60 protein-coding genes and 2 tRNA genes (1 of these 62 only partly in view) are annotated in these 54,858 nt (G+C 70.4%); 44 read left to right on the top strand and 18 right to left on the bottom strand.

Annotated elements, in window-relative coordinates; translation table 11 throughout:
* Positions 1-349, top strand: the final stretch of a protein-coding gene (locus EFL95_RS13290; protein ID WP_123234408.1) for a glycoside hydrolase family 16 protein. The gene continues 515 nt to the left of window position 1, outside the view; 349 of the gene's 864 nt are visible here — the last part of the coding sequence; the start codon falls outside the window, past its left edge; the stop codon is at positions 347-349.
* A 15-nt stretch (positions 350-364) separates the two neighbouring features.
* On the opposite strand, the gene yczR is transcribed toward EFL95_RS13290, so the two are convergent.
* The gene (gene yczR, locus EFL95_RS13285; RefSeq protein ID WP_123234407.1) at positions 365-1,804 is read right to left on the bottom strand and encodes a MocR-like transcription factor YczR; all 1,440 of its coding nucleotides are present in this window, start codon (positions 1,802-1,804) and stop codon (positions 365-367) included.
* Positions 1,805-1,980: 176 nt separating this feature from the next.
* Between yczR and yczE the strand changes: the two genes are divergently transcribed.
* On the top strand, positions 1,981-2,691 hold the full coding sequence (yczE, locus tag EFL95_RS13280; RefSeq protein ID WP_123234406.1) for a membrane protein YczE: 711 nt from the start codon (positions 1,981-1,983) through the stop codon (positions 2,689-2,691).
* A gap of 1 nt (position 2,692) precedes the next feature.
* On the opposite strand, the gene EFL95_RS13275 is transcribed toward yczE, so the two are convergent.
* Complete coding sequence (locus EFL95_RS13275; protein ID WP_123234405.1) at positions 2,693-3,259, bottom strand: O-methyltransferase; 567 nt, start codon at positions 3,257-3,259, stop codon at positions 2,693-2,695.
* Positions 3,260-3,504: 245 nt separating this feature from the next.
* On the opposite strand from EFL95_RS13275, the gene EFL95_RS20060 reads away from it, so the two are divergent.
* The 3 genes from EFL95_RS20060 to EFL95_RS13265 all read left to right on the top strand — a co-directional run bounded on the left by EFL95_RS20060 (position 3,505) and on the right by EFL95_RS13265 (position 5,883).
* On the top strand, positions 3,505-3,630 hold the full coding sequence (locus tag EFL95_RS20060; RefSeq protein ID WP_281272214.1) for a hypothetical protein: 126 nt from the start codon (positions 3,505-3,507) through the stop codon (positions 3,628-3,630).
* Positions 3,631-3,640: 10 nt separating this feature from the next.
* Positions 3,641-4,705 carry a 3-isopropylmalate dehydrogenase gene (locus EFL95_RS13270; RefSeq protein WP_123234404.1) on the top strand — a complete coding sequence of 355 codons (1,065 nt, stop codon included), beginning with the start codon at positions 3,641-3,643 and terminating at the stop codon, positions 4,703-4,705.
* An 89-nt stretch (positions 4,706-4,794) separates the two neighbouring features.
* Entirely contained in the window at positions 4,795-5,883 is a 1,089-nt protein-coding gene (locus tag EFL95_RS13265) for a branched-chain amino acid aminotransferase (protein WP_123234403.1), read from the top strand.
* 98 nt (positions 5,884-5,981) lie between these two features.
* Here the strand turns inward: EFL95_RS13265 and EFL95_RS13260 are convergent, their stop codons facing one another.
* The gene (locus EFL95_RS13260; protein WP_123234402.1) at positions 5,982-6,806 is read right to left on the bottom strand and encodes a patatin-like phospholipase family protein; all 825 of its coding nucleotides are present in this window, start codon (positions 6,804-6,806) and stop codon (positions 5,982-5,984) included.
* Between the two features lie 166 nt (positions 6,807-6,972).
* On the opposite strand from EFL95_RS13260, the gene cimA reads away from it, so the two are divergent.
* Positions 6,973-8,547 carry a citramalate synthase gene (gene cimA, locus EFL95_RS13255; RefSeq protein ID WP_123234401.1) on the top strand — a complete coding sequence of 525 codons (1,575 nt, stop codon included), beginning with the start codon at positions 6,973-6,975 and terminating at the stop codon, positions 8,545-8,547.
* A 6-nt stretch (positions 8,548-8,553) separates the two neighbouring features.
* Here cimA and EFL95_RS13250 read toward each other — a convergent pair whose 3' ends face one another.
* Positions 8,554-9,150, bottom strand: a complete 597-nt coding sequence (locus tag EFL95_RS13250) for a TetR/AcrR family transcriptional regulator (protein WP_123234400.1) — start codon at positions 9,148-9,150, stop codon at positions 8,554-8,556.
* A 118-nt stretch (positions 9,151-9,268) separates the two neighbouring features.
* On the opposite strand from EFL95_RS13250, the gene EFL95_RS13245 reads away from it, so the two are divergent.
* On the top strand, positions 9,269-9,811 hold the full coding sequence (locus EFL95_RS13245; RefSeq protein WP_123234399.1) for an NADPH-dependent FMN reductase: 543 nt from the start codon (positions 9,269-9,271) through the stop codon (positions 9,809-9,811).
* A gap of 54 nt (positions 9,812-9,865) precedes the next feature.
* Positions 9,866-11,263, top strand: coding sequence for an amidase (locus tag EFL95_RS13240; protein ID WP_123234398.1), 1,398 nt, complete (start codon positions 9,866-9,868; stop codon positions 11,261-11,263).
* A gap of 18 nt (positions 11,264-11,281) precedes the next feature.
* On the opposite strand, the gene EFL95_RS13235 is transcribed toward EFL95_RS13240, so the two are convergent.
* Positions 11,282-11,638 carry a hypothetical protein gene (locus EFL95_RS13235; RefSeq protein WP_123234397.1) on the bottom strand — a complete coding sequence of 119 codons (357 nt, stop codon included), beginning with the start codon at positions 11,636-11,638 and terminating at the stop codon, positions 11,282-11,284.
* A gap of 113 nt (positions 11,639-11,751) precedes the next feature.
* On the opposite strand from EFL95_RS13235, the gene EFL95_RS13230 reads away from it, so the two are divergent.
* Both EFL95_RS13230 and EFL95_RS19255 read left to right on the top strand, forming a co-directional pair.
* Positions 11,752-12,117: a DUF6264 family protein gene (locus tag EFL95_RS13230; RefSeq protein ID WP_246004987.1), complete on the top strand. Its 366-nt coding sequence runs from the start codon at positions 11,752-11,754 to the stop codon at positions 12,115-12,117.
* Positions 12,118-12,208: 91 nt separating this feature from the next.
* Complete coding sequence (locus EFL95_RS19255; protein ID WP_148045048.1) at positions 12,209-12,424, top strand: hypothetical protein; 216 nt, start codon at positions 12,209-12,211, stop codon at positions 12,422-12,424.
* Here the strand turns inward: EFL95_RS19255 and EFL95_RS13225 are convergent.
* The gene (locus EFL95_RS13225; RefSeq protein WP_246004939.1) at positions 12,365-13,378 is read right to left on the bottom strand and encodes a 3-methyladenine DNA glycosylase; all 1,014 of its coding nucleotides are present in this window, start codon (positions 13,376-13,378) and stop codon (positions 12,365-12,367) included. The two genes, EFL95_RS19255 and EFL95_RS13225, sit on opposite strands and share 60 nt — an antisense overlap.
* Positions 13,379-13,392: 14 nt before the next feature.
* Positions 13,393-14,709 (bottom strand): hypothetical protein, encoded by a 1,317-nt coding sequence (locus EFL95_RS13220; protein ID WP_123234395.1) that lies wholly within the window; start codon positions 14,707-14,709, stop codon positions 13,393-13,395.
* Positions 14,710-14,801: 92 nt separating this feature from the next.
* Here EFL95_RS13220 and EFL95_RS13215 point away from each other — a divergent pair, with 92 nt between their 5' ends.
* From EFL95_RS13215 to EFL95_RS13180, 8 genes are all read left to right on the top strand, one after another.
* Positions 14,802-15,377, top strand: coding sequence for a QsdR family transcriptional regulator (locus tag EFL95_RS13215; RefSeq protein WP_123234394.1), 576 nt, complete (start codon positions 14,802-14,804; stop codon positions 15,375-15,377).
* Between the two features lie 32 nt (positions 15,378-15,409).
* Positions 15,410-16,210, top strand: a complete 801-nt coding sequence (locus EFL95_RS13210; RefSeq protein WP_123234969.1) for a fumarylacetoacetate hydrolase family protein — start codon at positions 15,410-15,412, stop codon at positions 16,208-16,210.
* Entirely contained in the window at positions 16,203-17,663 is a 1,461-nt protein-coding gene (gltX, locus tag EFL95_RS13205) for a glutamate--tRNA ligase (protein WP_281272213.1), read from the top strand. Before EFL95_RS13210 ends, gltX begins: the two co-directional genes overlap by 8 nt.
* A 20-nt stretch (positions 17,664-17,683) precedes the next feature.
* On the top strand, positions 17,684-18,637 hold the full coding sequence (locus tag EFL95_RS13200; protein WP_123234392.1) for a CPBP family intramembrane glutamic endopeptidase: 954 nt from the start codon (positions 17,684-17,686) through the stop codon (positions 18,635-18,637).
* Between the two features lie 44 nt (positions 18,638-18,681).
* A tRNA-Gln gene (locus tag EFL95_RS13195) sits at positions 18,682-18,753 on the top strand.
* A 68-nt stretch (positions 18,754-18,821) separates the two neighbouring features.
* Positions 18,822-18,894: transfer RNA gene (locus tag EFL95_RS13190), tRNA-Glu, on the top strand.
* A 110-nt stretch (positions 18,895-19,004) separates the two neighbouring features.
* The gene (locus tag EFL95_RS13185) at positions 19,005-20,489 is read left to right on the top strand and encodes an AlkA N-terminal domain-containing protein (protein ID WP_281272212.1); all 1,485 of its coding nucleotides are present in this window, start codon (positions 19,005-19,007) and stop codon (positions 20,487-20,489) included.
* A gap of 1 nt (position 20,490) precedes the next feature.
* Positions 20,491-21,015: a methylated-DNA--[protein]-cysteine S-methyltransferase gene (locus EFL95_RS13180; RefSeq protein WP_342773203.1), complete on the top strand. Its 525-nt coding sequence runs from the start codon at positions 20,491-20,493 to the stop codon at positions 21,013-21,015.
* 55 nt (positions 21,016-21,070) lie between these two features.
* Here EFL95_RS13180 and EFL95_RS13175 read toward each other — a convergent pair whose 3' ends face one another.
* Entirely contained in the window at positions 21,071-21,748 is a 678-nt protein-coding gene (locus EFL95_RS13175; RefSeq protein WP_183407149.1) for a MerR family transcriptional regulator, read from the bottom strand.
* A 72-nt stretch (positions 21,749-21,820) separates the two neighbouring features.
* Between EFL95_RS13175 and EFL95_RS13170 the strand changes: the two genes are divergently transcribed.
* Entirely contained in the window at positions 21,821-22,222 is a 402-nt protein-coding gene (locus EFL95_RS13170; protein ID WP_246004938.1) for a hypothetical protein, read from the top strand.
* Here EFL95_RS13170 and EFL95_RS13165 read toward each other — a convergent pair.
* On the bottom strand, positions 22,219-22,665 hold the full coding sequence (locus EFL95_RS13165) for a hypothetical protein (RefSeq protein WP_148045047.1): 447 nt from the start codon (positions 22,663-22,665) through the stop codon (positions 22,219-22,221). The genes EFL95_RS13170 and EFL95_RS13165 overlap by 4 nt on opposite strands.
* Positions 22,666-22,727: 62 nt before the next feature.
* Positions 22,728-23,450, bottom strand: coding sequence for an IclR family transcriptional regulator (locus tag EFL95_RS13160; protein WP_123234387.1), 723 nt, complete (start codon positions 23,448-23,450; stop codon positions 22,728-22,730).
* An 88-nt stretch (positions 23,451-23,538) separates the two neighbouring features.
* Here EFL95_RS13160 and leuC point away from each other — a divergent pair, with 88 nt between their 5' ends.
* From leuC to EFL95_RS13145, 3 genes are all read left to right on the top strand, one after another.
* Positions 23,539-24,942 (top strand): 3-isopropylmalate dehydratase large subunit, encoded by a 1,404-nt coding sequence (gene leuC / locus EFL95_RS13155; protein ID WP_123234386.1) that lies wholly within the window; start codon positions 23,539-23,541, stop codon positions 24,940-24,942.
* A gap of 4 nt (positions 24,943-24,946) precedes the next feature.
* The gene (gene leuD / locus EFL95_RS13150) at positions 24,947-25,549 is read left to right on the top strand and encodes a 3-isopropylmalate dehydratase small subunit (protein WP_123234385.1); all 603 of its coding nucleotides are present in this window, start codon (positions 24,947-24,949) and stop codon (positions 25,547-25,549) included.
* An 87-nt stretch (positions 25,550-25,636) separates the two neighbouring features.
* A complete protein-coding gene (locus EFL95_RS13145; RefSeq protein ID WP_342773214.1) occupies positions 25,637-26,593 on the top strand; it encodes an HU family DNA-binding protein in 957 nt (318 codons plus the stop codon).
* Positions 26,594-26,652: 59 nt separating this feature from the next.
* Here EFL95_RS13145 and cofC read toward each other — a convergent pair whose 3' ends face one another.
* The gene (cofC, locus tag EFL95_RS13140; protein WP_221176381.1) at positions 26,653-27,267 is read right to left on the bottom strand and encodes a 2-phospho-L-lactate guanylyltransferase; all 615 of its coding nucleotides are present in this window, start codon (positions 27,265-27,267) and stop codon (positions 26,653-26,655) included.
* 112 nt (positions 27,268-27,379) lie between these two features.
* Between cofC and EFL95_RS13135 the strand changes: the two genes are divergently transcribed.
* A complete protein-coding gene (locus EFL95_RS13135; RefSeq protein ID WP_183407204.1) occupies positions 27,380-28,159 on the top strand; it encodes a lysophospholipid acyltransferase family protein in 780 nt (259 codons plus the stop codon).
* Positions 28,159-29,160, top strand: a complete 1,002-nt coding sequence (locus tag EFL95_RS13130) for an NAD(P)H-dependent glycerol-3-phosphate dehydrogenase (protein ID WP_123234383.1) — start codon at positions 28,159-28,161, stop codon at positions 29,158-29,160. The genes EFL95_RS13135 and EFL95_RS13130 overlap by 1 nt, the downstream gene beginning before the upstream one ends.
* A 3-nt stretch (positions 29,161-29,163) precedes the next feature.
* On the opposite strand, the gene EFL95_RS13125 is transcribed toward EFL95_RS13130, so the two are convergent.
* Together EFL95_RS13125 and EFL95_RS13120 are read right to left on the bottom strand one after the other, a co-directional pair.
* Positions 29,164-30,069 (bottom strand): GNAT family N-acetyltransferase, encoded by a 906-nt coding sequence (locus EFL95_RS13125; RefSeq protein WP_246004937.1) that lies wholly within the window; start codon positions 30,067-30,069, stop codon positions 29,164-29,166.
* Positions 30,066-31,130, bottom strand: a complete 1,065-nt coding sequence (locus tag EFL95_RS13120) for a trans-sulfuration enzyme family protein (protein WP_123234382.1) — start codon at positions 31,128-31,130, stop codon at positions 30,066-30,068. The genes EFL95_RS13125 and EFL95_RS13120 overlap by 4 nt, the downstream gene beginning before the upstream one ends.
* A 42-nt stretch (positions 31,131-31,172) precedes the next feature.
* On the opposite strand from EFL95_RS13120, the gene EFL95_RS13115 reads away from it, so the two are divergent.
* Entirely contained in the window at positions 31,173-32,276 is a 1,104-nt protein-coding gene (locus tag EFL95_RS13115) for a D-alanine--D-alanine ligase family protein (RefSeq protein ID WP_123234381.1), read from the top strand.
* 4 nt (positions 32,277-32,280) lie between these two features.
* Here the strand turns inward: EFL95_RS13115 and EFL95_RS13110 are convergent, their stop codons facing one another.
* Together EFL95_RS13110 and EFL95_RS13105 are read right to left on the bottom strand one after the other, a co-directional pair.
* A complete protein-coding gene (locus tag EFL95_RS13110) occupies positions 32,281-32,772 on the bottom strand; it encodes a DUF3515 domain-containing protein (protein ID WP_123234380.1) in 492 nt (163 codons plus the stop codon).
* Positions 32,751-32,987, bottom strand: coding sequence for an Lrp/AsnC family transcriptional regulator (locus EFL95_RS13105; protein ID WP_123234379.1), 237 nt, complete (start codon positions 32,985-32,987; stop codon positions 32,751-32,753). The genes EFL95_RS13110 and EFL95_RS13105 overlap by 22 nt, the downstream gene beginning before the upstream one ends.
* Before the next feature lie 117 nt (positions 32,988-33,104).
* On the opposite strand from EFL95_RS13105, the gene EFL95_RS13100 reads away from it, so the two are divergent.
* Positions 33,105-34,067 (top strand): thiamine-phosphate kinase, encoded by a 963-nt coding sequence (locus EFL95_RS13100; RefSeq protein WP_123234378.1) that lies wholly within the window; start codon positions 33,105-33,107, stop codon positions 34,065-34,067.
* Positions 34,068-34,121: 54 nt separating this feature from the next.
* Here EFL95_RS13100 and rpmB read toward each other — a convergent pair whose 3' ends face one another.
* Positions 34,122-34,307 carry a 50S ribosomal protein L28 gene (gene rpmB / locus EFL95_RS13095; RefSeq protein WP_107700189.1) on the bottom strand — a complete coding sequence of 62 codons (186 nt, stop codon included), beginning with the start codon at positions 34,305-34,307 and terminating at the stop codon, positions 34,122-34,124.
* A gap of 129 nt (positions 34,308-34,436) precedes the next feature.
* Between rpmB and EFL95_RS13090 the strand changes: the two genes are divergently transcribed.
* The 10 genes from EFL95_RS13090 (at position 34,437) to EFL95_RS13045 (ending at position 42,656) form a co-directional block, all read left to right on the top strand.
* Positions 34,437-36,107 (top strand): DAK2 domain-containing protein, encoded by a 1,671-nt coding sequence (locus EFL95_RS13090; RefSeq protein WP_123234377.1) that lies wholly within the window; start codon positions 34,437-34,439, stop codon positions 36,105-36,107.
* A gap of 7 nt (positions 36,108-36,114) precedes the next feature.
* Positions 36,115-38,277, top strand: a complete 2,163-nt coding sequence (locus tag EFL95_RS13085) for an ATP-dependent DNA helicase RecG (protein WP_221176380.1) — start codon at positions 36,115-36,117, stop codon at positions 38,275-38,277.
* Positions 38,274-38,867, top strand: a complete 594-nt coding sequence (gene rsmD / locus EFL95_RS13080; protein ID WP_123234376.1) for a 16S rRNA (guanine(966)-N(2))-methyltransferase RsmD — start codon at positions 38,274-38,276, stop codon at positions 38,865-38,867. Before EFL95_RS13085 ends, rsmD begins: the two co-directional genes overlap by 4 nt.
* The gene (coaD, locus tag EFL95_RS13075; RefSeq protein ID WP_425463960.1) at positions 38,864-39,391 is read left to right on the top strand and encodes a pantetheine-phosphate adenylyltransferase; all 528 of its coding nucleotides are present in this window, start codon (positions 38,864-38,866) and stop codon (positions 39,389-39,391) included. Before rsmD ends, coaD begins: the two co-directional genes overlap by 4 nt.
* Complete coding sequence (locus tag EFL95_RS13070) at positions 39,388-39,903, top strand: hypothetical protein (RefSeq protein WP_123234375.1); 516 nt, start codon at positions 39,388-39,390, stop codon at positions 39,901-39,903. The genes coaD and EFL95_RS13070 overlap by 4 nt, the downstream gene beginning before the upstream one ends.
* Before the next feature lie 120 nt (positions 39,904-40,023).
* Positions 40,024-40,557 (top strand): YceD family protein, encoded by a 534-nt coding sequence (locus EFL95_RS13065; RefSeq protein WP_246004936.1) that lies wholly within the window; start codon positions 40,024-40,026, stop codon positions 40,555-40,557.
* Between the two features lie 19 nt (positions 40,558-40,576).
* The gene (gene rpmF / locus EFL95_RS13060; RefSeq protein WP_123234373.1) at positions 40,577-40,762 is read left to right on the top strand and encodes a 50S ribosomal protein L32; all 186 of its coding nucleotides are present in this window, start codon (positions 40,577-40,579) and stop codon (positions 40,760-40,762) included.
* A 14-nt stretch (positions 40,763-40,776) separates the two neighbouring features.
* Positions 40,777-41,502, top strand: a complete 726-nt coding sequence (gene rnc, locus EFL95_RS13055) for a ribonuclease III (RefSeq protein WP_342773201.1) — start codon at positions 40,777-40,779, stop codon at positions 41,500-41,502.
* On the top strand, positions 41,495-42,340 hold the full coding sequence (gene mutM / locus EFL95_RS13050) for a bifunctional DNA-formamidopyrimidine glycosylase/DNA-(apurinic or apyrimidinic site) lyase (RefSeq protein WP_123234371.1): 846 nt from the start codon (positions 41,495-41,497) through the stop codon (positions 42,338-42,340). Before rnc ends, mutM begins: the two co-directional genes overlap by 8 nt.
* 124 nt (positions 42,341-42,464) lie before the next feature.
* Positions 42,465-42,656, top strand: coding sequence for a hypothetical protein (locus EFL95_RS13045; RefSeq protein ID WP_123234370.1), 192 nt, complete (start codon positions 42,465-42,467; stop codon positions 42,654-42,656).
* A gap of 119 nt (positions 42,657-42,775) precedes the next feature.
* Here the strand turns inward: EFL95_RS13045 and EFL95_RS13040 are convergent, their stop codons facing one another.
* The gene (locus EFL95_RS13040) at positions 42,776-44,221 is read right to left on the bottom strand and encodes an MFS transporter (RefSeq protein ID WP_246004935.1); all 1,446 of its coding nucleotides are present in this window, start codon (positions 44,219-44,221) and stop codon (positions 42,776-42,778) included.
* Positions 44,222-44,325: 104 nt separating this feature from the next.
* Here EFL95_RS13040 and EFL95_RS13035 point away from each other — a divergent pair, with 104 nt between their 5' ends.
* The 5 genes from EFL95_RS13035 (at position 44,326) to ftsY (ending at position 50,694) form a co-directional block, all read left to right on the top strand.
* Complete coding sequence (locus EFL95_RS13035) at positions 44,326-45,063, top strand: TetR/AcrR family transcriptional regulator (protein WP_123234368.1); 738 nt, start codon at positions 44,326-44,328, stop codon at positions 45,061-45,063.
* A gap of 214 nt (positions 45,064-45,277) precedes the next feature.
* A complete protein-coding gene (smc, locus tag EFL95_RS13030; protein WP_123234367.1) occupies positions 45,278-48,823 on the top strand; it encodes a chromosome segregation protein SMC in 3,546 nt (1,181 codons plus the stop codon).
* Positions 48,820-49,257, top strand: a complete 438-nt coding sequence (locus EFL95_RS13025) for an acyl-CoA thioesterase (RefSeq protein WP_123234366.1) — start codon at positions 48,820-48,822, stop codon at positions 49,255-49,257. The genes smc and EFL95_RS13025 overlap by 4 nt, the downstream gene beginning before the upstream one ends.
* Before the next feature lie 115 nt (positions 49,258-49,372).
* Positions 49,373-49,549 carry a hypothetical protein gene (locus tag EFL95_RS19555; protein WP_183407148.1) on the top strand — a complete coding sequence of 59 codons (177 nt, stop codon included), beginning with the start codon at positions 49,373-49,375 and terminating at the stop codon, positions 49,547-49,549.
* 32 nt (positions 49,550-49,581) lie between these two features.
* Entirely contained in the window at positions 49,582-50,694 is a 1,113-nt protein-coding gene (gene ftsY, locus EFL95_RS13020; protein WP_123234365.1) for a signal recognition particle-docking protein FtsY, read from the top strand.
* 6 nt (positions 50,695-50,700) lie between these two features.
* Here the strand turns inward: ftsY and EFL95_RS13015 are convergent, their stop codons facing one another.
* Complete coding sequence (locus tag EFL95_RS13015) at positions 50,701-51,318, bottom strand: TetR/AcrR family transcriptional regulator (RefSeq protein WP_183407147.1); 618 nt, start codon at positions 51,316-51,318, stop codon at positions 50,701-50,703.
* 283 nt (positions 51,319-51,601) lie between these two features.
* Between EFL95_RS13015 and EFL95_RS13010 the strand changes: the two genes are divergently transcribed.
* From EFL95_RS13010 to EFL95_RS13000, 3 genes are all read left to right on the top strand, one after another.
* A complete protein-coding gene (locus EFL95_RS13010; RefSeq protein ID WP_246004934.1) occupies positions 51,602-53,011 on the top strand; it encodes an ammonium transporter in 1,410 nt (469 codons plus the stop codon).
* The gene (locus tag EFL95_RS13005; protein WP_123234362.1) at positions 53,008-53,346 is read left to right on the top strand and encodes a P-II family nitrogen regulator; all 339 of its coding nucleotides are present in this window, start codon (positions 53,008-53,010) and stop codon (positions 53,344-53,346) included. The genes EFL95_RS13010 and EFL95_RS13005 overlap by 4 nt, the downstream gene beginning before the upstream one ends.
* 92 nt (positions 53,347-53,438) lie before the next feature.
* Complete coding sequence (locus tag EFL95_RS13000; protein ID WP_123234361.1) at positions 53,439-54,797, top strand: ammonium transporter; 1,359 nt, start codon at positions 53,439-53,441, stop codon at positions 54,795-54,797.
* Positions 54,798-54,858 lie beyond the last annotated feature (61 nt).

The following is a 54,858-nucleotide window of genomic DNA, read 5'->3' as shown; positions in this document are numbered from 1 at the left end:
GGTGAGCGGCGAGCTCGACATCGCGGAGTGGTTCAGCAAGTACCCGGACCGCGCGATCCCGTACCTGCACACCGCGTCGTCGATCCTGAACCCGTCCGGCGCCACCAACAACTACTGCATCCTGAAGAACCCGGCCGACTGGCACACCTACACTCTGACGTGGACCAAGAGCCGGATCCTGATCCAGTACGACGGCAAGACCTGCCTGGACGCCGGCGGCGGCTCGCCGTACGACAAGCCTTTCAACGTCTCGTTGACCCAGGCCTGGGGCGTCAAGAAGAACGCGCCGACGACGTCGACGCCGTTCCCCTCGACGATGCAGGTCAGCTACGTCCGGGTCTGGAAGTAGCGCGCGAGCAGCTTCTCAGGCGACCATCGTCGGCTTGTCGTGCCCCCGGGCGCTCGGGTCCTCGGCCAGCGTGCTGCGCCAGGCCTCGCCCAGCCGCGTGATCGCGTCCTCCAGGACGTTCGCCGGCTGGGTGTAGGGGAGCCGGAGGAACCGGTCGAGTCCGCCCTCGGGGGCGAAGGTCGGTCCGGTCGCGAGCAGGACCCCGTGGTCGGCGGCGCGGGGCGCCAGGTCCGAGGACGCGGCCGTCGGCAGCTCGCACCACAGGCTCAGGCCGCCGCTAGGGACCCGCACCTTCCAGGTCGGCAGGTGCTCGGCGAGTGCGCCGAGCGCGGCGTCCCGGTTCTCGCGCAGGAAGGCCCGTCGCTGGTCGAGCAGGGCCTGGCCGTTGCGGAGCAGGTCCGCGGTCACCAGCTGCTCGAGGACCGGCACGCCCAGGTCCAGGCTCAGGCGGGAGCGCACCATCGCGTCCATCCGCTCGGCCGGCGCGCGCAGCCAGCCGACCCGGAGACCGCCCCAGTAGGCCTTGGAGACCGAGCCGACGGTGATCGAGTCGGCCAGGAACGAGCCGAGCGGGCGCGGCATCACCTGGCCGTCGAGGGCGACGTCGATCATCGACTCGTCGACGATCGCGGTCGTGCCGTGCTTGCGCAGCCGGGCGGCGACCTGCTCGCGGGCGCTGTCGCCCATCAGGTGCCCGGTCGGGTTGTGGAAGTCGGGAATCAGGTAGGCCAGGGCGGGGCGGACCTGGTCGGTGGTGGCCAGCAGGTCGACGACGTCGGCCTGCTCGCGGGCGATCGGGCTGCACAGCAACCGGGCACCGGTCTCCCGGAACGTGGCGATCGCGTTCGGGTAGGTCGGGCTCTCGATCAGGGTGCGGGTGCCGCGCCCGGAGAGCGCCCGCGCTGCGACGGCGACACCGGCCAGTGCGCCGGGCACGATCATCACCTGGTCGGGGGAGGTGGCCAGGCCGCGCGCGGTCAGCTGGTCGGCGACCGCCTCGCGCAGGACCGGCAGGCCCGAGGGGTAGTAGCCGATGCCGGAGAGGTAGGCCGGCAGCTCTCCGACGGCCCGCTCGTAGGCGGCCAGGATCCCCGGGCTGGACGCCGGTGCCGCGCAGGTAAGGTCGATCTCGTCGTCGCGTGCGTCGCCCGGGAAGATCAGGTGGTCTCCTCGGTGGGCCCGCGACGCCGGCAGGCTCGCCACGCTGCCCGATCCCTGGCGGGAGACCAGGAAGCCGATGTCGCGCAGCTCGGCGTAGGCGCGGGTGACCGTGGTGCGGCTGACCCCGAGCGCGTCGGTGAGCTCACGCTCGGAGGGGAGCCGGACGCCGACCTGGATCCGGCCGTCGGTGATCAGCACCCGGAGGCCTTCGGCCAGTCCCTTGTACGCCGGCTCGCGGTCGAAGTCCCCGATCAGCGCGGCGACGCGGGCGGCAGCAATGGCGCGCGGACTCATGCGGTGGCCGAAAAAGTGGTCTGGCTCATACAGACCAGTTAAACACGATTGGCTATTTAAGACCAGGCCAATCAGATGCCAATCTTGTGCCATGGCTGCTTTCGACAACACCTCCCGCATGGGCACTCCGCCTCTCGGTCGCCGGCCCCGCCGGCGCCTGCAGAAGCTGATCAACCGTGTCCTCCCGCGCTGACCGGCGCTCATCTCGGGGCACTCGTGAGCTCGCCCGGCTCGGTCCGGTCGAGCAGCTGCGTGCCGGCCGGCTGACCCGACGGCTGACCCAGCTCGTCGGGGGACTGGTCCTGTACGGGCTGACCCTGGCGATGCTGATCCGCGGCACCCTGGGCAACGCTCCGTGGGACGTCCTGCACCAGGGCCTCGCCGAGCACCTGCCGATCGACATCGGTACGGCGCTGATCGTGGTCAGCTTCGTCGTCCTGCTGCTCTGGATCCCGCTGCGCGAGCTGCCGGGGCTCGGCACCATCGCCAACGCGATCCTGATCGGCCTCTCCGCCGACGTGTTCCTGGCGCTCATCGACAAGCCGCACGACCTGCTCGCCCGGGTCGCCCTGACCGTCCTCGGGATCGGCTTCAACGGGCTGGCGACGGCGCTCTACATCGGCTCCCAGTTCGGTCCCGGACCGCGCGACGGGCTGATGACCGGCCTGCACCGGCGTACCGGCCTGTCCATCCGGCTGGTCCGGACCTGCCTGGAGGTCTCAGTCGTCGCCATCGGGTTCGTGCTCGGCGGCACCGTCGGTGTCGGGACCCTGCTCTACGCGCTCGCCATCGGGCCGATGGTGCAGCTGTTCCTGCCCTACGCGATCGTCGAGCTGCCCGGTGCGGCTCCGGTCGACGTCGAGGAAGCCGCCGAAGCGGCGGCGTGAACTAGTTCTTCGTCGCGATCAGCGCAGAGGCGTCCGGCGCGACCATCACCTCGACCGCGGTGAAGCGGTCGTCGGTCAGCCAGGACTCGCGCAGCGTGTCGACGCGCCCGAGCGTGATCGGCGGCCACATCTCGCACGGCGTGAAGTCGTCCATCACGACGATCCCGCCGGGCTCGACCAGGTCGGCGACCGAGTCGACCGAAGCGTCCTCGGGGGAGGACGGGTCGAGGAACAGCAGCGAGTAGGGGCCCTTGTTGCGCAGCGTCGACCAGTCGGCGGCGAGCACCTCGACCTGGTCGTCGTCGGTGAAGATCTCCTGGGCGGCCACGGCCAGCTTCTCGTCGAGCTCGGCGGAGAGGATCATCGCGCCCGGGCGTGCGCCTGAGCGCAGCCACGCGGTGCCGACGCCGCAGCCCGTGCCGAACTCGGCCATCGTCCCGGTGCGGGTCGCGGCGAGGGCGGCGAGCAGCCGGCCGGTCTCGTTGCGGCAGAACGACACGTACCCGGCCCGTCGGGACACGTCGAACGCACGGGAGACGATCGCCGGGACCTCGGGAGGGGCACTCATGCGTCTACCTTGCCAAACGGTTCGCGCCGGTCCGGAATCTGGCGCGAAGTCTCGGATCGTGGGACGTCTCGGTTAATACCTGCTCACCGGCGCCGGTTCCGATCTACCCTCGTTCCATCATGCGGAGCGTGTTCGTATCCATCGACCGCCGCGGCGAGGCCACTTCGGAGTAGGCCACCTCGTCGCGGAGTTCGGCGTTTCTCGCCCAGCGGTCTACGAACCCCTCCGTGACGAAGGAAAGTCCTATGTACGAGATGTACCCCGAGTGGGGCCCGGCCAGGAACAACCCCGAGAGCCCGCTCTCGCACGAGGCCGTCCAGGCCGCGCTTGACCTGCGAGACAACGGCGGTCAGCGCCCCGACGACAACTAGGCTCGCCCGCATGTCTGCCACCACCCAGTCGCTCAAGCTCGCCGTCATCCCCGGAGACGGGATCGGTACTGAGGTCACCGCCGAGGCCCTGAAGGTCCTCGAGGTGGTCATGCCTGCCGACGTGAAGTTCGAGCCGACCCGGTACGACCTGGGTGCCGAGCGCTACCTCGCCACGGGCGAGGTGCTCCCGGACTCGGTGCTCGAGGAGATCCGTCAGCACGACGTGATCCTGCTCGGTGCCGTCGGTGGCAAGCCCAACGACCCGAACCTGCCCCCGGGCATCCTGGAGCGCGGACTGCTGCTGCGGCTGCGCTTCGAGCTCGACCACTACGTGAACCTGCGTCCGTCCCGGATCTTCCCGGGCTCGGTCTCGCCGCTCGCCAACCCCGGCGAGGTCGACTTCGTGGTGGTCCGCGAGGGCACCGAGGGTCCCTACACCGGCAACGGCGGCGCCCTGCGCGTCGGTACGCCGCAGGAGGTCGCCACCGAGGTCTCGGTGAACACCGCCTTCGGCGTCGAGCGGGTCGTCCGCGACGCGTTCGCCCGGGCCCAGCGCCGCCCGCGCAAGAAGCTCACCCTGGTCCACAAGACCAACGTGCTGGTCAACGCCGGCTCGGTCTGGTGGCGCCTGTTCCAGGAGGTTGCCGCCGAGTACCCCGAGGTGAGCACCGACTACATGCACATCGACGCCGCGATGATCTTCATGACCACCGACCCGGCGCGCTTCGACGTGATCGTCACCGACAACCTGTTCGGCGACATCATCACCGACCTGGCCGCCGCCGTGACCGGTGGCATCGGCCTGGCGGCGAGCGGCAACGTGAACCCGGACCGGACCGCGCCCTCGATGTTCGAGCCGGTGCACGGCTCCGCGCCCGACATCGCCGGGCAGCAGAAGGCCGACCCGACCGCCGCGATCCTCTCGGTCTCGCTGATGCTCGACCACCTCGGGCTGACCGAGGCGGCGCAGAAGGTCGAGGCGGCGGTCATCGCCGACCTCGCCTCCCGCGAGCCGGGTGCTGCGCTGAGCACGCCCGAGATCGGCGACCGCATCGCCGCTCGAGTAGCCGGCTAGCCCGCCAGGAGGTCCTCGGGACACGGGGAGACCCGAAGGCGGGCGTTAACGACTACTAACCACCCGCCACAGAGAGATAACCTCGTCCCATGACCCTCGACATCTCGATCGTCCCGTCGGCGAACCCGCGCTCGGCCGCGGAGGTCACCCAGATCCTGTCCGACCCGGGCTTCGGCACGTACTTCACCGACCACATGTTCACCGTCGAGTGGACTCCCGAGAAGGGCTGGCACGACGCCCGCGTCACGGCGTACGGGCCGTTGACGCTGGACCCGGCCACCGCCGTCCTGCACTACGCGCAGGAGACCTTCGAGGGCATGAAGGCCTACCGGCACGCGGACGGATCGATCTGGTCCTTCCGCCCGTACGCGAACGCCGAGCGGATGAAGCGGTCCTCGCACCGGCTCGCCCTGCCGGTGCTAGAGCCCGAGGACTTCGTCCAGGCGGTCGACGCCCTGGTCGAGGTCGACCAGCGCTGGGTCCCGGAGGCCGGCTCGGAGAAGAGCCTGTACATCCGTCCGTTCATGATCGCGACCGAGGCGTTCCTCGGGGTGCGTCCGAGCCAGCACGTCACCTTCATGGTGATCGCCTCGCCGGCCGGCGCCTACTTCAAGGGTGGCATCAAGCCGCTCACGCTGTGGCTCACCGAGGAGTACACCCGGGCGGGGCGCGGTGGCATGGGTGCCGCCAAGACCGGCGGCAACTACGCCAGCTCGCTCGTCGCCCAGCAGGAGGCCATCGGCCAGGGCTGCGACCAGGTCGTCTTCCTCGACGCCCAGGAGGGCAAGTACGTCGAGGAGCTCGGCGGGATGAACATGTACTTCGTCTTCGCCGACGGCCACATCGTCACCCCCGCCACCGGCACGATCCTCGAGGGCATCACCCGCTCGGCGATCATCGAGATCGCCCACCAGGCCGGCCACAAGGTCGAGGAGCGCAAGTTCTCCATCGACGAGTGGCGCGACGGCATCACCTCGGGCGAGATCACCGAGGTCTTCGCCTGCGGGACCGCTGCCGTGATCACGCCCGTCGGCACCCTGAAGTGGGACGGCGGCGAGGTGCAGGGCTCGACCGAGACCGGTCAGCTCACCACCGAGATCCGTCAGCGCCTGATCGACATCCAGTACGGCCGTGCGACGGATGACTTCCACTGGATGCACCAGGTCACGAAGGCCTGAGGGCTGTCGGATTCCCATCAGCACACGGGAAGCCGTCACTTACCCGTCGAAATTTCGGCGGGGATGTGATGGTTTCGACGGGCCAGTTCGCCCGACCACTAGCCCCAGATCTCGGCGACCTCGGACGCCAGCGTCAGCCCTTGGCGCAGGCCGGTGAGCGCCGCCGCCTTCCGGTACGCCGGATCGAGGACGTTCGAGCCCATCTCCTTCAGCGCCTCGGGGTCCGGGGCGACGAGCAGCGTGCGGGTCGCCCCGGTGCGCGCGAGCTGGCGGCTGATGCTGTGCTCGCGGGACAGCGCCTGCGTCCCGGGAGCCAGCACGATCACCACGTCGCAGCCCTCGGCGAGGTCGGCGTTGGCGGGGGACCGGATGCCCCCGTCGACGTACGTGGTGCCGTTGATCGGGACCGGCGGCCACACCAGCGGCACCGCACAGCTGGCCGCGACGGCGTCGAGCAGGCTCACGCCCGAGGCGCGGTCGAAGACCACGAACGCGCCACGGTCGGTGTCGACGGCCGTCACCCGCAGGTCGCGGTCCGGCCACGCCGGGTCGCCGATGCGGGAGCGGATCACCTCGCGCCGTGCGTCCGGGGACTCGGGGTGAGCCTTCGCGGAGGCCGCGCCGAGGCGGCGCCACTTGGCGGCCTCCTCGCCGGGACGGGCGAGCATCACGCCGAGCTTGATCAACGTCGTCGGCCCGAGCTTCGCAGCGAGCTCGCCGTCCGGCGGGCGCAGCTGGTCCTCGTAGGCGTGGGCCAGGGTGCCGGTGGTGATCCGGGTGCCGACGACGGATCCGGCCGAGGTGCCGATCACGGTGTCGGCGCCGGTCAGGTCGACGCCCTGCTCGGCCAGGCCGGCCAGGATGCCGAGCTCCCAGGCGACGCCGGTGACGCCACCGCCGCCGAGCACGAGCGCTCGTCTCATTCCTCAACCTCCCCGGTACCGCTCCGCCTGATGTGGCACACTCGAACCGTGCACGCAGCAAGCATCATCATTCACTAGCGCGACGGGACCTCCCCGCCGCGCCAACCTCTCGTCCCAACGGGAGGTTTTTTCTTGTTCTAGAGCACCCTGATCCGAAGGACACCCGATGAGCACCGCAGACGCGTTCCACGTCTACGACACCACCCTGCGCGACGGCGCGCAGCAGGAGGGCCTCAACCTCTCCGTGGCGGACAAGCTCGCCATCGCGCGGCACATCGACGGTCTCGGCGTGGGCTTCATCGAGGGCGGCTGGCCGGGGGCGAACCCGAAGGACACCGAGTTCTTCGCCAAGGCGCGTGACGAGCTCAAGCTCCAGAACGCCCAGCTCGCGGCGTTCGGCGCCACCCGTCGTGCCGGCATGAAAGCCGCCGACGACCCGCTGGTGGCGGCGCTGCGCGAGTCCGGTGCCCCGGTGGTCACCCTGGTCGCCAAGTCGCACGACCGGCACGTCGAGCTCGCGCTGCGGACGACCCTGGAGGAGAACCTGGCGATGGTGCGCGACACCGTCAGCCACCTGACCGCCGAGGGGCAGCGGGTCTTCCTGGACGCCGAGCACTTCTTCAACGGCTACCGCGACAACCGCGACTACGCGCTCGAGGTCCTGCGGGTCGCGTTCGAGGCCGGGGCCGAGGTGGCCGCGCTCTGCGACACCAACGGCGGGATGCTCCCGAACTGGGTCAGCGACGTCGTCGACGACGTCGTCTCCACGACCGGCGGACGGATCGGGATCCACGCCCACAACGACACCGGGTGCGCCGTGGCCAACAGCCTGGCCGCCGTCGACGCAGGCGCGACGCACGTGCAGGGCTGCATCAACGGGTACGGCGAGCGCACCGGCAACGCCGACCTCATCAACGTGGTCGCGAACCTCGAGCTCAAGCTGGACCGCCAGGTGCTGCCGGCCGGTCTGCTGCGCGACGCCACCCGGATCGCGCACGCGGTCGCCGAGGTCACCAACGTGCCGCCCTCCTCGCGCCAGCCGTACGTCGGCGTCTCGGCGTTCGCCCACAAGGCCGGCCTGCACGCCAGCGCGATCAAGGTCGACCCGAACCTGTACCAGCACATGGAGCCGGAGGGCGTCGGCAACGACATGCGCTTGCTCGTCTCCGACATGGCCGGTCGTGCCTCCATCGAGCTCAAGGGCAAGGAGCTCGGCTTCGACCTCGGTCCCGAGGTGATCGCGAGCGTCACGGCCCGGGTCAAGGAGCTGGAGCAGCGCGGTTACACCTTCGACGCCGCGGACGCCTCGTTCGAGCTGCTGCTGGCCGAGCAGGTGGAAGGCGTGCGCCCGTCGTACTTCGAGATCGAGTCCTGGCGGGTGATCACCGACTCCGCCTCGGACGCGGAGGCCGGATCTGAGGCGACCGTGAAGCTGATGGCCGGCGGCGAGCGCCTGGTCATGGTGGGGGAGGGCAACGGGCCGGTCAACGCGCTGGACCACGCCCTGCGCCAGGCCATCGAGCGGCTCTACCCCGAGGTCGTGAAGTTCGAGCTGATCGACTACAAGGTGCGGATCGTCGACCAGGGCCACGGCACCGACGCGATCACCCGGGTTCTCATCGAGACCTCGGACGGGGAGTCGTCCTGGGTGACCGTGGGCGTCGGGCACAACGTCATCGAGGCCTCGTGGGAGGCGCTGATCGACGGTCTGACCTTCGGCCTGCGCCGCCACGATGCCTAGGAACCGCTAGGCCAGGACACGCTCGACCAGGTCCTCCCATCCGGCGATGATCCGGTCGATGCTCATGTTCTCCACGCCCGTCTGCTGACGCAGGATCGGGACCTCGAGCGGCGCCAGGATCGCGGTCGCCAGCAGTGCGATGTCGCCGTGCACCCCGAGCTCGCTGAGCAGGTAGCGCACGTGCGTGGCGGTGAACGAGTACGCCGCGTAGCTGCGGCCGGTGTCGGCGCCGACCGCCGCGAGCAGCAGGTCGGCGTGCCGCAGGTTGGCCTCCAGCCGGGAGCGGCCGAACGCGAGCAGGCGCTCCTTGGGCGGTGCGCCCGGGCCGAGCGGCGGCGGTCCGCTGATCACGGACGCCTGCCAGGCGGCCTCGGACTCGTCGAGGAGCCCGGCCATCAGGCCGGCGCGGTTGCCGAACCGGCGGAAGATCGTGCCCTTGCCGACGCCGGCCTTCTCCGCGACCGCGTCCATGGTGACGGCCTCGACGCCGCAGTGGTCGATGAGCTGCTGCGCCGCGCACATCACCGCGTCGCGGTTGCGGGCGGCGTCCCGGCGCTCGCGCGGGGGCTGCCCCAGGATCGGCAGCAGCTCCGGCTCGGACATGCCCACACCCTAGGGGTGCGGTGGGGACAGAAAAAAAGTTTTGGGAACCGGGAATGAAAGCGGACCGTAGTCCGGTTTAGCACTCAGAAGCGTTCCCACACCCTCACAGGAGCACCCCATGACACACGTAGCCGTTCTGGTCGGCAGCCTCCGCGCCGACAGCGTCAACCGCCAGGTCGCCGAGTCCCTCAAGGCCCAGGCTCCCGCCGGCGTCGAGGTCGAGATCGTCGACGGTCTCGCCGACGTCCCCTTCTACAACGAGGACATCGACGGTGCCGAGGTCCCCGCCTCCGCCGCCGCGCTCCGCGCGCAGGTCGGCAAGGCCGACCGGGTCCTCGTCGTCACCCCCGAGTACAACGCCACCATGCCGGCCGTGCTGAACAACGCCATCGACTGGCTCTCCCGCCCTTACGGCCAGGGCGCCATCGCGGGCAAGCCGCTGGGCGTCGTCGGCGTCACCCCGACCCCGTACGGCGGCAAGTGGGCCCACGAGGACACCCAGAAGTCGGCCAAGATCGCCGGTGCCATCGTGGTTGAGGACGTCACCGTCTCGCAGACCTCGATCGACGTCGACGTGCTCAACGACCCCGAGGTGCAGGGCAAGCTCCGCGGCGCCCTGGACACGCTGGTGGCCTTCGCCCCGGAGACCTCCGCGGCCTGACCCACCTGGTCGGTTGAGCTTGTCGAAACCCGGTGACGTACTAGCGTCACTGCCGTGAGCGAGCTGCACGACCTGACCGCCCTCGAGCAGGGTGCGGCCATCGCGGCCGGGGAGACGTCCCCGGCCGAGCTGGTCGACCACTACACCGAACGCGCCGAGCGACTCAACCCGTCGCTCGGCGCGTTCGTGCTCCTGACCGGGGACGAGGCACGAGCAAGAGCCGGCTCGGTGCAGGGCAGCGGCCCGCTGGCCGGCGTACCGACGGCGATCAAGGACCTGAACGCGACCGCCGGGGTCAGGACGATGTTCGGCTCCCGGCTGCTGGCCGACTACGTCCCCGAGGTCAGCGACGAGCTGGTCCTGCGGATCGAGGCGGCTGGTCTGATCAGCCTCGGCAAGACCAACACCCCCGAGTTCGGCTCACCCTGCTACACCGAGTCCGCGGTCGCGCCGCCGGCCGTGACCCCGTGGGACACCACCCGGATGGCCGGCGGTTCCAGCGGTGGCGCCGCCTCGGCGGTCGGCGCCGGTCTGGTCCCGCTCGCCCAGGGATCGGACGGAGGCGGCTCCATCCGGATCCCGGCGAGCTGCTGCGGCATCGTCGGGCTCAAGCCGACGCGCGGCCGCATCTCGGGTGCTCCGATGTACGGCGAGATCACCGGGCTCGCGACCGCGGGTCCACTAGCCCGCACCGTGCGCGATGCCGCCGCCTTCCTCGACGTGATGGCCGGTCGTGCGATCGGCGATCCGTTCTGGGCACCGGAGTCCGCTCGGTCGTTCCTCTCTTCCTGCGACGTGGCGCCGGGCCGTCTGCGCGTGGCGCGGTTCGTGAAGCCCGTCATCGCGGAGACGGACGTCGACCCCGAGTGCGTGCGCGCCTGGGAGGACGCCTCAGCCCTGCTCGAGTCGCTCGGCCACGAGGTCGTCGACATCGAGCCCCCGATGCCGCGCGACGCGGTGCCGACCTTCGAGACCTGCTGGGCCGTGCTCACCGGCCTCTCGACCGTGAACATCCCGGAGGAGGCGCGGGGTCTGCTGCAGCCGTTGACCCGGTGGCTGGGGGAGAAGGGCGAGGCGATCGGTGGGCCCGAGTTCGGGCTGGCGCTCGGCGAGCTCCGGAGGATCGCTGCTCGGACCTTGGCCGAGCTCGCGCCCTTCGACGTCGTCCTGACCCCGACGCTCGCGGTCCCGCCGCTTCCCGTGGGCGCACTGCGCAACGACGCGGACCCGGCCGCCGACTTCGAGGCGCAGAAGCGGTTCACCCCGTGGACCTCGATGTGGAACGTGACCGGTAGCCCGGCGATCTCCCTGCCGTTGCACGTCACCCCGGACCGGCTGCCAGTCGGCGTCATGCTCGCCGCGGCACCCGGGCGCGAGGACCTTCTGCTCGGCCTGGCTGCCCAGGTCGAGGACGCCGCGCCGTGGCTGGATCGGCACCCGCCCTGCTGGTGAGCCCCAGGCCCTGCGCGTTCAGAACATGCACCAGCCGCCGTTCGAGCCCAGGTCGAACGCCGCGCTGAGCAGCAGGACTGCCGGGAACAGGGCGGCGACGGCGAGCGAGGCAACCGTCAAGCGGCGCCGGCTCCGGACGACGCCGACGATCCACGGCAGCGCGGCGAGCGCGAGGACCAGGACGATGGCGGCCTGACCCCGGTGCGTCGCGAGCATGTCCGCGGGCTCCTCGCAGGTGTTGGAGTTGCCGAGGTAGATCGCGACGTCCGCGACGACGGTCAGCAGCCAGGTCAGTCCGACACCGATCGCGAGACCGATGTTGTCGGCAGTGCTCGGCGGCTGGTAGCACGGGGCGATTCCCGAAGAGTTCGTCATGCGTCCAGCCTCGACCGCCAGCGCCGGGGTGACATCCGTACGGGTACTCAGATCCGCCCTCGAAGTCGATAGGAATCCGCTCCGTCGATGACTACGGTGCGCACGTGACCCAGATGCGCCCGGACAACCGCACCGAGACCCGCACCGGCGACCGCGCCGCCACGATCGTCCTCCTCGTGCTCCAGGCACTCGGGATCCTCGTGTTCGGCGCCTTCGGCCTGTTCATCGTGTTCGTGTCGGACTCCTGCGGCAGCAGCTCGACGACGTGCGACGACGGCCGGATCGCCTGGGGCGTGATGACGCCGCCGCTGGTCGCCGCCGGGCTGTTCGTGATCTCCCTGATCTGGTCGATCAAGCGGATGGCGCAGAGCCGACCGGCGTGGTGGGTGCCGATCCTGATGACGGTGCTCTCGGTGGGCGGGGTGGTGCTCGGGTTCGCTATCGCGGCCAGCGGGGTCCACAACGGCAACCTCGTCTGAGAATTCCTGCCGACGACGCAACCTCCGGACCAGCAGGAGCGTCTATCTGGCAGTGGGACCGATCCAGGTGCCCCGGACGAGGAGGCGCGTCGTGCGACGAACCGGAATCCCCTTGCTGCTGATGACGGCGTCGGCCGTTCTCGTTCTCGCCGCTTATCTGCTCGGGGCCGTGCTCCACGTGAGCCGGGTCGAGCCGACCTCGTCCCCAGACGTCATGCTCACCTCGATGGCGGTGAGCGGCATCCTGCTAGGTCTCGGCGTGAGCCTGTTCGCCGTCGGCCTCTGGCGCTGGTGGTTGCGCGAGTAGGCGGTCGCACTCAGCGACGAGGCGCTCGCGGATCGGTGCTCCTCGCTCGGCGAAGCCGCGCTGCGCGGCGGCGTACGTCGCCTTGCCCTCCGCGGTCTCGATCGACACCGGTGACCAGGGTTCCCCGGTCGGGTCCAGGGTCACCCCGGTGAAGTCGTACGGCGCCGCGCGCATGTCGAGGATGCGGATGTCCCAGGCCAGCGCGAAGGCATCGGCGACCAGCTCGCTGGGGATCAACGGGGTGAGCCGGAACGCGTGCTTGTAGAGGTCCATGCCGGCGTGCAGGCAGCCCGGCTGCTCGAAGTCCGGCCGGTCCTCGCGTCCAGGGTGCAGGGTGTTCAGCGGCCGCGCCGGTTCGGTGAAGAACCGGAAGGCGTCGAAGTGCGAGCAGCCGATGCGGTGGTTCTCCACGACCTCGTCGGTCGCGGGACCGCCGAGGCGCAGGGGCCAGTCGTGGCGCATCGCGTTCTCGGCGCCCGAGGCCGCCGGGTTGCCCCGGTAGACCATCGCCCACTCGTGCAGGCCGAAGCAGCCGAGGTTGGCCGGCCGGCCCAGGGTCGCCGCGAGCAGCGTGCGGATCCGCTCGAGCACCGGCCGTTGCGAGTCCAGGTAGCGCTGGCTGATCGTGACGGGGGTTTCGACAAGCTCATCCAGTGAGGAAATCGTGACGGGGGTTTCGACAAGCTCATCCAGTGAGGAAGCAGGCGCAACCGGCGAAGCGCGGGAGTAGCCCTTGAGGGCGGCGTACTCGGGTGCATCGGCCAGCTGCACGCCGTACCCGGGGTGCCAGCGACGGAGCGCCGTCGGGCGCTGCGAGTAGTAGGTGAACAGGAAGTCGTGCACCGGGTGCTTCTCGCCGCGTAGCCGTCGCGCGAGGTGGGGCTGGATCCAGACGTCGACCCGATCGGCGTGGGCGCGGGCGCGCTCGCTCCACTCGGCTCGGCTCAGGGTCACCGAGAGAGCGTAGGTCAGGAGTGGGGGTGGCAGCCGATCGCCTGCTCGAACGCCTGCGGGCTCGCGTAGTAGGTGCCCTTCGGGTAGTAGTCGCCCAGCACCTGCTTCTCGGTCCCGTACGTGGCGTTCTGCACCGCGTGCGTGAAGTCGGCGCGCGGCAGCATGTTGCGCATGTAGGCGATGCCCTTCGGGTCCAGGCCCCACGGCAGCCAGGAGACACCGCAGGCGTCGGTGGCGTTGGCCGGCCGGTCAGCGGCGGTCGAGATGGCGATCGTGAAGTAGCCGTTCTGGTCGACCTGCACCGTCTGGTCGTGCACGCAGCCGTAGGTCTGCGTGGTGCGGTTGGCGGTGCACATCGACCAGTAGCGCATCTCGGTGGGAGCCGGCACCGTCGCGTCGCCGTAGTAGGTCTTCGGCGTGGTCGGCATCTTGCCCTTGAGCAGCAGCACCCGGCCGTACTCCTGGGACAGGTAGGCGTAGACGTACTTGTTGTCGACGTTCTCGCCGAGCCCTGAGGGCAGCTGTGCGGTGAGCGACGCGATCAGCGGGGTCAGCGTGTCGGAGGTGTACTTGTTCTCGGTCACGTCAGTGGCGTAGACCTGCGCCGCGTTGATGTAGCGGCGGAAGGTCGGGGTCGGGGGAGCGAGCAGCCCGAGGCCGAGGTCGTCGAGGCCGAGGTCCGGCAGGCCCAGGCCGGCCAGGAAGTCGGTGACCGGCATCATGTCGGGCAGCGGGTCAGGGCAGGTCGGCAGCGGGATGCGCTGACCGGTGGCCAGCACCAGCGTGATCGCCGGGGCCGGGACCCCGCCGAAGGCGCCGGTGCCGTTGTCGGGCAGGTAGATCCGGTAGGCGAAGCCGTTGCCGGACCGGGTGCCGTCGGCGCTGTTGTTGTAGAGCGTGTTCGCCGGCGGGTTGGCCGGCGGCTTCCCGGCGACGATGCGCACCGTGTAGCCACGCTTCGTGGCGTTGCGGTCAGCCCCGACACGGAACGGGTTCGTCGAGCCCGGGTCCGGGTTGATCTGGTCGTCGCGCAGGTTCGTTGCGGTCTGCAGCGTGGTGCTGTAGGTCTGCAGCGACATGTAGCGCGCGTGCGGGAACTGTCCCTTGAGCTCGATGTAACCGCCGAGCGGCACCGGGATCGCCGCGCCCAGGTACCGGGTCGCCAGGTCGGGGAACAGGATGTTCTCCCGGTCCGCGCTGGGCTCGAGGATCCAGCCGCAGGACCGGTCACGGCTCGGGTCGGAGGCGCTGGCGCTCTGCAACGGCTGGAGTGCGCCGATCGCGAGGAGGGCGGCGAGGGCAAGGACGAGCGAACGCAGGGAGGGGCGCATGCACGGAACGTACTCGCGATGTGACAAAACTTCAATATGTTCCGCTCGGAACATTCCTTGAAAATGTCTCATGACCCGCTAGGCTCCTCGTCGTGACCTCGACCGAGCTGCCGCGCCTGGAGCGCGCGACCCGTGAGCACGCGCTCCAGTTCGCGCGGGCCCAGTTCGAGCGTGGCGAGCGCGTCGACATGCAGACGCTTGCGGCCGAGCTCGGCGTCGGGCGGACCACGCTCTACCGCTGGTTCGGGGATCGCGAGCAGGTGATCTCCGAGCTGTTCGCCGGGCTGACGGACGAGATCTTCGCCGAGATCAACGCACGACCCGGCGGAGGGGGCATCGAGGCGGCGCTGGACTCGATCCGGCGGTTCATGGCCCTCACCTCGAGCTTCGAACCGCTGCGCGACTTCGCCCAGCGGGAGCCGGCGCTCGCGCTGCGGATCCTGGTCGCCTCCCACGGCCTGGTCCAGCAGCGGATCCGGGCCGGGGTGACCGAAGCCCTCGAGCGCAACCTGCCGTCGCGCCAGCTGCCGCTGCCGCCCGACATCATCGACGTGCTGGTCCAGGTCGGCGCGAACCTCCAGTGGACCCCGATCGTCATCGGCGACCCGCCCGAGATCGAGCGGGCCCTGCACCTCGGCCGGTCGGTCCTGGAGAACCATCTGCCGTGAGGCCCTCGCGCCCCGGCAGATAGGCTCCGGTGGTGCGTATCGCGAGGTTCACCACGGGTGAGGACCCCCTGTTCGGTGTGGTCACCGGCGAGGTCGACGAGAACGGCATCCCGGACGAGGACTGCGTGATCGTCGGGCTCAACGGAGACCCGCTGTACGTCGGTCTGCACCTGACCAACAAGGAGTACCGCCTCGCCGACGTACGGCTGCTCGCGCCGGTCCTGCCGCGCAGCAAGGTGATCGGGATCGGTCGCAACTACGCCGCGCACGCCGCCGAGATGGGCAGCGACGTCCCGGACGAGCCGCTGATGTTCATGAAGCCGAACACCAGCGTCGTCGGTCCCGACGACCCGGTCTTCTACCCGCGCCAGAGCGCCGAGGTGCATTACGAGGGCGAGCTCGCCGTGGTGATCAGCCGCCCCTGCCGCGACGTGCCGGCTGCCAAGTTCGCCGACGTCGTCCAGGGCTACACGGTGGCCAACGACGTCACCGCCCGCGACCTGCAGCGCAAGGACGGCCAGTTCACCCGCGCCAAGGGCTTCGACTCCTTCTGCCCGCTCGGGCCGTGGATCGAGTCCGAGCTCGACGTCACCGACCTGGCGGTGAAGACCTACGTCAACGGCGAGCTCAAGCAGGACGGTCGCACCAGCGACATGATCTTCGGCGTCCCGGAGCTGATCGAGCACGTGTCGTCGGTGATGACGCTCCTCCCCGGCGACGTCATCCTCACCGGCACCCCGGAGGGTGTCGGTCCTGTCGAGGTCGATGACGAGATGGAGATCTTCATCGAGGGCATCGGCAATCTGACCAACAAGGTGAAGCAGCGTGACTGAGAACGTTCGTGTCCGGATGGCCCCCAGCCCGACCGGGAGCCCGCACGTCGGCCTGGTCCGCACGGCCCTGTTCAACTGGGCGTTCGCCCGCCACCACGGTGGCACGTTCGTGTTCCGGATCGAGGACACCGACAAGGAGCGCAGCACCCCGGAGTCGCTCGCCTCGATCATCGACCTGATGCGCTGGCTCGGCCTGGACTGGGACGAGGGCCCCGAGGTCGGTGGCCCCCACGCGCCTTACTTCCAGAGCGAGCGCGGCGACAAGTACAAGGACGCGCTCGAGAAGCTCGCCGGATCGTCGTACACCTACGACTGCTTCTGCACCAACGAGGAGGTCGAGGCCCGACGCCAGGAGTCCGGCTCGAAGGTGATGGGGTACGACGCCTTCTGCCGCGAGCTCAGCGCCGACCAGCGCGCCGCTTTCGAGGCCGAGGACCGCAAGCCGGTCGTCCGGTTCCGCATGCCCGAGGGCTCGATCACCTGGAACGACCTGGTCCGCGGCGAGGTCACCTTCGAGACCCAGTTCGTACCCGACTACGCCCTGTGCCGGGCGAACGGCGATCCGCTCTACACGCTGGTCAACCCGGTCGACGACGCACTGATGGACATCACGCACGTGCTCCGCGGCGAGGACCTGCTCTCCAGCACCCCGCGCCAGATCGCCCTGTACGACGCGCTGACCGCTCTCGGCATCGCGAAGCAGACGCCGCAGTTCGGCCACCTGCCGTACGTGATGGGCGAGGGCAACAAGAAGCTCTCCAAGCGCGACCCCGAGGCGGACGCGCTGGGCTACCGCGACCAGGGCTACCTGCCCCAGGGACTCCTGAACTACCTGGCGCTGTTGGGGTGGGCGATCGCGGCCGACCGGGACGTGTTCTCGATGGAGGAGATGGTCGCCGCGTTCGACATCAAGGACGTGAACCCGAACCCGGCCCGCTTCGACCTGAAGAAGTGCGACGCGATCAACGCCTCGCAGATGCGGCTGCTGCCGGTCGAGGAGATCACCCACCGCGCACTCCCGTTCCTCAAGGCGGCCGGCGTGGTCGGCGACCCGGTCTCCGACTCCGACGCCCAGCTGCTCGAGCTGGCGATGCCGCTGATCGCCGAGCGGATCAACAAGCTCACCGAGGCGCCCGAGATGCTCGGCTTCCTGTTCGCCTCCGAGGTCACCTACGACGAGGCCGACGTCGCCTCGGCTCTGGACGAGGAGGGCCGCCGGGTCGTCGCCGCAGCCCGGGAGGCGCTCGGTGCGCTCTCGACCTGGAGCACCGCCGCGATCGACGAGGCGCTGCGTGCCAAGCTCGTCGAGGAGCTCGGGATCAAGCCGCGCAACGCGTTCGGACCCGTGCGCGTCGCGATCACCGGTCGGAAGGTCTCGCCGCCGCTGTTCGAGTCCCTCGAGCTGCTCGGGCGCGACGAGACCCTGCGCCGGCTCGACTCCCTCCCGGCCTGAGCCCTGTCGAAGAGCCGTCGATGAGCCTGGAGCACCCGCACCCGGAGCCGCGCAGCTACCCGTTGATGCTGCGCACCTGGAACTACGCCTGGTGGCGGCCCGTCAGCGGGCTCCTGGCCCTGCTGGTCGCGATGTTCATCGCGGCGCCCCTGGTGCTGTTCCCGCTGCTGGCCGCCACGGTCGCGCTCGACCACACGGGCAGCTACTCGGAGGCCCTGAAGAACGCCGCGACGCTCGACCCCGTCACGTGGCAGGGCCTGCTCTACCTGAACCTGTCGCTGGCCGCCCTGGTGCCGGCCACCTGGTTGATCGTCAGGGTGGTGCACGGGATGCGACCGCGCTGGTTGATGTCGGTCCTGCCCGGGATCCGCTGGCGGTTCTTCTTCGCGTGCCTCGGGCTGTCGGTCGTCGCGATCGCGGCCCAGCTCACCGTCGGGGCGTTCCTGCCCGGCGACCCCAACGACCTCGGCACCGGGGTGAACGACATCACCCGCACCCTGGTCGCGATGCTGGTGGTGGTCGCGATCACCACGCCGATCCAGGCGATGGGGGAGGAGTACGCCTTCCGCGGCTACATCCTCCAAGCGGTCGGATCACTCACCCGTCAGCCGTGGATCGCGATCGTGGTCAGCGGCTTCCTGTTCGGGTTGGCCCACGGCGTGCAGAACGCGCCGCTGTTCGCCGACCGGTTCTCGTTCGGCGTCCTCGCGGCGTACCTGGTGTACCGGACCGGCGGGCTGGAGGCCGGCATCGCGCTGCACATCTGGAACAACATCGTGGCCTTCGGTTTCGCGCTGTTCCTGGGCAACATCGACGACACCCTGAACGTCACCGAGGTGTCCTGGTGGAACCTCCCGCTGACGATCACCCAGAACGGCGTCTACCTGCTGCTGGTGCTGACCGTCGCGAAGAGGATGGGAATCACATCCCGGACGACCCCGCCCGTTTTGCCGGTCACGACGCCCGCCGTGTAAGGTTTCTCTTCGGTTCGGGCGGTCGCGAGGCCAGTCCGAATCGGTGGGATATGGTGTAATTGGCAGCACTACAGATTCTGATTCTGTCAGTCAAGGTTCGAGTCCTTGTATCCCAGCGAGTAAGGACACACTCGTTCGATTTGGTCGGGTTCCAGACCAACCGATAGAGTCACGTCTCGCTCAGGCCCCCGTTGTGTAGTGGCCTAGCACGCCGCCCTCTCAAGGCGGTAGCGCGGGTTCGAATCCCGTCGGGGGTACAGATCCCGCAGCCCGGTCTCCCAGAGGCCGGGCTGCGGTGTTCCCGGGGGCCCACGGTCGTGGCCGATTTCCGCTAGAACTGTCGGTGGGTCCGCGACAGACTCGTCTCATGCACAACGCGATGTACCTCGACACCGAGGCTTGCTACCGGGCCGTGAAGAGCAAGGACCGCCGCTTCGACGGCGTCTTCTACACCGCTGTGCGCACCACCGGGATCTACTGCCGGCCGAGCTGCCCGGCGATCACGCCGAAGCTGGCGAACGTGTCGTTCCACCCGAGCGCCGCGGCCGCGCAGCTCGCCGGCTACCGGGCCTGCAAGCGCTGCCTGCCGGACGCGACGCCCGGCTCGCCCGACTGGGACCTGGCGGCCGACGTGGCCGGCCGCGCGATGCGCCTGATCTCCGACGGCGTCGTCGAGCGCGACGGGGTCGACGGCCTGGCGGCACGACTCGGCTACTCGACGCGTCAGCTGAACCGGGTCGTCACCGGCTCTTTCGGAGCCGGCCCCCTGGCCCTCGCGCGGGCTCGGCGCGCGCAGACGGCCCGGGTCCTCATCGAGACCTCGGAGATGTCGTTCGCGGACGTGGCGTTCGCCTCCGGCTTCGCCAGCATCCGGCAGTTCAACGACACGGTGCGCGAGGTCTACGCGGCGACGCCGACCGACCTGCGTGGTCGGCGGGGGAGCGCGGCGACCTCCGGGGTGATCAACACCCGGATCGGCGTACGGGAGCCGTTCGACGGGGCCTCGCTCCTGGACTTCCTGGCGCTGCGCGCCGTTCCCGGGATCGAGGCCACCGGTGAGGGTTGGTACGAACGCTCGCTGGACCTGCCCCACGGAGCGGGTGTGGTCCGGGTCGAGCTCGTCGACCGGCCGGAGCGGTACGTGCCGTGCAGCTTCTCCCTGGCCGACGCACGCGACCTGGCACCGGCCCTGGAGCGGACCCGCCGGCTGCTCGACGCGGACTGCGACCCGATCGCGGTGGACGACCAGCTCGCCTCGGATCCGCTGCTCGCGCCGCTGGTCCGGCGCCGTCCCGGCCTGCGGGTCCCCGGCCACGTCGACGGCACCGAGCTGACGACCCGGGCGATCCTCGGTCAGCAGGTGAGCGTCGCGGGCGCCCGCACTCTCGCAGGTCGGCTCGTCGCCTCCCACGGCCGCGAGCTCGGCCTCGACGGGGAGCACCGGGTGACGCACCTGTTCCCGACGGCCGACGTGCTCGCCGAGATCGAGCCGGAGTCGATCGCGATGCCGCGAGCCCGGGGCCGAGCGCTGGCCGCGTGTGCGGCTGCGATCCGCGACGGCGACGTGCAGCTGGATCGCGGTGCCGACCGCGCCGAGACCCGGGAGGCGCTGCTGGCTCTGCCCGGCGTCGGCCCGTGGACGGCCGACTACATCGCCTTCCGCGTCCTGGGCGACCCGGACGTGTTCCTGCCGACCGATCTCGGTGTGAAGCACGCCGCCGAGGCTCTCGGGATCGACGACCTGGCCGGGCGCAGCGAGACCTGGCGTCCCTGGCGTTCCTACGCACTCATCCACCTCTGGACAGCTCTGTCCGACACAGTCCCGTCCGAACCGCTGACGAAGGAGTCATAAGGTGACCGCAACAACCCTGCCCCCGACCTCGAGAGCTACGACCGTGTGGACCGTGATGCCGTCGCCGATCGGCGACCTGCGCATCATCGGCGACGACGAGGCGATCCAGGCGATCGAGTTTTCCCCGTTCCGCGGTCTGGCCGACGGCAAGCCGATCGGCGAGCGCGCTGACGACCACCCGTTGCTGAGCCGGGCGGTCGAGCAGCTCACGGCGTACTTCAACCGCGAGCTGCGCGACTTCGACCTGCCGCTGGCTCCGGCCGGCACCAAGTTCCAGCGTGAGGTCTGGGACCAGCTGGTCGGCATCAAGTGGGGCGAGACCGCCTCGTACGGCGAGATCGCGCACCGGCTCGGGCACACCAACGCCGCCTCCCGCGCGGTCGGGCTGGCCAACGGCCGCAACCCGATCCCGATCGTGATCCCGTGCCACCGGGTGATCGGAGCGAACGGCTCGCTGACCGGGTACGCCGGCGGCCTGGAGCGCAAGCAGCTGCTGCTCGACCTCGAGGTGGACGGGCTCTTTTAGCAGCCGCTCCTGCCGCACCCGGACATGCGAATGTAACGGGTGGGACTGTTGGGAATCACCTGTCCCTCTCTGGCCACATTCGCATGTCCGGCGGCACGTCGGGTTTCGGCTCGTTGAGCTGCCGGGAGACGTTCTCCTGGCCGATGCGGCGCAGCGCGAGGATGACGGGCTCGGTGAGAATCGTGCGGACGACAGCAGACTCGACGTCCGCCTCGATCTCCTCGCCGTGCTCGTCGGAATGGACCCAGAGGACCTCCTCCATGGCGATCGGCCGGATCGCGTGCGCGTAGAACCAGAGCATGTCCTCGGACATCGGGTGCCCGACCTCGTCGAGCGCATCGAGCGCTCGCGCGAGGATCTCGGCCTGCGGATGACCGGGGGCGAGCTGCCAGCCCTGGATCTCCAGGAGGGCGTCCACGCGGGCCAGGGACGCTTCGGTCGGGGGAGCGCTGTCCTCGCCGGTTCCCGCAAGGCGCGTGTGGGCGCTGCCGACCGCGTCGTGCCAGGACTCGGCGCTGTCGATGCCGTCAAGGACCTGCTTCACCGTGTCCAGGCGGAGGCCGGCGACGTCGGTCAAGGCGCGGATCAGCCGGAGGCGTCGTACGTGGGACTCGTCGTACGTGGAGCGGGTGGCCCCGGTCGCGGTGCCGGCGGGCAGCAGCCCTTCACGCAGGTAGAACTTGATCGTGGGAACGCTGAGCCCGCTCAGCCGGGACAGTTCTGCCATCCACATGGGAATCATCTTGACACTTGGATAGTTCCACTGTCCAATATTGGATATCGGAACTATCTAGGAGGCATGCTCATGTCGGACGAGTCGCGGATCCTGGCAGGGATCCTGTTCCTGTCGCTGGTGACCGTCGAGACCGGCGGTCTCTACCTGGTCAAGCTCTGGAAGGACGCCGCCGGCGCGACTCCGTTCCAGATCGGGTTCGCCCGCGCCGGGCACGCCCATGCAGGGGTGCTGCTGGTCCTCGGCCTGCTGTGCCAGCTGTACGTCGACCAGGCGGGCCTGGCCGACGGTTGGGCCTGGGTGGCGCGCAGCGGCGTACCGGTCGCGGCGATCCTGATGCCGGCCGGCTTCTTCGCCGCATCCATGGGCAGGGGTCGCACCCAGCCCAACGGGTTCATCGCGATGGTCTTCGCCGGAGGTGCGGCGATGGCGGTCGGACTGGCGACGCTGGGCGTCGGGCTGCTGACGGTCTAGGCCCGGGCTGTTCGGAAGGCGCTTACCGCGAGCGTCGCAGCAAGGAAGAACAGCGTCCCCGCGACAGCGACGTCGGTCACCGGCGAGAAGTCGGCGGAGACCGAGCCCTGGTCCTTGTTCAAGGAGCTGACGACGCTGCCGATGCCAATCGCCGTGGCGTTCAGAGCACCCGCGGCGCGTACGCCGAACGTGGCGCGCTGCCGGATCGGCGCCAGCCCGGTGCCGGCGACCGTCGAGAGCAGACCGGTTGCCGTCGCGTAGAGCGCGATCAGGACCAGGAACGTGCCGTGCTCGACGACGCCGATGTGATCGCGGAAGCCGTAGGCGAAGAGGAACGAGATGAAGTACGCCGGGGGGCCGGTCAGGACGCTGACGCCGAGGATCAGCAGCGTGCCGGCCGGTGCCCAGCTCCAGACGGGTGCTCTACGCGTGGTGGGTGCCATGGAACGAGCGTGGCCGGATGCGACCGGGGCCGGCATCCGTACAGGTACTCATTCCAGGACGGTCACTCGGCCGCAGCGCGGCGCAGCGACTCGGACAACCGGTCGGCTGCGGCGAGCACGGCGGGTGCGTGCATCCGGCCAGGCTGACGGGAGAGCCGCTCCAGCGGACCGGAGACGGAGACCGCGGCGATGATCTTGCCGCTGGGGGAGCGGACCGGGGCGGAGACCGAGGCCACGCCCTGCTCGCGCTCGCCGATCGACTGGGCCCAGCCGCGGCGTCGGATGCCGGCCAGGGCGGTGGCGGAGAACGCAGCGTTCTGAAGGCCGCGGTGGATCCGCTCCGGGTCCTCCCAGGCGAGCAGGATCTGCGCTGCCGAACCGGCGCGCATGGTCAGCTGCGAGCCGACCGGGATGGTGTCGCGCAGGCCGCTGGGACGCTCGGCGGCGGCGACGCAGACGCGGTACTCGCCCTGGCGGCGCCAGAGCTGGGCGGACTCGCCGGTGATGTCGCGCAGGCGTGCCAGGACCGGGCCGGCGGCTGCGAGCAGGCGGTCCTCGCCGGCGGCGGCGGAGAGCTCGGCCAGGCGCGGGCCGAGGACGAAGCGACCTTGCATGTCGCGGGCAACCAGACGATGGTGCTCGAGAGCGACCGCCAGCCGGTGGGCCGTGGGCCGCGCCAGGCCGGTGCCGGCGACCAGGCCGGCCAGGGTGGCTGGGCCTGACTCGAGGGCGGCGAGCACAAGAGCGGCTTTGTCGAGAACGCCGACTCCGCTAGAGTTGTCCATATACCAATACTGCCGTCTCAAACGATGAGATGCAAGTGTACGGTGGATGTTCACAGTTCAACGAGGGAAATCAGCTGAAGGAGGAGCCATGGGCAAGACCCTGGCGGAGAAGGTCTGGGACGAGCACGTCGTGCGTTCTGCTGCAGGGGAGCCCGATCTCCTCTTCATCGACCTCCACCTCATTCACGAGGTGACCTCCCCGCAGGCCTTCGACGGCCTGCGCCTGGCCGGCCGTTCGGTGCGTCGCCCGGACCTCACGCTGGCGACCGAGGACCACAACGTCCCCACCGTCGACTGGGACAAGCCGATCGCGGACCCGGTCTCGGCCACGCAGGTCGAGACGCTGCGCAAGAACGCGGCCGAGTTCGGCGTCCGGCTGCACCCGCTGGGTGACGTCGAGCAGGGCATCGTGCACGTGGTCGGCCCGCAGCTGGGTCTGACCCAGCCCGGCATGACCATCGTCTGCGGCGACAGCCACACCAGCACCCACGGTGCGTTCGGCGCGATCGCGTTCGGCATCGGCACCTCCGAGGTCGAGCACGTGCTCGCCACCCAGACGCTTCCGCAGGCCAAGCCGAAGACGATGGCGGTCACCGTCAACGGCAGCCTGCCGGCCGGCGTCACCGCCAAGGACCTGGTGCTCACCCTGATCACCCACACCGGTACCGGTGGCGGTCAGGGCTACATCGTCGAGTACCGCGGCCAGGCCATCGAGGAGCTCTCGATGGAGGGCCGGATGACGGTCTGCAACATGAGCATCGAGTGGGGCGCGAAGGCCGGCCTGATCGCTCCCGACCAGACCACCTTCGACTACATCGAGGGCAAGCCCGAGGCGCCGAAGGGCGCTGACTGGGACGCCGCCGTCGCGCACTGGCAGACGCTGGTCACCGACGCGGACGCGACCTTCGACAAGGAGATCGTCCTCGACGCCTCCACGATGACGCCGTTCGTCACCTGGGGCACCAACCCGGGCCAGGGCGCGCCGCTGGGTGGTGTGGTCCCGACTCCGTCGGACTTCGAGGACGAGCAGGACCGGATCGCTGCCGAGAAGGCGCTGGAGTACATGGGCCTGGAGGCCGGTACGCCGTTGCGCGAGGTCAAGGTCGACACCGTCTTCGTCGGTTCGTGCACCAACGGCCGGATCGAGGACCTGCGCCTGGCCGCCGACATCATCAAGGGTCACAAGGTCGCCGAGGGCACCCGCCTGCTCGTCGTGCCGGGCTCGGTGCGGGTGCGCATGCAGGCGATGGAGGAGGGCCTGGACCAGGTCTTCATCGAGGCCGGCGCCGAGTGGCGTGGCGCGGGCTGCTCCATGTGCCTGGGCATGAACCCCGACCAGCTCGCCCCGCAGGAGCGCAGCGCGTCGACGTCGAACCGCAACTTCGAGGGCCGCCAGGGCAAGGGCGGTCGCACCCACCTGGTCTCGATCCCGGTGGCTGCTGCCACGGCAGTCCGCGGCACCCTCTCCTCCCCGGCAGACCTGGAGGCCTGACGACATGGACAAGTTCACGACCCACACCGGCGTCGCCGCGCCGCTGAAGCGCAGCAACGTCGACACCGACCAGATCATCCCCGCGGTCTACCTCAAGCGGGTCACCCGCAACGGCTTCGAGGACGGGCTGTTCTCGGCCTGGCGCTCGGACCCGGAGTTCGTCCTCAACAAGCCCGAGTACGCCAGTGCCTCGGTGCTGGTCGCCGGTCCGGACTTCGGGACCGGCAGCTCGCGCGAGCACGCGGTCTGGGCACTGCAGAACTACGGCTTCAAGGTCGTCATCAGCTCGCGCTTCGCCGACATCTTCCGCGGCAACTCGGGCAAGGCCGGACTGCTCGCGGCGCAGGTCGACGAGAAGGTCGTCCAGAAGATCTGGGACCACCTCGACGACCACCCGGGTGCGACCGTCACCGTCGACCTGGAGAGCCGCACCGTCCGTGCCGGTGAGGGTCCGGACGCGATCGAGGACTCCTTCGACATCGACGACTACACCCGTTGGCGTCTGCTCGAAGGACTCGACGACATCGGCATCACTCTCGGCCACGCCGACGCGATCGCAGCATTCGAGGACCAACGTCCTTCGTGGAAGCCGGTCACGATTCACTGATCGATCGCGGCGACTTTCGCTGACTCATCACAATGACGACGGCGAGTTTCCCCTTATCTGTAAGGGGAAACTCGCCGTTGCTTGTTGGTGCGCGTTTCGGCGCGCTTTGAAACCGAGGTCTTGAACGCGTTTTTGCGCCCTTTAAAACGTTTCACGACACGCGCAAGAGTGCATTGTGGCCGCGGCGTGATTTGCCTAGCGTGCAAGGAGAAAGTCGAGCAAGGCGCTCGATACCAGACGTTCACGAAAGGGAAGCTAGTGAACAAGAGTCAGTTGATCGACGCTCTTGCCGCCCGGTTCGAGGGCAACAAGAAGGCGGCGGCGCACGCGCTGGAGTCGGTGCTCGACACCATCACCCGCGAGGTGGCGAAGGGCGAGAAGGTCGCGATCACCGGTTTCGGGTCGTTCGAGAAGCGCGTCCGCGAGTCGCGCTGGGTCCGCAACCCCGCCACCGGCGAGCGGATGAAGTCGAAGAAGACCAGCGTTCCGAAGTTCAGCGCCGGCGCTGACCTGAAGGCGATCGTCTCCGGTGCGAAGAAGCTCCCGGCTGTGGTCCAGGCCGCTGCCGCGAAGCCCGCTGCCGCTGCTTCCAGGACCGCCGCTGCGGCCAAGAAGACCGCGACCAAGACCGCCAAGGCTGCTGCCAAGAAGGCTCCGGCCAAGAAGGCTGCTGCCAAGAAGGCTCCGGCCAAGAAGGCCGCCGCCAAGAAGGCTCCGGCCAAGAAGGCCGCCGCCAAGAAGGTTGCCAAGAAGGCAGTGAAGAAGGCGCCCGCGAAGAAGGCTCCGGCCAAGAAGGCGCCCGCGAAGAAGGCTCCGGCCAAGAAGGCGCCCGCGAAGAAGGCTCCGGCCAAGAAGGCACCCGCGAAGAAGGCTCCGGCCAAGAAGGCCCCGGCCAAGAAGGTTGCCAAGAAGGCAGTGAAGAAGGCGCCCGCGAAGAAGGCTCCGGCCAAGAAGGCCGCCGCCAAGAAGGCCCCGGCCAAGAAGGCGCCCGCCAAGAAGGCAGCCAAGAAGGCTCCGGCCAAGAAGGCAGCCAAGAAGCGCTGACCTGCACGCCTGATCAACAGCGGTGTTCCCCTCGGGGAGCACCGCTGTTGTCGTTCCGGCTACAGCCGGCCCGACGCCGTCTTCGCGGTGTGCACACCGACGCCGAACCGGAGCGCCGCCTCGAGGTCGTCGGTCGTGTCCACGTCCAGGCGCAGCGACGCGAGCTCGGCGTCCAGCGGGCGTGCTCCGCTCTGCCGGTGGGCTGCCGCCGAGCCCGGCCCGAACCGCGGGTCCAGCGTGCTGCCGGCCGGCGCCACCAGGAGGGTGGTGCCGGTGCCCGCGGCATCGGCGACGAAGCGCCGGTCGTGGCCGTCGGACAGGGCCGAGGCCAGGTCGGCCGTGCGCAGGCAGGGCAGGTCGGCCAGCAGGACCGCGATGGCCAGGTCCGGACGGGCGAGTCGCTCGGCGGCCCGGGACAGGGCGCGGTTGAGCTGGCCTTCGCCCTCGTCGGGCAGCACGGTCACCTCGAGCCCGTCGAGCACCTCGGCCAGTGCAGCCTCGTCGCCGACGACGTGCACGGCCGTTCCCGGGACGGCGGCGGCCGCACTGATGGCGTCACGCGCGAAGGCGGCCATCAGCTGGGCGCGCTCGCCGTCGTCGCCGACACCGAGCCGCGATTTCGCGGTCCGGCCGTCCTTCACCGGGATCAGCAGGGCGTACTCGAGTGCCGTCACACCGACGATCCTTGCAGCAGTTCTGCGGGGTCGCGTCGGTAGTCTGCTCCTGCACGGTCTTGGTGCTGTCCGGGTTCCTCGCCCCGGAGGGCTGTGCGGGAAGGGAGTCGTGGTGGTCAAGGTCCGCAAGCTGCACGAACGTCGGGGGTGGGCGTGGTCGCTCGCCGTGGCCATCGTGAAGCCGACGCTGTTGACCACCACCAAGCACGAGTGGATCGACGGCGACAAGATCCCCGCCGAGGGCGGCTGCGTGATCGCGATGAACCACGTCTCGCACATCGACCCGTTGACACTCGCATGGCTGGTCTACGAGCACGGCCGGCTGATCCAGTACCTGACCAAGGACGCGCTCTTCGAGGTGCCGGTCCTCAAGTACATCGTCCGCGACGCGCGGATGATCCCGGTCTCGCGTTTGACCACGGATGCGGCGAAGGCGTTCGAGGCCGCCTGCGTCTCGGTCCGCGACGGCGGCTGCGTCGGCGTCTACCCGGAGGGCACGATCACCAAGGACCCGACCGGCTGGCCGATGCGCGGCAAGACGGGCGCAGCCCGGATCGCGCTCGAGACCGGCTGCCCGGTGATCCCGATCGGCCAGTGGGGAGCGCAGGAGATCCTGCCGCCGTACTCGGCCAAGCCGCACCTGTTCCCGCGCAAGACCGCCCGCTACAAGGTCGGCGACCCGGTCGACCTCAGCGATCTGGCGGGAAAGCCGCTGACCAACGACGTGCTGCACGAGGCGACCGACCGGATCATGGACGCGATCACCGCGCTCGTGGCCGAGCTGCGCGGCGAGGAGCCGCCGGCCGAGCGGTTCGACCCGCGGTCGGCAGGGGTCCGTGAGATCGGCAATCCCGACAAGGACGAGCACGGCAAGAAGAAGGGACACGCCTGATGGCGCGGGTCGCAGTGTTCAGCGCGGGCTCCTGGGGCACCGCCTTCGGCATCGTGCTGGCTGACGCCGGCAACGAGGTCACGCTGTGGGCGCGGCGCGAGGACGTCTGCGCCAACATCAACGACAAGCGGGAGAACACCGACTACTTCCCGGGGGTCGAGCTGCCGGAAGGGATGCGGGCGACCACCGACCCCGCGGAGGCCCTCGCCGGCGCTGAGTACGTCGTCCTCTCGGTGCCCTCCCAGTCCCTGCGCGAGAACCTCGCGCAGTGGGCGCCGCTGGTGCCCGAGGACGCGGTGTTCATCTCGCTGATGAAGGGCGTCGAGCTGGGCACCACCAAGCGGATGAGCGAGGTGATCGCCGAGGTCACCGGCGCCGGGCCGGAGCGGATCGCGGTCGTCAGCGGCCCGAACCTCGCCAAGGAGATCGCGGTGCGCGAACCCGCGGCCAGCGTGGTGGCCTGCGCGGACGACACCGTGGCCCACCGGGTCCAGGAGCTCTGCCACTCGCGGGCTTTCCGGCCCTACCGCAGCACCGACGTGCTGGGCTGCGAGCTCGGCGGCGCCTACAAGAACGTTGTCGGTCTCTGCGTCGGCATGGCGGTCGGTCTGGGGTTCGGTGACAACACCACTGCGTCGGTGATCACCCGCGGCCTGGCGGAGACGGCGCGACTTGCGATGAAGCTCGGTGCGGACCCGCTCACCCTGATGGGCCTCGCCGGTCTCGGCGACCTGGTGGCCACCTGTTCCTCGCCGCTCTCGCGCAACCGGACATTCGGCGAGAAGCTCGGCCAGGGGATGAGCACCGACGAGATCTACGCGACCACCAAGCAGGTCGCCGAGGGCGCCAAGTCGTGCTCCTCGATCCTCGACCTGGCGCGCCGCAACGGGGTGGACGCGCCGATCGCCGAGCACGTCGATGCCGTGGTCCGCGGCGAGATCAGTGCCCGGGAGATGATGGATGCGTTCATCTCGCGCCAGACCAAGGCCGAACGGGACTGACGCTCAGAGCGTGATGCCGAGGTTCACCCAGGTGCTGTCGATCTCCATGCCCAGGCCCAGGTAGAGGTCGAGCGCTCCGGTCCGCGAGTCGGTGCTCAGCTCCGAGCGCTCCGCGCCGTGCTCGCGCGCCGAGGCGAACGCGGCGGCCAGCAGCGCCTTGGCCAGGCCCTTGCCGCGCTGGTCGGCCCGGACGGCGACCTTGTCGACGAACCCGATCGGTGCGTTGCTGTCCAAGGTGACGTGCACCGCGCCGGCGACCGTGCCGTCCGCGGCCAGCACGACCTGCAGGTTCCACGGCTCGTACGTCGGCATCCCGGTGACCCCGGCAGCCCAGTCCTCGAAGGAGTCCTTGGCGCGCACCGACCACTCCAGGAACGCGTCCTCGACGACGTGGTACGCCGGCTCCAGGTCCTGCTCGCCGGCGATGCGCAGCGCGTAGCCCTCCGGAAGAGGCACTTCCGCGATCGCCCGACCGGGCGGGAACGCGAGCAGCCACGACTCCCACCGGATCTGGTAGCCGAGGTGGCGCAGCAGGCGCTCACCCGGCGATCCCTCCGGGACCGGCATCCCGATCGCCGACTGGCCCTGGGCCCGGGCGGCCTGCTGCATCCAGTGCGCCAACCAGGTGCCGATGCCGCGGCCGAGGTGGTCGGGGTGGACCGCCGCGTCACCCCGGGCCTCGCCACTGATCTCGGCGTACCCGAGCAGCTGGTCGGCCTCGAAGACGCCGATGGTGCTGGTGCTGATGTCGAAGCTGGGCCGGTTCCAGTCGCCGAGCAGGTAGGCCTCCTCGATCAGGGCCCGGCCCAGCACGGCGATCTCGGACGCGGCCATCACCGCGGTGACGGCGGCAGAGTCGGTGACCTGCAGTGGGCGCGACGTCAGGCCGGTGGGCAGGTCGGCGCTCACGGGGCGACCCGGTCCAGGGCCGCGCTCAGGTCGTCCCACAGGTCCTCCACGTCCTCGATCCCGACCGACAACCGGACCAGGCCTTCGGGGATGGTGCTGGCCTCCGCCGCCCAACGACGACGGCGCTCGAACATCGACTCGACCCCGCCGAGCGAGGTGGCATGCACCCACAGCCGGGTGCCGGCCGTCAGCCGGTCGGCGGTCGCGGCGTCGGCCAGCACGATCGAGACGACCGCGCCGAACCCCGGGTAGCGCACGTCGAGGACCGCGCTGTGCGCACGCAGCCGGGAGACCAGTTCCACGGCGTTGGCAGCAGCCCGTTCCATCCGCAGAGGCAGCGTGCGCAGGCCGCGCAGCGCGAGCCAGGTCTCGAACGGTCCGGGGATCGCGCCGAGCAGGTCGCGCCGACCCTTGAGGACCTCGTGCAGCTCGTCGTCGCGGGTGACGACCGCGCCCATCACCAGGTCGGAGTGACCGGCGATGTACTTGGTCGCTGCGTGGACCACCAGGTCGGCGCCGAGGTCGAGCGGTTGCTGGAGCACCGGGGTGGCGAAGGTGTTGTCGACCACGACCCGGGCTCCGGCTTCGTGCGCGGCGGCCGCGATCACCTCGATCTCGGCCACCTCCAGCGCCGGGTTGGCCGGCGACTCGAGCCAGACCAGGGCGGCGTCCTCGCACGCGGCGATGACGGCCGCGGTGTCGGTCATGTCGACCAGGCGAGCCTTGGCCCGACCGCGCGACTCCAGGTCGGCCAGCTGCATCACGGTGCCGGTGTAGGCGTGCCGCGGAGCGACCACGACCTGGTCCTGGCCAACCAGGTCCAGGATCGCCGAGACAGCAGCCAGGCCGCTCGCGAACGCCAGGCAGCGGGCACCGGCGTCGCCGCCCTCGAGGTCGGCCAGCGCCTCCTCGAACGCCGACCAGGTCGGGTTGCCGTAGCGCCCGTACTCCACGGACCCGCCGGCCACGTAGGTCGCGGCCATCGTGATCGGGGCGTTCAGGGGCGCGTCGGGCTCACGCGCGGGTCGACCGGCGTGCACGGCTCGGGTGGAGGGACGCATGCAGTGAGGCTACCGAGAGGCAGCGCCGGTAGGGTCGCTCAGGTGAGTGAGCAGCAGCGGATCCGGGTCGCCGTCGTCTTCGGTGGCCGGTCCAGCGAGCACGCCATCTCCTGCGTCTCGGCCGGCAGCGTGATCGCCGCACTGGACCCGCAGCGCTACGAGGTGATCCCGGTCGGCATCACCACCGACGGCCGCTGGGTGCTGGAGTCGAACGAGGGCGGACGCCTCGCCCTGGGTCCCGCCGGCGAGCTGCCGGCGGTCTCCGGAACCCGCGAGGTGGCGCTCAGCCCGTCCGAGGGCCTGGTCGTCTCCGCGCCCGGTGAGGTGCCCAGTCACCTCGGTCAGGTCGACGTCGTCTTCCCGGTGATGCACGGCCCCTGGGGCCAGGACGGCACCCTGCAGGGTCTCCTCGAGCTCGCCGGGGTCCGGTACGTCGGCGCGGGAGTGCTGTCGTCGGCCGTGGGTACCGACAAGGCCTACATGAAGCTGCTCTTCGCCGCGGCGGGCCTCCCGGTCCAGCCGTGGGTACTGATCCGCCCGGGAGCCTGGGACCGCGAGCAGGCAGCGCTGCGCGCCGAGATCGATGGGCTCGGCTACCCGGTCTTCGTGAAGCCGGCCCGTGCCGGCTCGAGCTTCGGGATCACCCGCGTCGACGGCCCCGAGGGCCTGGACGACGCGGTGGCCGAGGCGATCCGCTTCGACCCGAAGGTGCTCGTCGAGGCGGGCGCGATGGGTGCCCGCGAGGTCGAGATCGGCGTGCTCCAGGGTGTCGACGGCGACCCTGAGACGAGCGCGATCGCGGAGATCCGCGTCGATGCCGCGCACGCCTTCTACGACTTCGAGGCCAAGTACCTCGAGGACAGCACCGCGCTCGACGTGCCGGCCGACCTCGACGAGGACACGGCCGCCACCGTCCGTGCCTACGCCGTCGGAGCGTTCCGGGCGCTGGACGTCGAAGGGCTCGCCCGCGTCGACTTCTTCCTGATGCCGGACGGTCGTGTCGTGGTCAACGAGGTGGAGACGATGCCGGGCTTCACCGCGACCTCGATGTTCCCGCGGATGTGGGCGGCGTCGGGGCTGGACTACCCGGCCCTGGTCGACCGGTTGGTGCAGCTCGCCCTGCAGCGCAGCACCGGGCTGCGCTGACGCCTCAGCTGCAGGGACTGATCTCGCGGGTGTGGGCCTTGATGGCTTTCGCCAGGTCGACCATCGGCGCGGTCGCCGGCCGGTAGGAGGAGGGCACCCGCACCTCGACGGCGGGGGAGCGGCCGATGGTGGTCATCACCACGTCCGCGTCCTGGTCCTCCATGATCGCGTCGGGCACGAACCAGTCGACGCCGTTCGCGGTCTGGCAGCCGGAGAACTTGTCGTAGTCGGCGGGCTTGCCGACCCCGCAGCGCAGCACGATCGGCTTGCTGCCCCAGGCCGCGCCGAACGTGCTCCCCGACGTACGCCGCCGGTGCTGGTCGGCCACCCGCGTGGGCAGGGCGTCGAGCAGGGCCTGGCAGGACTCGTGGCCGGCAGCAGTGACCTTGAAGCGGTCGATCTCGACGGCGCCGTTGCCGCAGGCGGACAGCAGGCTTGCGAGGAGCGCCGCCAGAGCGAGGCCGAGCGCAGGTCTCAGATGTGGACGACCGGGCACGTCAGGGTCCGGGTGATCCCGTCCAGGGTCTGCACCTTGGCGACCACGAGCTTGCCCAGCTCGTCGACGTTGCGCGCCTCGGCGCGGACGATCACGTCGTACGGACCGGTGACGTCCTCGGCGAGGATGACGCCCTTGATGTCGGTGATCTTGTTGGCAACCTCTGCCGCCTTGCCGACATCGGTCTGGATCAGGATGTACGCCTGGACAACCATCTGAGTCTCCCTGGTCTCGGCGGTGAGTGGGCCACACGAAACCTACCGGACACCCTGGGCTTCCGAAACTCGGCATCTGGCCGCTCCCCGGATCCCGGCAGGTGGGAGAGTGCCGTCATGACCTCGCCGACGCCGATCGCCGCCGGAGCAACGGTCGCCGACGTCGGTGAGTTCGGCCTGATCGCCGAGCTCACCGCCCGGTTCGAGCAGGGGACCGCGGTCTACGTCGGTCCCGGGGACGACGGTGCCGTGCTGCGCACGCCCAAGGGTCACGTCGTGGTCTCCACCGACCTGCTGGTGGAGAACCGGCACTTCCGGCGGGACTGGGCGAGCGCCACCGACGTCGGCCACCGGGCCGCGGCGCAGAACCTGTCGGACGTCAACGCGATGGGCGGACGGACCACGGGGCTGACCGTCGGGCTGGTGCTGCCGGCCGACCTGCCGGCGCAGTGGGTGCTCGACCTGGCCGACGGCATCGCCGCGGAGGCCGGGCTCGTCGGCGCCAGCGTGATCGGGGGCGACATCACCCGCGGCTCCGAGGTGGTGATCGCGGTGACCGTGCTGGGGGAGTGCGCCGTGGCGCCGGTCCTGCGCTCGGGCGCCGGTGCCGGCGACGTGCTCGCGATCTGCGGGCGCCAGGGCTGGGCGGCGGCGGGCCTGGCGGTGCTCGGGCGCGGGTTCCGCTCCCCGCGTGCCGTCGTGGAGGCCCACCAGCGGCCCGAGCCGCCGTACGACGCGGGGCCTGCGGCCGCCCAGGCGGGGGCGACCTCGATGATCGACGTCTCCGACGGGCTGGTCGCCGACGTCGGGCACATTGCGACCTCCTCCGGGGTCGCGATCGACGTGTGGTCCACCGCGTTCACGATCGACGAACCGCTGACCGCGGTCGGCGCAGCGCTCGGCGTGGACCCGATGCAGTTCGTGCTGGGCGGTGGCGAGGACCACCCGCTGGTCGCGACGTTCCCCGCCGGGACGACCCTGCCGGACGGTTTCCGGCAGATCGGCACGGTGGCCGCGGGAGCCGGGGTCACCGTGGACGGAGAGGCCTACGCGGGCGAGACGGGCTGGACGCACTTCTGAGGGACGCAAAAACGGCGCGGTGCCGAAGCGCCGCGCCGTTCTCGAAGCCGTGGGTCAGCGAGTGACCTTGCCCGCCTTCAGGCAGCCGGTGCACACGTTCAGACGCTTCGGCGCACCGTTGACGGTGGCGCGGACGCGCTGGATGTTCGGGTTGAACCGACGCTTGGTGATCTTGCGGGACCACGGGCGGTTGTTGCCGAAGCCGGGCTTCTTGGCGCAGATGTCGCAGACGGCAGCCACCGTGCACTCCTTGGGTTTGCTGGTCAATCGAAGTTGAGGGGCCCGGAGTCGTTCCGGGCAACCGAAGAAGGATAAACGACACCGGCCCCTGCACGCGAATCGAGCGCACACCGTCTAGCGTTTCCTCCCATGAGCACCGGGACGCGTGGCGAGGCGATCGCGACGTTCGACCTGGGTGCCGTGCGCCGGTTCGCCGACCTGGCGGTGGAGGGCCTCTCGGCCGCCCGCGAGGAGATCGACGCACTCAACGTCTACCCGGTCCCGGACGGCGACACGGGCACGAACATGTTCCTGACGATGGAGTCGGCCCGCGAGGCGCTGCGCGACCACCTGGCCGCGGCGCCGGCCGGGGAGGAGCCCGATCTGGGCCCCGCACTCCACGTCTACGCCAAGGCGGCGCTGCTGGGCGCACGAGGGAACTCGGGCGTGATCCTCTCCCAGCTCATCGGTGCGCTGTTCAAGCGGATGGGCCAGGGCGGCCCGGACGACCGGTCCGCCTCCCTGATGGCCGAGGGCTTCGCGATGGCCACCGAGGCGGCGTACGCAGCGGTGGGGAACCCCGTCGAGGGCACCATGCTCACGGTCGCCCGGGATGCGGCGGGCGCGGCGGCCAGGGTGGCTGCGGACCCGGAGACGCACCTGGGCGACGTGCTCAAGGCGGCGGCCGCCGAGGCCCGCGAGGCGCTGGCCCGCACCCCGGACCAGATGCAGCTGCTGCGCGACGCCGGGGTCGTGGACGCCGGTGGCGCCGGCCTGTGCGTGATCCTGGACGCCGCTGCGACCGCGGTGACCGGCCAGCGTTCGACTGACGCCCCGCAGCCGATGGCGGCCCGCAAGGCCTCGCAGCTGCCGACCGGCGACCTCACCGAGGACGGGCCGGCCTACGAGGTGATGTACCTGCTCGACGTCGAGGAGGAGACCGAGTCCGAGGCCATCGGTGCCCTGCGCGCCCGGCTCACCGAGCTCGGCGACTCGCTCGTGGTCGTCGGGGGAGACGGGCTCTGGAACGTGCACGTGCACACCGACGACGTCGGCGCGGCCGTGGAGGCCGGTATCGACGTCGGGCGCCCCCGGCGGATCCGCGTGACCCACTTCGCCGAGCAGGTCACCCGGGCCCGGGGTCGGCGCGCCGAGCGCCGCGGCCGCGCGGTCGTGGCGGTGGTCGCCGGCGAGGGGCTGGCCGCGATCTTCCGCGAGGCCGGCGCGCACGTGCTCGTCGGGGGACCGGGTCGGCGACCCAGCACGGGCGAGATCCTCGACCTGGTGCACGGCTGCGGTGCCGAGGAGGTCGTGGTCCTGCCGAACGACCCGGACACCATCCGCGCGGCCGAGGCTGCCGCCGCGGAGGCCGACGGCGCCGGCGACGTCCGCGTCGTCGTCATCCCGACCAAGGCGCAGGTCCAGGGTATCGCTGCGCTGGCCGTGCACGAGCCCGGGCGCAGCTTCGACGCCGACGTGGTGCAGATGACCTCGGCCGCTCGCGGGGCCCGGCACGGCGCGGTGACCGTCGCGGTGAAGCAGGCGATCACCACCGCGGGCGCCTGCGAGCCGGGCGACGTGCTCGGCGTGCTGATGGGCGACTTCGCCATCGTCGGTACCGACCTGTTCGAGGTCACCACCGCGATCCTGGAGCGGCTGCTCAGCGCCGGCGGGGAGCTCGTCACGCTGGTCTCCGGCGAAGGTGCGGGTGACTTGGTGAGCCGGTGCGAGGACTGGATCGAGGCGCACCACACCGGCGTCGACGTGCTGGTCTACGACGGTGGCCAGGAGCGCTACCCGTTGCTGCTGGCGGTGGAGTGATCGCCCGGTGAGGATCACCTGGGACACGCCGCTGTCCTCGCTCGGCGGCAAGAAGGCCAAGGACGTGGAGAAGGAGACGGGCTTCGCGACCGTCGGCGATCTGCTCGGCCACTACCCGCGCACCTACGTCGACAAGGGCCGGCTCAGCGAGCTCGACGACCTGGTCGAGGGCGACTTCATCTCGATGGTGGGCCAGGTGGTCAGCTCGGAGCTGAAGACCTACCAGGACAAGCGCACCCGCCGGACGGCGTACCGGGTCCTGCTACAGGTCAAGGGCGAGGGCGGCACCCTGGCGATGACGTTCTTCGCGAAGTCGGCGGGGATCGCCAACTTCCACAAGAACCTGTTCAGCCCCGGTGCGATCGGGATGTTCTCGGGCAAGCTCAAGTGGTTCAACCACCGCTGGGACCTGAACAACCCGAACTACCGGATGTACGGCGCGGAGGGCGACGCGAACGAGGCGCTGGCCAAGATGCCGGACCTGATCCCGGTCTACCCGGTGGTCGGCAAGATCGACAGCTGGGCGCTCGAGGAGACGATCGGGCTGGCTCTCGACCTGATCGACGAGATCCCCGAGTCGCTGCCCGACGCGGTGCGCGGCGACCTGATCAGTCGCGCCCAGGCGCTGCGCTGGATCCACCGACCGGATGACCACGGCCAGCTCGGGGCGGCACGGAAACGGTTGAAGTTCGACGAGGCGTTCGTGACGCAGATGGTTCTCGCGATGCGCCGGGCCGAGCACCGGGCCGAGCCGGCGACGCCGCGCCCGATCACCACCGGTGGCCTGCTCGACCGGTTCGACCAGCGGCTGCCGTTCACCCTGACCGCCGGGCAGGAGCGGATCGGCGACGAGATCGCCGACGAGCTGGCCGGCGGGCACCCGATGCACCGGCTGCTCCAGGGCGAGGTCGGCTCCGGCAAGACGCTGGTCGCCCTCCGCGCGATGCTCCAGGTCGTCGACGCCGGCGGCCAGGCCGCGCTGCTGGCGCCGACCGAGGTGCTGGCCAGCCAGCACCTGCGCTCGATCTCCGCGATGCTCGGCGACCTGGGCGAGGGCGGTCGCCTCGGTGCCGCCGAGGGCGCCACCCGCGTCGCGCTGCTGACCGGCTCGATGGGCACGGCCGCGCGCCGCGAGGCCATGCTCGACGCCGCCAGCGGCGAGGCCGGGATCGTCATCGGTACCCACGCGCTGCTGGAGGAGAAGGTGCAGTTCTTCGACCTCGGCCTGGTGGTGGTCGACGAGCAGCACCGGTTCGGCGTCGAGCAGCGCGCCGCCCTGACCAGCAAGGCCGGCACGCCACCGCACGTGCTGGTGATGACCGCGACCCCGATCCCGCGCACCGTGGCGATGACGGTCTTCGGCGACCTGGACACCTCGACGCTGGCCGAGCTGCCGGCCGGACGCGGGGACGTGCAGACCAGCGTGGTGCCGGTGCGCACCCAGCCGGCCTGGCTCGATCGAGCCTGGGCGCGGATCCGTGAAGAGGTCGGCAACGGCCGGCAGGCCTACGTCGTCTGCTCCCGGATCGGTGACGAGCCGCCGGCCGAGGATGCGCCGGACCTGTTCTCGGTCGAGGAGCTCGCGCCCGACCTGGTCGCCGGCCCGCTGACCGGGCTGCGGGTCGAGATGCTGCACGGCCGGATGTCGCCCGACGACAAGGACCCGGTGATGCAGGCCTTCGCCGCGGGCGAGGTGGACGTGCTGGTCTCCACGACGGTGATCGAGGTCGGCGTCGACGTCCCGAACTCGACGGTGATGGTGATCCTCGACGCCGAGCGTTTCGGGGTCTCCCAGCTGCACCAGCTGCGGGGGCGGATCGGCCGCGGCGGTCACGCGGGACTCTGCCTGCTGGTCACCACGGCGGCGCCGGAGTCGGTCTCGATGGAGCGCCTGACCGCGGTCGCGGGCACCCGTGACGGGTTCGAGCTGTCCCGGATCGACCTCGAGCAACGCCGCGAGGGCAACGTCCTCGGCGTCCAGCAGAGCGGCAAGCGGTCGGCACTGCGGTTGCTCTCGGTGGTCCAGGACGAGGACGTCATCGTGGCCGCCCGCGACACCGCGACCGCGTACCTGCTGGCCGATCCGGACCTGGGTGCGGCGCCGGGACTGCTCGCTGCGGTGCGCGCCGTCGAGGACTCCGACCAGGCAGAGTTCCTGGAGAAGGGATGACGCGCATCATCGGCGGCTCCGCCAAGGGCCGCAGGCTCCAGACCCCGACCGGCGACGCCACCCGGCCGACCTCGGACCGGGTCCGCGAGGCGCTGTTCTCCGCTCTCGAGGCCGAGCTCGGCTCCCTGCACGGGCTGCGGGTGCTGGACCTGTACGCCGGCTCCGGCGCTGTCGGCCTGGAGGCGGCCTCGCGCGGTGCAGCGGCCGTCACCGCGGTCGAGTCCGACCGCCGCACCGCCGCACTGATCGCCACGAACGCCCGCACCCTGGGCTTCGAGGTGGAGGTGATCGCGCACCCGGTGGCCCGGGCCCTCGCGGGTCGGCCGCACGCGCCGTACGACGTGGCGTTCCTCGACCCGCCGTACCCGATGACCGAGGACGAGGTGGTCGAGGCGCTGCGGCTGCTGGTCGAGAACGATTGGCTCAATCCGGGCGCACCTGTCGTCCTGGAGCGCTCGGCGCGTAGCGTGGAGCCTGCATGGCCGACCGGGCTGGGGCCGATCCGCCAGAAGAAGTACGGCGAGACGTTGCTCTGGTACCTTCGCCGCGCCGAGGAGGAAGACGAATCGGCGCCGGGGGACCGGTCGTGAACGACAGGGGTGTGGACGCAGTGCGGAAGGCGGTCTGTCCGGGATCCTTCGATCCCGTGACCAACGGACACATCGACATCATCTCGAGGGCCTCGAACCTCTTCGACGAGGTCGTGGTCGCCATCGGCGTGAACAAGGCGAAGGCGAGCGCCCGGCTGTTCACCGCCGAGGAGCGCATCGAGATGCTCGAGAAGGCCTGCTCGGACTTCCCCAACGTCACCGTCGCCGGGTTCGACGGCCTGCTGACCACGTTCTGCGAGGAGAACGGCATCGGCGCCATCGTGAAGGGCCTGCGCGCCGTGAGCGACTTCGACTACGAGCTCCAGATGGCTCAGATGAACTCCTCGCTGGTCGACGTGGAGACCGTATTCATCCCGACCAGCCCCGAGTACTCGTTCCTGGCGTCGTCCCTGGTCAAGGAGGTGGCCACCTTCGGAGGCGACGTCTCGCGCCTGGTGCCGCCCTTCGTGCTGGAGCGGCTGACCTCCCGGCTCGCCGAGCGCGCTGCGGGGGGTGGCCGGTGAAGGACGACGTCACCTCGCGCCTGGACGCGCTGCGCCGGGCGGTCGACGAGGCCCGGTCGGTCCCGATGTCCGCATCGGTGATGATCAACCGCTCCGACTTCCACGCGATGCTCGACGACCTCGAGCGGGTCATCGACAAGACGCTCTCCGAGGCCACCGAGGTGGTCGGTGACCGTGCGGCCGTCGTCGCCTCCGGTTCCGAGGAGGCCGAGGAGATCCTGCGGCAGGCCCGGATGCAGAGCGAGGCCCTGGTCTCCGACACCAGCGTCTACCAGCTCGCCAGCGAGCGCGCGGTCGAGGTGCAGCAGGCCGCCGCCCGCGAGGCCGCCAGCCTGCGGGCGGAGACCGACGAGTACGTCGAGGGCAAGCTGGCCAATTTCGAGCTCACCCTGGAGCGCACCCTGGAGCTGGTCCGCAAGGGCCGTGCGCAGCTCTCCGGGGGCCACTCCCACCGCCTGGGCGACGACTCCGACGTGCACGACATCGTCCTCCCGGACCACCTCGAGCGCTGACCTCGGGCAGCTCCGGGCGCCGATTGGCCCCGAAACGCCCGTGCAGATAGACTCCCGTAGGTTCTGAAGAGCTCCAACGGAAGTGAAACCTTGCGCAATCTCGACCCGAGAGCGCCGCTCGTGCTCGATACACGCGAGCTCGGCCGCCGCCCGGGGTCCCAGCGCACGGTGACACTCACCGCTGAAGCCCCTGCAGAGCTAGGCATCGAAATCCTGGGCGTGCCCGAGGGCTCGGAGGTCGAATTCGACCTGCGGCTCGAGGCGGTCATGGAGGGAGTGCTGGTCACCGGAACGGCAACGGCCGAGCTGGAGGGCGAGTGCGCACGGTGCCTGGAGCCGATCGAGGACGAGATCACGATCGACATCCAGGAGCTGTACCTCTACGACGACTCCCGTGACGCCGCCGCAGCCAGCGACGACGACGAGGAGACCGATGTCCGCCGGACCGAGGGAGACCTGATCGACCTCGAACCGGTGCTGCGGGACGCGGTGGTGCTCGCACTGCCGTTCCAGCCGTTGTGCCAGGACGACTGTCCGGGACTGTGCACCGAGTGCGGTGCGCGCCTGGCGGACGACCCGGACCACCGGCACACCGAGCCCGTCGATCCACGATGGGCCGCGCTGCAGGACCTCGCAGCAACAGACGAAGACTGAAGACAACGAGGAGTACATCGTGGCTGTCCCGAAGCGGAAGATGTCGCGCAGCAACACGCGCCACCGTCGCTCGGCCTGGAAGGCTGTTGCGCCGTCGCTGGTGACCTGCACCAACCCGGCCTGCGGTTCCAAGCACCTGCCGCACCGCGCGTGCCCGGAGTGCGGTCAGTACGGCGCCAAGGCCGACCGTCGTCAGGTCATCTGACGTCTGCTGACGCAGTGACGCAGGCCGACGGGTCCCGGACCTACCCGGACCTGCGTGCAGCGCTCGGAGACCCTGTCCTGAGTCCCGAGCTGCTGGAGCTTGCCCTCACGCACCGCTCGTACGCCTACGAGAACGGTGGTCTGCCGACCAACGAGCGCCTGGAGTTCCTCGGCGACTCGGTGCTCGGCGTGGTGATCACCGAGACGCTCTACCGCACCCACCCGGACCTCTCCGAGGGCCGGCTGGCCAAGCTGCGCGCCGCCGTCGTGAACGCGCGCGCGCTGGCCGACGTGGCCCGCACCATCGGGCTCGGCCCGCACATCCTGCTCGGCAAGGGCGAGGAGTCCACGGGGGGCCACGACAAGGCCTCGATCCTCGCGGACACCGTGGAGGCCGTCATCGGCGCCGCGTTCCTCTCCGGTGGGCACACCACCGCCGCCGAGCTGATCCACCTGCTCTTCGACCCGCTGCTCGAGGCGGCCGCGGCGCTCGGCGCCGGCCTGGACTGGAAGACCAGCCTCCAGGAGTTCTGCGCCGAGCACGACCTGGGCGTCCCGACGTACCTCATCGAGGACGAGGGCCCCGACCACATGAAGACCTTCACCGCGCAGGTGCGGGTGGCCGACCGGCTGCACGGGCACGGCGTCGGCCGGTCCAAGAAGGAAGCCGAGCAGCAGGCCGCCGAGTCGGCGTACAGCACGCTGGTCGAGGAGCTCCCGGCCGAAGTCGCTGGTGCCTGAGCTCCCCGAGGTCGAGGTCGTCCGACGCGGCCTGGAACGGCACGTCCTGGGACAGCCGATCCGCTCGGTGGAGGTGCTGCACCCGCGTCCCGTACGCCGGCACCCCGGCGGCCCCGCTGACTTCGCCGCCGCGCTGACCGGGCGCACCTTCACCGATGCCCGGCGCCGCGGGAAGTACCTGTGGCTGCCGCTGGACACCGGTGACGCGCTCCTGGGTCACCTGGGGATGAGCGGCCAGATGCTGGTGCCGCCGGCCGGTGCCCCCGACGAGCGCAACCTGCGCGTCCGGTTCGCCCTGGGGGAGAACGAGCTGCGGTTCGTCGACCAGCGCATGTTCGGGGGCCTGTCGCTCTCGCCCGGTGGTGCCGAGCTTCCCGCCGAGCTGACGCACATCGCCCGCGACCCGCTGGACCCCGAGTTCGACGACGCGGCCTTCGTCCGCAAGGTCCGGCGCAGCGCCTCGGGCATCAAGCGGATCCTGCTGAACCAGACGGCGATCTCCGGGGTGGGCAACATCTACGCCGACGAGGCGCTCTGGCTGGCCCGGCTGCACGGGGAGCGGCGCGGTGACCGGCTGCGGGTGCGCGACGTCGAGAACGTGCTCGCGGGCGCCCGCACGGTGATGGTGGCCGCCCTCGGCCAGGGAGGGACCTCCTTCGACGCGCTCTACGTGAACGTCAACGGCGAGAGCGGCTACTTCGACCGGTCGCTGGAGGTCTACGGCCAGGAGGGGGAGCCGTGCTCCCGCTGCGGCACGCCCGTGCGCCGGATCAGCTTCATGAACCGCTCCTCGTACTTCTGCCCGGTCTGCCAGCCCGCGCCCCGCGGGCGGAGCTGACCCGCAGCGGGCACATCCGACATTCGGGACCTTCGGCGATCTTGCTCCAACGGCCAGACCGTGAGATTCTTGTAGGCGGCCCGCTCGGGCCAGACACCGCTCCAGTTCCCCGGAGGAAACATTCATGGCCAAGGCTCTCCTCGGCTACATGGGTGGCACCGACCCTCGCGTCACCGCCCGCCTCGCTCGTGAGAACCAGCTCCTTCGCCAGCGGATCGCCGACCTCGAAGCTGTCGCCGTCCGCCTCCAGAAGGAGAACGACGCGCTCGCTTCCATGGTGAGCGAGTCCGCGGAAGAGGTTCTCGCCAACGCCTGACCCGGCAGTCCGGGTCACCGGGACGTCCCTCACACGCCCCGTCGCACACGACACACCAGAGCCCGACGTCCCGCAGGGACGCCGGGCTCTGACCCGTTCGGGCAGGTCCTCGCGGAGCTCTAGTGCAGGGCGTCCTCACGCGCCTTCATCGGGAGCAGGAACGCGGCCGCGAAGCTGACGGCGTAGCACCCGACACTGATGACGATCAGCTCGCGGATCGAGTCCGCGAACCCGTGCCCCGGCAGCAGCTGGAAGAACACCGAGCCGAGGACCGCGACACCGAGCGCGCCGCAGAACTGCTGGACGGCGTTGAGCACGCCGCTGCCGGTCCCGACCTCGTGGTCGCCGAGGTCGGCCAGGATGATGTCGAAGAGCGGGGCGAAGATCGCACCGCTGCCGACTCCGGTGACGAAGAACCCGAGCGCCAGGTCCCAGCCGGTGGTGTGCATCGCGTTGCTGCCGACGGTCAGCCACACCAGGCCGAGCCCGGCGGCGACCAGCACCAGCCCGCCGTGCAGCACGTGCCGGCCGAACTTCGGCCCGAGCGCGGCACCGGAGGCGGCGGCGCCGACCGCCATCCCGAGCGCCCAGGGGGCGAGCGCCAGACCGGTGTGCATCGGCGTGAAGTGCAACCCGTACTGGAGGAACAGGTTGATGGTCAGCATGAAGCCGGACATCGCGGTGAAGAACGTGCCGAGGAAGACCAGCCCGCCGACGAAGGCGCGGTTGCCGAACAGCGAGCGCTCGATCACCGGGTGCGAGGCCCGGCGCTCGGAGACCACGAAGGTCAGCCAGAGGACTGCGGAGAGACCCAGGAGCCCGAACATCCAGCCCGGCCACCCCTGGTCGTGGCCCTGGACCAGCGGGTAGATCAAGGTGATCGAGGCGGCCGTGAGCAGGGCGCTCCCGCGCAGGTCGAGGCGTGCTCCTGGATCGGTCTCCAGGTGGCGGGGGAGGAAGCGCAGGGCGAGGTAGGAGGAGACCGCACCGACCGGGACGTTGATCCAGAAGATCGAGCGCCAGCCGCTGCCGAACAGGTCGGCGTGCAGCAGGAAGCCGGCCAGGATCGGTCCCATCACCGCGGCGAGACCCATCACCGGGCCGAACGGGATGAACGCCTTCTGCAGGTCGGCCTCGGTGAAGCTGGCCTTCACCATGGCCAGGCCCTGGGGGATCATCACCGCGCCGAACAGGCCCTGGGCAGCGCGAGCGGCGATGAGCAGACCGGCCGACGGCGCGAGCCCGCACAGCAGCGAGGCGACGGTGAAGCCGACCATGCCGATCACGAAGAGCCGGCGGCGGCCCCAGAGGTCGCCGGCGCGGGCGGAGGTGATCAGGCCGACCGCGAAGGTCAGCGTGTACGCCGCGAGCACCCACTGCAGGGTGGTCTCGCTGCCGCCGATGTCGGCGCGGATCGACGGGCCGGCGAGGTTGGCGATGGTGGCGTCGAGGAGGTCCATCACGTCGGCGATCAGCACGACGGTGAGGACCATCCAGCGGTAGCGGTAACCGGTCTCGGGATCGAGGACGGCGGTGGCGGTCACGGGGACGGTGGTTCCGGACATCATGGCTCCTGGGCGAACAGTGTTCGTATTGACGAACGCTGTTCTAACACGAACACTGTTCGTTATGCAAGAACGTTGTTCGCCGCGCCTGTTAGGGTCGCGCCGTGGCTGAGCAGCGCAGGGTCTACGCCTCCGGTGACCGGGTCGGTGCGACCGTGCGCAGCGGCACCCGCCGTCGTTCCGCCGAGCGCCTGTCGGTGGACCGGATCGTGGCGGTGGCCATCGACCAGATGCGCACCCACGGGTACGACGCGGTCACGATGCGCTCGATCGCGCGCGAGCTCGGCACCGGGCCGGCCTCGCTCTACGCCCACGTCGCCAACCGGGCTGAGCTCGACCAGCTGGTCGTTGGCCGGGTGTGCGCGCTGTGGGAGATCCCGGACCCCGACCCGGAGCGCTGGGACGCCCAGCTGCGCGAGTGCCTGATCTCGCTGCTCGGCATCCTGCGGGCGCACCCGGGGGTGGCTCGCTGCACGATGGGGATGATCCCGGTCGAGCGCGGCATGCTCGCCGTCGTCGAGAGGCTGATCGGGCTGCTCAAGGCGGGGGAGGTGCCGGACCAGTACATCGCCTGGTTCGTGGACGTCTCCTCGCTGTTCGTCGGCAGCGTCGCGGCCGAGGAGGACATCTGGCGCGAGCGGATGGCCGACATCGGCGAGGCGCCCTCCGAGGAGGAGACCGTGGTCGAGGTCCGCGAGGTCTTCTCCGAGCTGCCGGTCGCTGAGTTCCCGCTGCTGAGCGGGATGGCGGAGGCGATGACCACCGGAACGGGTGACGAGCGGTTCGAGTTCGGGGTCGACGTGCTGATCTCCGGGCTCAAGGCCCTGTCCGCGGCCCGCTGACCTCGGGCCGGAGCCCTGGTCTGAACTCAGGTCTGAACTCCGGCCTGAACTCCGGCCTGAACTCCGGCCTGAACTCTGGTCCGCGACACGCACCCCTCCTCACCCGACCGGGGGTGGGGGCACGTAGGCTCGACGTTGCCGCTTCCCCCGGCAGGTATGCGCTTTAGGATGCCTGTTCGCGTGCCCTCGAACTGCCGGATGCCAGGAGCCTGACGTGTACTTGAAGAGCCTGACCCTGAAGGGGTTCAAGTCCTTCGCCTCCGCCACCACGCTTCAGCTGGAGCCCGGCATCACCTGCATCGTCGGGCCGAACGGCTCGGGCAAGTCCAACGTCGTCGACGCGCTCGCGTGGGTGATGGGTGAGCAGGGCGCCAAGTCGCTGCGCGGCGGCAAGATGGAGGACGTCATCTTCGCCGGTACCGCCGGCCGGCCGCCGCTGGGCCGCGCCGAGGTGATGCTGACCATCGACAACACCGACGGCGCGCTGCCGATCGAGTACGCCGAGGTCACGATCAGCCGGACGATGTTCCGCAACGGCGGCTCGGAGTACGCGATCAACGGCACCCCGTGCCGTCTGCTCGACGTCCAGGAGCTGCTCTCCGACTCCGGCATCGGCCGCGAGATGCACGTCATCGTCGGCCAGGGCCAGCTCGACTCGATCCTGCGGGCGACCCCGGAGGAGCGCCGCGGGTTCATCGAGGAGGCCGCGGGCGTCCTCAAGCACCGCAAGCGCAAGGAGAAGGCGCTCCGCAAGCTGGACTCCACCGAGGGCAACCTGACCCGCCTCTCCGACCTGCTCACCGAGATCCGCCGCCAGCTCAAGCCCCTGGGTCGTCAGGCCGAGGTCGCCCGCCGTGCCGCGGTGGTGCAGGCCGACGTCCGCGACGCCCGGGCCCGCCTGATGGCCGACGACCTGGCCGCCGCTCGTGTCTCGCTGGAGCAAGAGCTCGCCGACGAGAGCGTGCTGGTCGCCAAGCGGGCCGAGGTCGAGGCGGAGATCGCCGCGATCCGGGAGACCGAGGCGGCCCTGGAGGCAGCGCTGCGCGAGGACCTGCCCGCCCTGGCCCGCGCCCAGGAGACCTGGTTCGGCCTCTCCGGGCTGCGTGACCGCCTCCGCGGCACCGCCAGCCTGGCCGCCGAGCGGGTCCGCAACGCTGCCGTCGAGCCCGAGATCCCGGCCGGCCGCGACCCGGTGGAGCTCGAGGCCGAGGCCGAGCGGGTGCGCGCCGAGGAGGCCGGCATCCTGGCCGAGGTCGAGCAGAACCGCGGAGCGCTCGAGTCCGCGGTCACCGCCCGTCAGGCAGCCGAGCAGGCCTTCGGCGAGGAGGAGCGCCGGATCGCCGGGCTCCAGCGCGCCGCCGCCGACCGCCGCGAAGGACTGGCCCGCCTGCACGGCCAGGTCAACGGACTGCGCAGCCGCGCCGCCGCCGCCGAGGACGAGGTCGCCCGTCTGGCCGAAGCCCGGTCCGAGGCGATCGCCCGGGCCGAGAAGGCCAGCTCCAGCTTCACCGCGCTGGAGTCCCGCATCGCCGGGCTCGATGCGGGCGAGGAGGGTCTGGACGCCGAGCACGAGGGCGCCAGCGGTCTGCTCGCCGACATCGAGGAGCGGCTGGCCAAGATGCGCGAGGAGGCCCAGTCCGCCGAGCGCGAGCGCAGCGCCCTCGCCGCGCGCCGCGAGGCCCTCGAGCTGGGCCTGAACCGCAAGGACGGCGCCGGGGCACTGCTCGCGGCGACCGGGTCGGTCTCCGGCCTGCTGGGTTCCGTGGCCGCGCTGCTCAACGTCCGGGCCGGCTACGAGACCGCGGTCGCTGCGGCCCTCGGAAGCGCGGCCGACGCGGTTGCGGTCAGCGACGTCGACGCCGCGATCTCGGCGATCTCCCACCTCAAGACCGACGACCTCGGTCGGGCTGGCCTGCTGCTCGGGGGAGCTGCTGCCGACGACGCGAGCTGGCCCGGACTGCCGGCCGGTGCCGTCTACGCGATGGACGTCGTCGAGTGCCCGACCGAGCTGCGCGCGGCGCTCTCCCGGCTGCTCTTCAAGGTGGCCGTGGTCGACGACCTCGCCGGTGCCCGGAGCCTGGTCGCCGAGTCCTCCGACGTGACCGCGGTGACGCTCGAGGGCGACCTGCTCGGCGCCCACTTCGCGGCCGGCGGCTCGAACAGCCAGCCGAGCCTGATCGAGGTGCAGGCGGCGTACGACGAGGCCGAGGAGGCCTTCACCCGCGCCGGTCACGAGCTGGACCGGCTCACCTTCGCCCTGAGCGCGCTGGAGAGCGAGCGCGAGGACGCCACCCGCCGGGTCGACGTGGCGCTGGCCAAGCTGCACGAGTCCGACGCGGCGCTGGCCGCGGTCGCCGAGGAGCTCGGCCAGTTCGGCTCGCAGGCCCGGTCTGCCAAGGCCGAGGCCGCGCGCCTGGACCAGGCGATCCTCACCGCCCAGGAGTCGCACACCAAGGACCTCGAGGGTCTGGCCGAGCTCGAGGCCCGGCTGACCTCCGCCGAGGAGTCACCCGAGGAGGAGCCGGACACCACGGCGCGCGAGCAGCTCGCCGAGGCCGCGCGGGCCGCCCGGGCTCACGAGATGGAGTCCCGGTTGGGCCTGCGCACGGCCGAGGAGCGCGCCCGCGCGCTGCACGGTCGTGCCGACACCTTGATCGGCCAGGCCAACGCGGAGCGGGAGGCGAAGGCGAAGGCGATCGCCCGCCGCGAGCGGCTGATCCGCGAAGGTGCCGTCGCCGAGGCGGTGACCAAGGGCGTCGCGGTGGTGCTGGCCCGGCTCGAGGAGTCGGTGCAGCTGGCCGCCGTCCAGCGCACCCGCGTCGAGCAGGGACGGGTGGCCCGCGAGCAGGACCTGATCGGTGCCCGCGAGCAGCTCCGGGCGCTGTCGACGACGCTGGACGAGCTGGTGAACTCGGTGCACCGCGACGAGATGGCCCGCACCGAGCAGCGGATGCGGATCGAGCAGCTCGAGGAGCGCGCGCTGGAGGAGCTCGGCCTCGACGCCGACTCGCTCATCGCCGAGTACGGCCCCGACCAGCTCGTGCCGTTCACCGGCGAGGTACCGGACGGCGAGGAGGCCCCGGAACCGGCCGCCTTCGATCGTGACACCCAGACCAAGCGGCTGCGGGCCGCGGAGCGCGCGCTCGCGCAGCTCGGCCGGATCAACCCGCTGGCGCTCGAGGAGTTCTCGGCGCTGGAGGAGCGGCACAAGTTCCTCTCCGAGCAGCTCGAGGACCTGCGTCGCACCCGGCGCGACCTGCTGGACATCGTCAAGGAGGTCGACGAGCGCGTCGAGCAGGTCTTCACCGAGGCCTACGAGGACGTCGTCAAGGCGTTCGACCAGACCTTCACCCGGCTGTTCCCCGGCGGTGAGGGCAAGCTCGTGCTCACCGATCCCGACAACATGCTGACCACGGGCATCGAGGTCGAGGCCCGTCCGGCCGGCAAGAAGGTCAAGCGGCTCTCGCTGCTCTCCGGCGGCGAGCGCTCCCTGGTCGCGGTCTGCTTCCTGTTCGCGCTGTTCAAGGCCCGGCCCTCGCCGTTCTACATCCTCGACGAGGTCGAGGCGGCGCTCGACGACACCAACCTCGGCCGCCTGCTGGAGATCTACGAGGAGCTGCGGGCGCACTCGCAGCTCATGGTGATCACCCACCAGAAGCGGACGATGGAGGTCGGCGACGCGCTCTACGGCGTCTCGATGCGCGGCGACGGCGTCTCCGCGGTCATCAGCCAGCGGTTGCGCGAGGCGGAGTCCGCGTGACCCAGGAGCGCCCCACGCGTTCCGACTACCAGGTCTGGCGGACGGCGACGACCCGCTGGGCCGACGACGACGTCTACGGGCACATGAACAACGCCCGGTACTTCGAGCTGATCGACACCGCGGTCAACGCGCACCTGGCCGAGGCCACCGGGGTGAACATCCGCGAGCTGCCGGCCGTCGGAGTGGTCGCCGAAGTCTCCTGCCGCTACTTCCGCGAGGTCGGCTACCCCGAGCCCATCGAGCTCGGCCTGACCGTCGAGCGGATCGGCACCAGCTCGGTCATCTACCGGATCGGCATCTTCCAGGGACCGGGGGACGAGGCTGCCGCGGAGGGCCGTTTCGTGCACGTGTACGTCGACAACACCGTCGCCGGCAACCGCCCGAGCACGCCGATCCCGGACGTGATCCGCGCCGCGGTGCAACCTCTGGCCTGATCCAGGCGTCTATCAAGCGTCGGTTCGGTCACATCCGCCGAACGGACGAGTGACCGGACTTGGCCCGGGGTACGAGGATGGTCCCTGCACTGCATTTCTCGGAAAGGCCCTCCCCATGTTCCTGATGTTCTTCGCGATGCTGCTGATCCTCGTGGCAGCCGGGGCCGTCTTCGTCTACGTCGCCTACCCGCACCGGGGCCAGGAGGTCCCGCACGCGCCGTGGCTCGGCGAGGCGCTCAAGCGTGGCGTCGAGGCGATGCCGGTCCTCGAGGACGAGCACACCCGTCGCTGAGGCAGGCCCGGCGCCTCTGGTTGGATTGAGCCATGGGCACCGCTGAGTACCTCGTCATTGCCGCTGTCGTCGCGCTGGTCGCGGTCGGCCTGCTCGTCGGGCTCGTCGTACGGCGACGCCCCGCGAAGTCCCCGGTCGCCGCACCCGCTCCGCAGGCCCCGCCCGCGGCCGTCGAGGACGCACCAGCCCGGGATCTGCCCGATGCCCCGGTCAGCACGCTCGAGCGACCCGAGAGCACGGCCGGCCGACTGGTCCGCCTGCGGGCGCGGCTCGCCGGTTCGCAGGGCGCGCTCGGTCGGGGCCTGCTGGCCCTGCTCTCGCGCGACCGTCTCGACGAGGACACCTGGGAGGCGCTCGAGGACACCCTGCTGACCGCGGACGTCGGGGTCGGTCCGACGACCGAGCTCGTCGGCACCCTGCGCACCCGGTTGCGGGTCGAGGGCACCGGGGCGGGGGAGGCCCGCGCCGTCCTGCGCGAGGAGCTGCTGAACCTGGTCGACCCGAGCATGGACCGCTCGCTCAACCTCGACGGGGACGGTCCGGCGGTCGTGCTGGTCGTCGGCGTGAACGGGGCCGGGAAGACCACCTCGGTCGGCAAGATCGCCCGCGTCCTGGTGTCCGAGGACCGCACCGTGCTCATGGGCGCCGCGGACACCTTCCGTGCCGCGGCCACCGAGCAGCTCTCCACCTGGGGTCAGCGCTTCGGTGTCGACGTCGTCGCCGGTCCCGAGGGCAGCGACCCGGCCAGCGTCGCCTTCGAGGCGGTCCGCGCCGGCGTGGAGAAGGACGTCGACGTGGTCCTGGTCGACACCGCGGGCCGGCTCCAGAACAAGGCCGGCCTGATGGACGAGCTCGGCAAGGTCAAGCGCGTCATCGAGAAGCAGCTCCCGGTGCGCGAGGTGCTGCTCGTCCTCGACGCCACCACCGGTCAGAACGGCCTGGTGCAGGCGCGCGTCTTCAGCGAGGTCGTCGACGTCACCGGGATCGTGCTCACCAAGCTGGACGGCTCCGCCAAGGGGGGCATCGTGGTGGCGGTGCAGCGCGAGCTCGGCGTACCGGTGAAGCTCGTCGGTCTGGGCGAGGGCCCCGACGACCTGGCTCCGTTCGACCCCGAGGGGTTCGTCGACGCGCTCCTCGGTGACTGACCGGGGTCAGCGCTTCTCGATGCCCTTGAGGATCAGGTCGATCATGTCCTCGACGTCGGCCTCGGTCGGCATCCCGCCGACCACCGCGCGGAGCACCACGATCCCGCCGAGCTGGCTGACGGCCAGGTCGGTGCGGAAGTCCGCGCGCAGCTCGCCGCGCTCGATGGCCCGCTCGAAGACGGCGCGTGCTGCCCGCTCCTGGCGCTGGTGGGCACCGATGTACAAGGTGGCGATGCGCTCGTCGCGCAACGACTCGGTGATGCTCATCCGCAGGTAGGCCAGGCCGGCCTCGGAGTTGGCGAACTCGAGCACCTGCTTGTAGGACGCCCGGAGGTCGTCGGTGATGTTGCCGGTGTCCGGGACCGGGAACTCCTGGCTGTAGAGCTGCTCGAGAGCGGCGAACGCCAGGTCCTCCTTGCCGGCCCAGCGCCGGTAGACGGTGGCCTTGCCCGCCTTCGCGGTCGCGGCGACCTCGTCGACGGTCATGTTGTCGTAGCCGCGCTGCAGGATCAGGTCCGCCGCGGCAGCCAGGATGCGCTCGTCGGCACCGGCATCGCGCGGACGACCCTTCCGCCGAGGGAGCGCTGGCTCCATCGGCTCAGAAACCCCCGTTGTCTGAGACACGTGCACAAACTAGAGCCGCGCCGCGCGGGACGCGAGCGAAACGCTGAAGTTCGCGTCCAAGGATTTCCCGAGCGTTCACTCGGAAATTCGCACCCGTACGCGTGAATTGCCGCGGAACCGGCGCGAAACCGGGGGTTTCAGCGTGCATCCCGGTGGTCTGGACCTCATCGGGTCCACGGATTCCGAGTTTGCCGGATCGGCGGAGTTAACCCGTTCGTAACACGACCGGCCCAGGTGTCACGCAACCGAAACGCTCCTGAACGGCTCCGCGAAACCTCGGCCGATGAGTCTGTTCCCCGACAAGGCGACCACTCACCCCGACACCGTCGTGGGGGCCCGGTGGGACGTCGATGCCCTTAGCAGTCTCACCACTGGAGGTTCCATGGACGGCTATTACGCCTGGATGATCGTGGCCACGGCACTCGTGCTGATGATGACCACGCCGGCGCTGGCCCTTTTCTACGGCGGCATGAGCCGGTCGAAGTCGGTGCTCAACATGATGATGATGTCGTACGTCGCCATGGGCGTCGTCGGCATCGTGTACGTCCTGTGGGGCTGGTCGGAGTCGTTCGGTGACGGCTTCAGCGGCGACGGCAAGCTCTTCGCCAACCCGTTCACGCTGTTCGGCCTGGACGGCGTCCCCTCGACCTCCTTCATCGCGGTGGCCTTCCAGATGACCTTCGCGGTCATCACCGCCGCGCTGATCTCCGGCGCCATCGCCGACCGGGTCAAGCTCTCGTCCTGGGTCGTCTTCCTGCCGATCTGGGTCACCCTCTGCTACTTCCCGCTCGCGCACATGGTGTGGGGCGGCGGCTGGATCGCCCAGCACCTGCACGCACAGGACTACGCCGGTGGCACCGTGGTGCACATCAACGCCGGTATCGCCGGCGGTGTGCTCGCGCTGATCATCGGCAAGCGCATCGGTTTCAAGAAGGAGCCGATGAAGCCGCACAACCTGACGCTGACGATGATCGGCGCCGGTCTGCTGTGGTTCGGCTGGTACGGCTTCAACGTGGGCTCGCTGGTCTTCGTCGCCAACGACGGCGGCGAGAAGGACATCGCGCAGTTCATGTCGGAGACCGGTGTCACGTTCATGAACACCACCGTGGCCACCATGGCGGCGATGCTCGCCTGGCTGATCGTCGAGCGGGTCCTGCACGGCAAGGCGACCTCGCTCGGTGCAGCGTCGGGCATCGTGGCCGGCCTGGTCGCGATCACCCCGTCCTGCGGTGCGGTCAGCATCACCGGCGCGATCGCGATCGGTGCGGTCGCCGGTGGCCTGTGCGCCTGGGCGGTCGGCCTGAAGTACAAGATGAACCTGGACGACTCCCTGGACGTGGTCGGCGTCCACCTCGTCGGCGGCGTCGTCGGCACGGTCCTGATCGGCTTCCTGTCGACCAGCTCGGCGCCGGGTGGCATCGACGGCCTGTTCTACGGCGGCGGCTGGGGCTCCCTCGGTGACCAGGCCGGCGCGGCCGGGTTCTCCATCGTCTGGACCGGTGTCCTGACGGCGATCATCGGCCTCGCGATCAAGTACACGATCGGGTGGCGAGTCAGCGAGGAGGAAGAGGTCGACGGCATCGACTTCGCCGAGCACGGCGAGTCGGCCTACGACCTGGCCTCCGCCTCGGGCGGGGTCAGCTCCGGCAGCATCCTGTCCAGCCCGGTCGCCAAGGAAGGGGCACACGCATGAAGCTCGTGACCGCGGTCATCAAGCCGCACAAGTGGGAAGAGGTCCGTGAGGCCCTGGAGACCTTCGGCGTGACCGGCATGACGGTCAGCGAGGTCAGCGGCTACGGCCGGCAGAAGGGTCACACCGAGGTCTACCGCGGTGCGGAGTACGACATCGCCCTGGTGCCGAAGATCCGCATCGAGATCGTCGTCGACGACGGTGACGTCGAGGATGTGGTCGGCATCGTCGTGAAGGCCGCGCAGACCGGTCGGATCGGCGACGGCAAGGTCTGGGTCTCCTCGATCGACAGCGTGATCCGGGTCCGTACCGGAGACCGCGACGAGGCGGCGATCTGACTCCGAGCACGACGAGATGACCGATCCGGCGAGAGCGTCACGACTTCTGAGACGCTCTCGCCGGATCGGCGCGTCCGTGCCAAGGTGCCGCCATGAGCTCACCACTCCTCCTGCCGAGCCTGCCCGTGCTCGAGCTCGAGACCACCATCCAGAAGATCAACAGCGGCGACACCGCCTGGCTCCTCGCCGCCTCGGGTCTGGTGCTCCTGATGGCACCGGGGCTGGCGCTGTTCTACGGCGGCATGGTCCGCTCCAAGAGCGTGCTGAACATGATCATGATGACCTTCGGCGCCCTGGCGGCGATCACGGTCATCTGGGTCCTGGTCGGCTACTCGCTGGCCTTCGGGGACGACATCGGCGGCGGCCTGCTGGGCGACCCGTTCCAGCACTTCGGACTGCAGGACCTGGTCAGCGGCAAGGACAACTGGCTCACCGTCCCGGTGATCCTGTTCGCCGTCTTCCAGGGCCTCTTCTGCGTCATCACCGGGGCCCTGGTCTCCGGTGCGATCGCCGACCGGGCGCGCTTCGGTGCGTGGATGATGTTCGTCTCGATCTGGACCGTGGTCGTCTACGCGCCGGTCGCGCACTGGGTCTTCGACTTCAGCCGCGACGGGCACACCGGCGGGTTCCTGGCGAACAAGGTGCACGTCATCGACTTCGCCGGCGGCACCGCCGTGGAGATCTGCTCGGGTGCCTCGGCGCTGGCCGTGGCCCTGGTCGTCGGGGTCCGGGTCGGATTCGGCCGCGACCCGATGCGACCGCACAACCTGACCCTGGTGATGCTCGGCGCCGGCCTGCTCTGGTTCGGCTGGTTCGGCTTCAACGCGGGCTCCGCGCTGGCGGCCAACCACGCGGCAGCGGTGGTCTTCGTGACCACGCTGTGCGCCGGTGCCTCGGGAACCCTGGGCTGGCTGCTCGTCGAGCGGGTCCGCGACGGGCACGCGACCTCGCTCGGTGCGGCCTCCGGCATGGTGGCCGGACTCGTGGCGATCACGCCGAGCTGCGGCTCGCTGTCGCCGCTGGGCGGGCTGCTGATGGGCCTGGCCGCCGGCTTGGTCTGTGCCTGGGCCGTCGGGCTGAAGTACAAGTTCGGGTACGACGACTCGCTCGACGTCGTCGGCGTGCACATGGTCGGCGGCATCGTGGGCGTCCTGGGCATCGGCCTGATCGGCACCGCTGCGGCGCCGACCGGGGTGGACGGCCTCTTCTACGGTGGCGGCGTCGACCAGCTCGGCAAGCAGGCGCTCTCTGGTGGCATCGTCCTGGTCTACGCGTTCGTGGCATCGGGGATCATTGTCCTGGTGGTCGACAAGGTGATGGGCTTCCGGGTCAACGAGGAGCACGAGGTCAGCGGCATCGACCTGGTCGTCCACGCCGAGACGGCGTACGACCTGCACGCCATGGCGGGAACCCGCAGCGGGTTCCTCGGCCACAAGGACAGAGACGAGTGACGACGATGAGGAGTGGCGCATGAAGCTGGTGACCGCGGTGATCAAGCCGCACAAGTGGGAG

It is taken from the genome of Nocardioides marmorisolisilvae, assembly GCF_003725775.1.
Classification (GTDB): Bacteria; Actinomycetota; Actinomycetes; order Propionibacteriales; family Nocardioidaceae; genus Marmoricola; species Marmoricola marmorisolisilvae.
This window is presented reverse-complemented; position numbering and strand designations above follow the sequence as displayed.

Excerpts from the sequence above, each read along its gene's own strand:
- EFL95_RS13175 (WP_183407149.1), bottom strand. The coding sequence starts at position 21,748 with ATGTGGATGGCAGAACTGTCCCGGCTGAGCGGGCTCAGCGTTCCCACG.
- leuC (WP_123234386.1), top strand. The coding sequence starts at position 23,539 with ATGGGCAAGACCCTGGCGGAGAAGGTCTGGGACGAGCACGTCGTGCGT.
- leuD (WP_123234385.1), top strand. The coding sequence starts at position 24,947 with ATGGACAAGTTCACGACCCACACCGGCGTCGCCGCGCCGCTGAAGCGC.
- EFL95_RS13170 (WP_246004938.1), top strand. The coding sequence starts at position 21,821 with ATGTCGGACGAGTCGCGGATCCTGGCAGGGATCCTGTTCCTGTCGCTG.
- EFL95_RS20060 (WP_281272214.1), top strand. The coding sequence starts at position 3,505 with ATGTACGAGATGTACCCCGAGTGGGGCCCGGCCAGGAACAACCCCGAG.
- EFL95_RS13100 (WP_123234378.1), top strand. The coding sequence starts at position 33,105 with ATGACCTCGCCGACGCCGATCGCCGCCGGAGCAACGGTCGCCGACGTC.
- EFL95_RS13250 (WP_123234400.1), bottom strand. The coding sequence starts at position 9,150 with ATGTCCGAGCCGGAGCTGCTGCCGATCCTGGGGCAGCCCCCGCGCGAG.
- EFL95_RS13045 (WP_123234370.1), top strand. The coding sequence starts at position 42,465 with ATGGCCAAGGCTCTCCTCGGCTACATGGGTGGCACCGACCCTCGCGTC.
- EFL95_RS19555 (WP_183407148.1), top strand. The coding sequence starts at position 49,373 with ATGTTCCTGATGTTCTTCGCGATGCTGCTGATCCTCGTGGCAGCCGGG.
- EFL95_RS13200 (WP_123234392.1), top strand. The coding sequence starts at position 17,684 with ATGAGCCTGGAGCACCCGCACCCGGAGCCGCGCAGCTACCCGTTGATG.
- EFL95_RS13260 (WP_123234402.1), bottom strand. The coding sequence starts at position 6,806 with ATGAGACGAGCGCTCGTGCTCGGCGGCGGTGGCGTCACCGGCGTCGCC.
- rsmD (WP_123234376.1), top strand. The coding sequence starts at position 38,274 with ATGACGCGCATCATCGGCGGCTCCGCCAAGGGCCGCAGGCTCCAGACC.
- EFL95_RS13275 (WP_123234405.1), bottom strand. The coding sequence starts at position 3,259 with ATGAGTGCCCCTCCCGAGGTCCCGGCGATCGTCTCCCGTGCGTTCGAC.
- EFL95_RS13270 (WP_123234404.1), top strand. The coding sequence starts at position 3,641 with ATGTCTGCCACCACCCAGTCGCTCAAGCTCGCCGTCATCCCCGGAGAC.
- EFL95_RS13005 (WP_123234362.1), top strand. The coding sequence starts at position 53,008 with ATGAAGCTCGTGACCGCGGTCATCAAGCCGCACAAGTGGGAAGAGGTC.
- EFL95_RS13090 (WP_123234377.1), top strand. The coding sequence starts at position 34,437 with ATGAGCACCGGGACGCGTGGCGAGGCGATCGCGACGTTCGACCTGGGT.
- EFL95_RS13120 (WP_123234382.1), bottom strand. The coding sequence starts at position 31,130 with ATGCGTCCCTCCACCCGAGCCGTGCACGCCGGTCGACCCGCGCGTGAG.
- EFL95_RS13220 (WP_123234395.1), bottom strand. The coding sequence starts at position 14,709 with ATGCGCCCCTCCCTGCGTTCGCTCGTCCTTGCCCTCGCCGCCCTCCTC.
- EFL95_RS13010 (WP_246004934.1), top strand. The coding sequence starts at position 51,602 with ATGAGTCTGTTCCCCGACAAGGCGACCACTCACCCCGACACCGTCGTG.
- EFL95_RS13230 (WP_246004987.1), top strand. The coding sequence starts at position 11,752 with ATGCGCCCGGACAACCGCACCGAGACCCGCACCGGCGACCGCGCCGCC.
- cimA (WP_123234401.1), top strand. The coding sequence starts at position 6,973 with ATGAGCACCGCAGACGCGTTCCACGTCTACGACACCACCCTGCGCGAC.
- EFL95_RS13185 (WP_281272212.1), top strand. The coding sequence starts at position 19,005 with ATGCACAACGCGATGTACCTCGACACCGAGGCTTGCTACCGGGCCGTG.
- EFL95_RS13105 (WP_123234379.1), bottom strand. The coding sequence starts at position 32,987 with ATGGTTGTCCAGGCGTACATCCTGATCCAGACCGATGTCGGCAAGGCG.
- EFL95_RS13040 (WP_246004935.1), bottom strand. The coding sequence starts at position 44,221 with ATGTCCGGAACCACCGTCCCCGTGACCGCCACCGCCGTCCTCGATCCC.
- EFL95_RS13000 (WP_123234361.1), top strand. The coding sequence starts at position 53,439 with ATGAGCTCACCACTCCTCCTGCCGAGCCTGCCCGTGCTCGAGCTCGAG.
- EFL95_RS13265 (WP_123234403.1), top strand. The coding sequence starts at position 4,795 with ATGACCCTCGACATCTCGATCGTCCCGTCGGCGAACCCGCGCTCGGCC.
- EFL95_RS13160 (WP_123234387.1), bottom strand. The coding sequence starts at position 23,450 with ATGGACAACTCTAGCGGAGTCGGCGTTCTCGACAAAGCCGCTCTTGTG.
- EFL95_RS13235 (WP_123234397.1), bottom strand. The coding sequence starts at position 11,638 with ATGACGAACTCTTCGGGAATCGCCCCGTGCTACCAGCCGCCGAGCACT.
- EFL95_RS13245 (WP_123234399.1), top strand. The coding sequence starts at position 9,269 with ATGACACACGTAGCCGTTCTGGTCGGCAGCCTCCGCGCCGACAGCGTC.
- yczR (WP_123234407.1), bottom strand. The coding sequence starts at position 1,804 with ATGAGTCCGCGCGCCATTGCTGCCGCCCGCGTCGCCGCGCTGATCGGG.
- ftsY (WP_123234365.1), top strand. The coding sequence starts at position 49,582 with ATGGGCACCGCTGAGTACCTCGTCATTGCCGCTGTCGTCGCGCTGGTC.
- EFL95_RS13130 (WP_123234383.1), top strand. The coding sequence starts at position 28,159 with ATGGCGCGGGTCGCAGTGTTCAGCGCGGGCTCCTGGGGCACCGCCTTC.
- EFL95_RS13165 (WP_148045047.1), bottom strand. The coding sequence starts at position 22,665 with ATGGCACCCACCACGCGTAGAGCACCCGTCTGGAGCTGGGCACCGGCC.